This window comes from Pontixanthobacter sp. (assembly GCF_049682855.1).
Lineage (GTDB): Bacteria > Pseudomonadota > Alphaproteobacteria > Sphingomonadales > Sphingomonadaceae > Pontixanthobacter.
Window position 1 is genome coordinate 172,221 of record NZ_JBAUIK010000010.1, and the last position, 49,598, is coordinate 221,818.

Sequence of the window (49,598 nt, forward strand, 5' to 3'; positions counted from 1 at the left end):
GTCGCAACCCCAAGACCGGTGTCGAAGTTCCCATTACATCGCGCCGGGTGATGACCTTCCGTGCCAGCCAGTTACTGAAGGACCGTGTCGCCAAAGGAAGTTGACGCGCCCATCAGGAGCCCATCAGGAGGATGTCCATATGAGTGCCCAGTTTAAGGACGGCAAGGAGAACGGTGCGCTTCGGACCATTGGCGAAGTCAGCAAGGCTCTCGGCATTAAATCGCATATTCTACGCTATTGGGAAGAACAGTTCCCGATGCTCGAACCGCTGAAACGCAGCGGTAATCGCCGCTACTACCGGCCCGGCGATGTGGCTCTTATCGAACAGATCAATCAGCTTGTGAATGAAAAAGGCTACACGTTGAAAGGTGCGCGGCAAGTGATGGAAACGGGTACTCCAGAAAGCCCAGACACTTCAGACGCACCAGATGCCCCAGACACTTCAGACGCACCAGACACTTCAGACATGCCCGATATTGAAGATGCCGCAGACACCGGTGACACCTCTCAGGCCGGCTCCGGTAATCGGGACGGCCCCGGTGAGCGGGACGGCTCCGTCTCGGCGCCGGATCTCACTATGCCGCTGGCTGATAATGGCGGGGTGAGCGAATTCTTCGGCACCGCAACGGCGCAGGCCGAGCCGGAGCCGGTCAGCACGATCGTATCGATGCAGGCCGAGCCCGGTCCGGTTGATGATGCGGCTGATGCGGCTGATGCGGCTGATGCGGGGATGCCGCGCGCCGATATCGTGGACCGATTGAAAACCGCACGGGCCAGGTTGGCAGATGCTCTTGCCGTGTGACGCTATTCAGCGGCGACCAGCTCTTCGGCAGCGCCCAGATCGACACTGACAAGGCGCGAGACGCCTTGCTCCACCATCGTCACGCCAAACAGGCGGTGCATCCGGCTCATTGTCACGGCATTATGGGTCACGATGAGATAGCGCGTGTCCGTTTCCCGCGTCATCGCGTCGAGCAGATCACAGAACCGGTCAATATTTGCATCGTCAAGCGGTGCATCGACTTCATCGAGCACGCAGATTGGCGCGGGATTGGTCAGAAACAGGGCAAAGATCAACGCGATGGCGGTCAGCGCCTGTTCTCCGCCCGATAGCAATGTCAGCGACTGCAAGCGTTTGCCCGGTGGCTGCGCGAAAATTTCCAGCCCGGCCTCCAGCGGATCATCGCTGTCGATCAGTGCCAGATGCGCCTGCCCGCCATTAAACAGCCGGGTGAACAGCCGCCGGAAATGTCCATCCACCTGTTCGAATGCCGCGGCCAGGCGCGCGCGCCCTTCGCGGTTGAGGCTTCCGATGGAGCCACGCAGACGGTTGACGGCTTCGGCCAGTTCGGCCTGCTCGACGGCGCTCGAACCGGCGGTTTCCTCCAGCTTGGCGAGTTCTTCCGCGGCAACCAGATTGACCGGGCCGATCCGTTCGCGGCTGGCGGTTAGCCGGTCCAGCTCCTCGCGTTCAAGAGCTGAGCTTTTGACTGTCTGTGCGTCAAATTCAAACCGGCTGGCGAGAATGGGCGGCGGGCAGTGGAAGCGTTCGCCCGATATTCGCGCCATTTCGCTGCGGCGCGCTTCCTCGTTCTCCGCGCGGGCTGTGAGGCCGGCGCGCGCCTCGCGCATTGTGGCGAGTGCTTCATTGGCTTCGGCAAAGGCGCGCTCGGCGATGCGCGCGCTGTCCTGCATCGCTGTGACAGCTGCTTCGGCGGCGGCCAATTCTTTGGTCAGGCGCGCGCGGACCGTATCGCCTTGCTCTATTTCACGGTGAAGCCCCTCGGGCTTGGCGGCGAAAATCGCGCGTTCCTCTGCGATCTCTTCCGACCGGCGGGCCATATCGGACAGGCGCTTGGCGGCTTCGCCCGATCGCGTCTGCCAGTTTGCCATGTCGCTGCGCTGCGCGGCGGTTCGTTCGCGCGCGACGGCCAGCGCCTGATCATGCGCGGCGAGCGCGCCCGTTGCCGCCTGAAGCTGTGCCCGCGCGGCATCATGTTTGGCCTGGATAGCGTCCAAAGCGGCACGTCCCGAGGCGGGATCGGGCAAGGCGCCGCGCCGTGCGGTCGCGGCGGCCAGATCCGCAGCGGCCGCGGCCTGATGCCCGGCCAGATCAGCCTGTGCCGCGTCCAGTTCCTCAATTTTTGCAGTGCGTTGTTCGCGCGCGGCTTCGGCCTGATCGAGGGTGCGCAAGGCCTGCCGTTCGCTTTCGGCCATTTCGCCAATCATCCGCTCGATACTGACCAGATCACGCTGCAGCCTGGTCAGTTCGTCTTGCGCGGATGATTGCTGCGCCGCCGCCAGATCGGTTGCGGCGCGCAAATCGGGCAGGAGCTGTTCCAGCTCCACCCGCCGGTTTTCCGATTCCAGCCGCGCCGCCTCCGCAGCACCTTCGCCGCGCGCGACAAACCCGTCCCACCGGCGCAAATGGCCAGCGCGTGTTACCAGCCATTCGCCCAGCCCAAGCGCGCGCCGATCATCGGTATCGACACAGTGCACCAGAGCAAGCCGGGCGGCGAGCTGCGGCGGACAGCGGGTGACATGATGCGCGAGGCTGTCGCTCACCCGGTCGGGCGCTGCGATGGGCGTATCGGACGCATCAGGCGCGTTTTCGCCAGTCCAGAACCGCCCGTCCTGGCCATCTTCTGGCATACCCACAGGGGCCTTGGCGTCACGGCCCAGCACCGCGGCCAAGGCGCGTTCATATCCCGGTGCGGCACGGATCTGATCGAGCGCGGCGGGCAATCCCCTGCGCTGGGCGCGCTGGCGTTCGCGCGCATCACGGTCGCGGATCAGAGCCGAATATTCGCGGTCCGCTCCGGCCAGTTCCGCTTTGGCTGCGGCAAACGCGCTGGCGGCATCATCGCGCATAGTTTGCAACCGGTGCTTGGCTGCGCGCTTGCTGCCAAGTTCCTTGCGGCGCGCATCAAGCGCCTCGGCCGCCTGTGCGGCTGCCGTCTGTGCGGCGCTGACGGCGGCATCGGGATCCCCGCCCAGCGCCAGATTCTCGCGGGTCCGCTGCTGCCGGTCTGCTTCGCTGTCCAGCCGCGCAATCCGCGATTGGGCCTGCCCGATTTCCGCTTCGGCGACCCGCCATTCCGCCTCCACTCCGGCCTGATCGGCGTTGGCTTTTGCCAGAGCCAGTTCTGCTGCACGCCCTGCGCGTTCTGCCTCTTCCAGAGCGGCGGCCAGCACGGGGCGGCGTGCCTCGTCGCTGATGAGAGATTTCTCATTCTCCGCCAGTTCGCGTTCCAGCCTGGCCAAAGCCGCAGCAGCATCCCTGGTCAGCCGATCTGCTTCTCCGCGGTCGTTTTCAAGCCGGATTTTCTGGCGGTCGAGATCGGCCAGGCGCTGCTCGGCGGCTTCCAGCTGTGCCGTCAGTGCCGCCATGCGGTGCCCGTGCGCGCTGGCATCATCACGGCGGTCAGAGTGTTCCTCGCGCGCGGCGCTCAGGGCCGCAGCGGCATTATGCTGCGCCGTTTGCGCGTCTGCCATCGCCGAATGCGCGGCGGCCACTCTGGCATCGGCGCCGCGCGCTTCCTGACGCGCCGCCTCGGCAGCGGAGGCCGCATCGCGCCACCGGGCAAAGAGCAGCCGTGCCTCGGCCACATTGATCTGGTCAGTGAGCACAGTGTAGCGTTCGGCCTGTTTCGCCTGCCGCCGCAAAGAGGCCATCTGCGTGTCGATACCGGCCATCAGATCTTCGAGCCGCGCCAGATTGGCTTCTGTTTGGCGCAGCCTGCTTTCGGCATCACGGCGGCGCACGTGAAGCCCCGCAATGCCGGCGGCTTCCTCCAGCATCTGGCGGCGTTCCGCGGGTTTGGCGGCAATGACCTGCGCAATCTTGCCCTGACTGACAAGCGCGGGGCTATGCGCGCCAGTGGCCGCATCGGCAAAGGTGAGCGAGACATCCTTTGCCCGGACATCAGTGCCGTTCACGCGGTACGCGCTGCCCGCGCCGCGTTCAATTCGGCGGGTGACGTCAAGCGCCTCGCCATCATTGTCTTCTGCATGCAGGATGACTTCTGCAAAATCGCGCGGCGGGCGGGTTTCAGTGCCCGCGAAGATCACATCTTCCATCCCGCCAGACCGCATGCTCTTGGGTGAATTTTCACCCATCACCCACCGGATCGCTTCCAGCAGGTTAGATTTCCCGCAGCCATTGGGACCCACAACGCCGGTCAGGCCCGGCTCAATGCGCAATTCGGCAGGCTCGACAAAGCTCTTAAAACCGCTGAGCCTAAGCCGTTTTATCTGCACAGAGCCCCCTTAAATGCTGCCGGCACCCCGATAGATTACCCCAGCCGGCGCGAACCGGTTAGCGAGCGCCCGCCTGTTGCAGCAAAGGCTCGATCTGGCTCCAGCTATTGCCGTCCACGCGGTTGCCATTGATGAAGAATGTCGGCGTTCCGGTCACCCCCAGTTCGCGCGACTGGGTATCGGAATTCTGCGCAATCTGCGTGTATTTGGCGGCATCGGCCAGGCAGCTACGCGCCTGGTCACCGCTGATCCCGCGTGCGGAGAAGAAATCGATGAAACCGCCAATTTCGGCGATCCGGACAAGGCGCTGGTCTTCGGGCAAGGTCACCGCTTGCTGGACAGCATCCTGATTGGCGAAAATAGGGGCCAGAACCGCTTGCTGGTTAAAGAAAACCTGATCGGACAATGCGTGAACCCCTTCAGGAGCGCCGCAGCGCACCAATGTCGCCAGTGCCAGATCATGCGGGCCGTGAATCTGGTTGCGCAATTCAAAACTGACGCGGCCGGTGGACACATATTCCGACTTCAGTTCCTCGATGGCTGTGGTCGCAAAATTGGCGCATGTCGGACATGTGAGCGACGCATATTCCATCAGCTTAATCGGTGCATCCGGGTTGCCAACAATATAGCCATCGCTATCGGACACAGTCACCACATCGGTCCAGCTGGTTCCCTCTGGCGCGGCAATTGGTGCAATCGGGTCGCCCGATACCGCGCCTGGTGCCGGTTCATCGCTGCTGCCGCATGCGGCGAGTGTCAGCGTGAGCGGGGCAGCCAGAGCGGCGAGGGCGAAAATGCGGAATGTCGTCATGATCTGTATCGGTCCTTGTCAATCGCGGCGAATGCTATCGCAAGCGGGTGTCAGCGGGAAGGCCGCTATTGCCCGCGGCTATAACACTATCCACAGCCTGTCCCAAGAATTTTCCCCAAGACAGCGTTCAGCAACCAAAGCACGTGTGTTGTTAGTATTTTGCCTCCAGCAGCGGACCCAACGCTTGCCAGCTATGCACGCCTTCCAAAGCCGCGCCATCGATCGCGAAGCTGGGCGTGCCGCTGATCCCGAACTCGGCGAAATCAGCCTCTGTATTGGCCAGCAATACCGGCACGCGGGTATCATCATTCAGGCAGCTATCCACTTCGATCCGTGAATATCCGCGCATTTCCATCATCTCGTAAAAGCCCAGCGCGCTGGCCATCAAACGGCGTGATGCGGCATCGCCGCGCGACCACATGGCGCGCTGCGCCGCGGTTGAATTGCGCCCTTTTTCGAGCCAGACCGGTTGCCGGGCCATGAACATGGTATGGTTCTGGACGAATTTGCTGCTGTCACCGCACTGGGCGAGCATGGTGACAGCCAGATCAACCGGATTGCGGATGATTGAGCGGACATCGCGCTTCAGATTGCCCGGACCGACATAGGCGAGTTGCAGCACGGCCTCGCTGTCTTTTTCAAATGTGGCGCAATGCGGGCACGTATAGCTGACAAATTCGGTGAGCGTGACCGGCGCGTCATCCTTGCCCACCACCATTGCGCGGTCGGTCTGAACGACATTTATGTTCCAGTTATTGATCGCAGCGATCGACAGCGCAGCTATGATAGTGACCGCGCTGATGCGCCCCAGTGCCGTATGCCTCATCATGATTTAATCCATCTTCTCATCATCATCTCCCAAACTGCGGGCCAGCGATTCCAGTACCGTACGCAGTTCGGGATCACCAATATCGCGCAGACTTTCACCCAGTTCCATTGGGATCGGTTTGAGCGATGGCGGTGATTTGGGTTTTTGGGTATCACCGGGCGGCTTAACCGCTCCTTGCCGGATTTTCACCCGCGCCACCGCCTGATATCCGAAGAAGCGGTTCACCCGATCCATAATTTCAGGGATAACATGCTGGATCAGCGGTGCATGGGCCGGCAGCACGACCAATTGCAGAATGCCGTCTTCCTTCTCGCCCGGCGGAAAACGGATGGCTTCGGGCGCGCAGACTTTGGCGTGGGTGGGGCCAACAATTTCGGGCCACCGGGTCACAACATTGGATTGGACAAAGCCGAACCGGCGAAACGCCGTGCGCCCGATTTGCGGCATCAGGTCAGAAATGGCTTTCGCCGGGCCGCCGCGTGCACGCTGCCATTCGCGGCCCGCTTTGGGTTTTCCTGTGCCCGCAGCTTCCTTGCGTGTTGTGGGTGTTTTGGGGGTACCGCGTTCCATTATGCTGCCGCTCATGGCATAGGCTCCGCGTGCCGACTAGCCCCGAAAATATCGCAGCCACCGCCGCGCCCATCCTGCTCGCGTGGTATGATGCCCATGCGCGCAGCCTGCCGTGGCGCGCGCCGCCCGGAACGCCTCCACCTGATCCTTACCGCGTGTGGTTATCCGAAGTGATGCTGCAGCAAACGACTGTGGCGGCAGTGAAGCCCTATTTCAGCAAATTCACTGCGCGCTGGCCGGATATGGCGGCTCTGGCCGCCGCACCGGAAGAGGATGTGATGGCCGCATGGGCGGGGCTGGGCTATTATTCGCGCGCCCGCAATCTGGTGAAATGCGCGCGGGCGGTGGCCGAAATGGGCGCCTTCCCGCAAACAGAGGCCGAGCTGATCAAACTGCCCGGACTGGGCGCCTATACTGCTGCGGCGATTGCGGCGATTGCCTTTGGCCAGCGCGCAGTCGTGGTCGATGCCAATGTGGAGCGGGTGGTATCGCGCCTGTTTGCGATAGATGCGCCATTGCCCGGATCGCGCAAGCAAATACGGCGCGAGACGGACAGTATCACGCCGGATCAGCGCGCAGGCGATTTTGCCCAGGCGATGATGGATCTGGGATCGGGCATTTGTACCGCGCGCGATCCCAAATGCCTACTCTGCCCGCTTCGGTCCGCGTGCACCGCCCACGCGGCAGGCGATCCGGCGCGGTTTCCCGTCAAAGCGGCCAAGACGGCCAAACCGGTCCGCCAAGGGACCGCCTATTGGATCGAACATTGCGGGCAGGTATGGCTGGAAACGCGGCGCGGCACCGGCATGCTTGGCGGGATGCGCTGTTTGCCCGGTGATGGCTGGCATGCGGGCGGAAACGGGTGTGGCCCGCCGCCGCTGGACTGTGAATGGCATGCGGTTGGTCTGGTGCGCCACAGTTTCACGCATTTCGCTCTGGAGATGACGGTGCAAAAATGTGCGGTGAACACGCCTGATATCGGCCGCGACGGCGAATGGTGGCCGATTGTCGATATCGCCCGGGCAGGATTGCCGACCCTGTTTGCAAAGGCCGCGCAGCTGGTCGCGGCAGAGGTTTAGATAATCCCGCCGCCAATACTCAGACGGACGACCGCGATAAGGCCCACGATCAGGCAGAAATTGCGCCCGCTATTGCTGGAGGATAACGCGCCCAGAACCACGCCGATCCCAATCAGCGGCAGCGCCAGCCAATTGGCCCAGCCAAGAAACGGGATGGTCGCCGGGATGACGATAATGAGCGAGATGATTCCGGTGAGAAACGATACTATATTCAGCATGTGTATTATGTAGATAGGGCACTGTCCGTTTTCAAGTCTGGAAAACCTGCAATTGACCGTTCAGTTTCGATCCCCCACAAAGTCGATGAACAAAGTTTCGAAAGAGGATTTTCCTATGGCTTTTCGTGATTTTTCTGCCGCTGGCGCTGATATGGCTGTTTCGCGCCGGTCGCTGATGCGCGGCGGCGCCTGGCTGTCGGCGGGTGCGGCGATGTCTGGTCTGCCGCTTGGCAGTATGGCGCTGGCGCATGATGTGAGCGGCGATTTCCCCAATATCGCTGCGATGGTGAAACGCTATCTCGACAGCAAGAAAGTTGCCAGTCTGCTGGTGACACTGGGTAGCGGGCAGGAGGATCACGCGCATAGTATCGGCGGCGGCACTTTGTCGCTCGGCAGCAGCATGGCGGTGGATGAAAATTCGCTGTTCCGCATTTATTCCATGACCAAGCCGGTCACCGGCATGGCGACGATGATGCTGATCGATGACGGCAGGCTGAGCCTGGACCAGCCAGTGAGCGAGATTCTGCCCGCTTTTGCCAATATGCAGGTGATGGCCGATCCATCGGGCCCGCTGGATGATACCGTACCCGCTGATACAGCGATCACGATCCGTCATCTGCTGACCCATACCGCTGGTCTGGGCTATATAATCTCCGATAATGCTGCCCTTGCCAAGGCATTTGCCGATCGGGGTCTGGTCGGCGGACGGGTCAGCCGCCTTCCCATTCCGGGCCTACCCGAGGTGACCCCTGCGCCCAATTTGGAAGTCTGGGCCGACCGGCTGGCGACATTGCCGCTGGTCGCGCAGCCGGGCACGCAGTGGATTTATTCTGCCAGCCTCGATTTGCTGGGCCGCGTCATCGAAGTTGCATCGGGTATGGGCTTTGAGGAATTTCTGAAAGCGCGCATTTTTGACCCATGCGGCATGGACAGTACATATTTCACGGTACCGGCGAGCGAAACCGGGCGGCTGACGACCAATTACGGCGTGGTAAACGGCCTGACACTGCCGATTGATGGCGGCGCCAATTCGATCTTCACCGATGCGCCGGGCGTACCATCGGGGGGCGGCGGACTGGTCAGTTCGGCCAAGGATTATGACCGTTTCCTGCGGATGTTGCTCGGCTATGGATTGCTCGATGATACCCGCGTGATGGGCGAGAATGCCGTGCGCGTTGGCACGTCCAACTTGCTGCCCGATGGGGTTGATACCAGCGGCACCTGGATCGCCGGACAGGGGCACGGCGCGGGCGGGCGCGTGGTCGGCCAGCAATATGGCTGGGGCGGGGCCGCGGGTACGCTGGCCAGCATCGATTACGGCCTCAACCAGCGGATCGGTCTGTTCACCCAATATATGCCCGCAGAAGCCTATCCGATCCGGACCGAATTTATGGCCGCGATAGAGGCGGATTTGAACGCAATGGCTCCGGCCTGACCGCAGCTATCAGAGGCATATTATGCAGGCATTTACCGGATCGCGGCTGGACCGTGCGGATGCTATACGCGCCGATCCCGCCGCGTTGGCGGAGCTCACCAATTGGCGGGCCAAGCTGCTCAGGCTGGACGGGCTGATGCCGCATGTCAGCAGCCAGAATACGCTGGAATGGGGCACGCTGGCCGATGCGGCGGAAGATGCAGAGCTGGTGTTCCTTGGCCTTGATACAGACGAAAGCGGCACTGCCAAACCCTGCTTCGCGGCTGTTCCCGCGCAGGGCGATGCCAGCCCGCGCATGGCCAATCCGCGCCTGTGGGGATTGATGGCGACGCTCACCCCCGATGATCTGGCGATCTATGGCGGCGCGCGCAGCATTGTCGATTGGCATGCGCGGCACCGGTTCTGTGCAGCCTGCGGCGGCGCGGCCGTGATCGCGAAAGGCGGCTGGCAGAGGAGCTGCACGCGCTGCGGCGCGCAGCATTTTCCGCGGACCGATCCGGTCACGATCATGCTGGTCGAGCATGACGACACGCTGTTGCTCGGCCGCGGGCTCGGCTGGCCGGACAAAGCCTATTCCGCGCTCGCCGGTTTTGTCGAACCGGGCGAAAGTATCGAGGAAGCCGTGGCCCGCGAAGTTTTTGAGGAATCGGGTATAGTCGCGCGCGAAGTGCAGTATATCGCCAGCCAGCCGTGGCCGTTCCCCGCGCAATTGATGATGGGCTGCACCGCGATTGCGGACAATACCGATATCACTCTCGATACAACCGAGCTGGCCGATGCGCGCTGGTTCACCCGCGCCGAAGTGCAGGCCGCGATGGATGGTGATGCCGATGCCATAATGACTGCGCCGCCGAAACAGGCGATTGCGAACCATCTGCTGCAATGGTGGCTGGATAAGGGCACCGCATAATGGGTGCTGCGTGACAGTGCGCCCGCGCCAAATGACCATCGACATCTATTCCGATGTCATGTGCCCGTGGTGCATCATCGGCTACGGCCAGCTGCAGAAAGGGCTGGCGCTGCTGGCGGGAGAAATTGAGGCGCAAATCCGCTGGCACCCGTTTGAACTCAATCCCGATATGGCCGCAGAGGGCGAGGAACAGGCCGCGCATATAGCGCGCAAATATAACCGCACGGCGCAGCAAACGCAGGCGGTGCGCGGCCAGATGAAAGCCGTGGCCGAGCAGGCCGGTGTCTCATTGGAATATACCGGCGAAACGGGTGCAGAAGGCGAAGCGCCGCCCGCGATGATGTGGAACACTTTTGACGCGCATAAGCTGCTCACTTGGGCGCTGGAAAGCGCCAGCGCTGCGCGGCAGACGCAGCTTAAACTCGCTTTGTTCACTGCCCATTTTAATCACCGCCGCACAATCGGCCAGCGCAGTGTTCTCCTCGATATAGCCGAGGAAAACGGTTTTGACCGTTCGGCGGCAGAGGCAATACTGGACGATCCCGAAATTGCAAACCGCGTGCGGATGGAGCAGGCCCAGGCGCATGATTTGAACATCACCGGCGTCCCCGCGATGATCGTAGAGGGAAAAATGCTGATCCCCGGTGCGCAAGCGCCCGAGATTTATGCCAATGCACTTCGGCGGGTGGCAGCGAAGTTTCCGGCTTGAAGAATTGTTCAGAGTCTGGGTACAGCCCCCAGCGGATGACCCGCTGACCAATCCTTGCCCATCGTCATGTCGCCAAAACGACGCATTACAGCCGAAAATAATGCATAGAGCTCTTCCACTCCCGTTTGAACTTTGATTAGCTAAAGGCTCTATAGCAGCCGGTTTTTACGCCATCGCCTATCGGTGGCGGGGCGAGACGGTCACATTTCCTATCGCGGGATGGACAGTGCCGCCCAGCACCGGCTGGCAGCCTAGATAGCCCTTCCCCCTGGGAAAGGGTTGGGATGGGGGTAGGGCGGCAGCGATATGGGAGACCCCATCAGCTCTGAACCGCCATTAGCACTGAACCCCCACCCCCGACCCCTCCCCACGGGGAGGGGGGATTTAAGCGCGCCGGTTTCACGAGATTTTGCCCATGATTTTTGCGCTGGCTGCACCACCGCAACCGATATTTCCTACACCGCCCTGACACGCTATTGCAGCGCGGTTCTTTCCCATTGTCAGTTCCGTTTTTAATCACTGCGCCGTGCTTGCGGGCAGGAGCCACCAAAAGTCACACACCGCCTGCATGAAAGGTCACACGCATTTGTCACTTATGCTCTTTAAGAGGCTCCAAATATTGGAGAAACTGCGAAAAGTCACACTCCCGAAATATTGCCGGAGCGTCCCTTTCCAACAGGGGTACCCGGCATTTCCTATTCGCAAAGGCGCCTCAATTGAACGGCAGCAACCGAAATATCAGCCGCTAAACCAGCCCCAGTTTCCGTAGCTTGTTATGCAGTTTGCCCGGCAAGACATCGCCGGTTTGTGCATCGGGCGCGAGATCGGCGGGGGCTTTGTCTTCCTCCAGATAACGCCAGCCCTGATGCGCACGTTTATAGCGGGCCTCGACCAAAATCAGGCGCGGTTCGAGGATGATATTCCAGCGCCCATCCTGCTGCTGGCGAAATTCCATGATCGGGCTGCGCGCGCAAATCGAATGATCGTGAATCCAATACAGCGATCCGCCTTTCATCTCCTCGTGCCGTTTGGGCAGATAGCGGGTCGTCATCACCGCGCCCTGCGGCTGGCTTTCCAGCCATGCGCGAAGCGTGTGGATGCTCTCGCTGCGATAGGCGATCTTGGTAATACAGAGCGGCATTAAGCAGCCACGCCCGACACGACAGCGAGGCCAAGAAATGCGAAAAAGCCCATCGAATCGGTAATCATGGTGACGAACACCGAACTGGCGAGCGCCGGATCCTGTTTCAGCCGCTCAAACATGACCGGTACTAGCACGCCGGCCAGCCCCGCAGTGATAACGTTAATGAGCATGGCGAGAGCGATCACGCCGCCCAGCATCGGGCTGAAAACCAGCGCAGTGGCAGCGCCCACCAACAGGGCGATCGTCACGCCATTCAGGGCGGCCACGCGGAACTCGCGCCACAAAATCCGCATCGTGTTGGCTTCGGTCAGCTGGTTCATCGCAATCGCGCGCACTGATACCGCCATTGTCTGGGTGCCTGCATTGCCCCCGATACTGGCGACAATCGGCATCAAGACCGCCAGCGCGACCAGTTTTTCAATCGCCGCCCCGAATGCGGCAATAATCAGGCTGCCAATCAGGGCGGTACCCAGATTGGCAACCAGCCAGCGGATGCGTGACCCATAGGCCGCGCGGATCGGTTCGTTAATATCGCCTTCGCCCGCGCCCGACATCAGCAGGGCATCCTCGCTCGCTTCCTCGGAAATGATGTGGACCACATCATCGACAGTCATTTGCCCGACCAGACGCCCGCTTTCATCCACCACGGCGGCGGAAATAAGCGCGTATTTCTGGAACATCAGCGCGACCTCTTCCTGATCCAGCGTCACCGGAACCAGCGTCTGATCGCGCTTCATCACATCGGCGAGGGCGATGTGGCGGGGGGTCCGCAATATCCAGCTGAGCTGGCAAGTGCCGACCGGATGATGCCCGGCATCAACCACAAACACTTCGTAAAAATCATTTGCCAGATTTGACCCGGAATTGGCGTCATCACGCAGAAAATCAATCAGTCCGCCGACGGTCATATATTCAGGAACCGCCACGACGTCGCGGCTCATCAACCGGCCGGCGGTTTCCTCCGGATAGGCGAGCGCGCTTTCAATCGCGACCCGGTCATCATCATCCAGTTCAGCCAGAATGGCCTGCTGGTCAGCCAGGTCCAAATCTTCAATCAGCTGGACAGCATCGTCATTATCAAGCTGCTCCGCGATGGATGCGACGGCCTCTGCCGGCAGTGCTTCCATCATGGTTTCGCGGACATAATCATTGAGTTCGGCGATCACATCGCTCGACATCAAATCAGTGATCGCAATCGCCAGATCGCGGCGTTCATCGCTGTCGCACAATTCGAACAGATCGGCGATATCGGCCGGGTGGAGCGGTTCGACGAGAGCGTACACCGCCCCGTTATCGCCGCTTTCCAGCAAATTACGCACCGATCGTACATATTCTGCTTTCAGGGTGTTTTCTTCATCCAGCCGTTCATCATCAATCCGGTCGTCCGGACGCACATATTCCTCGGCTGGTTCACCGGCGCGCATCAGATCATCATCGAGATGGGAATTGTCCGCCATAGCGTTCGTCTAGGCGGGTGGGGTTGAAAAGCAAGGCTGCACTCGCTGCGATGGATCGGGGGTATAGGGGCAGAGCGGGTGACATTGCCGCGTCAATCCCTATACAGCGCCCATATTGGTAATTTATAGTTAGGAGATTCCCCCAATGGCTGATCAAAAACTTACTCTCACACTCGAAACCGGTGATGTGGTTATTAAAATGCGCCCCGATCTGGCGCCCGGCCATGTGGCCCGGATAACCGAACTTGTCGGCGAAGGGTTTTATGATGGGGTGGTCTTCCACCGCGTCATTCCAGGCTTCATGGCGCAGGGCGGCTGCCCGAACGGCACCGGCATGGGGGGCAGCGACAAACCTGACCTGAAAGCGGAATTTAACGCAGAACCGCACACCCGCGGTACTTGCTCGATGGCGCGCACCCAGGTTCCAGACAGCGCCAACAGCCAGTTCTTCATCTGTTTTGACGATGCACATTTTCTTGATGGCCAATATACGGTGTGGGGCCAGGTCGAAAGCGGCATGGATTTGATTGACGGTCTGCCTGTGGGTGAACCACCGGCGGCGCCAGGCAAAATCGTCAGCGCGGCGGTATCCTGAGTGTGATTGCGGGATAGGGTGATGATCCGCCTGTTTGTGGGGCTGCTCGGCGCGGCGATGCTTGGCGGCTGTATCACGCCCTATCCCGACATTACCCAATCGCGCAGTCCGTGCCGGTCTGAACCGGGCGGATGGTGTGATTTTGTGCGAGAGGCGGCGGCAGAAAGCTACGGCTATGCCATGCTCAGCAGCAACGCGTATCAGGATGAGGATCGCTATACTGATCTGCCACCGCTATTTCTGGAACGCGAAAATTCGGACAATAATGCAAGCGGTCTCGCCTATTCAGTGTTTGACCGCCATGCCGTATCGGGGGGTGAGCGCGGCCCGCTATTGGCACGAATTATTGCCTTTCGCGGCACCGAATTCGGCTCAAGCAGCGACATATTTTCCGGCTCTCTGGGTGACCGCCAACGTGACGGCGCGCGTATGGCCTATGCTGCAGAGCGTGCGCATCTCAATTCTGAAAATTACTCGGACATCCCGATTGAAGTGACTGGCCACTCGCTGGGCGGGGCGCTGGCAACGCAAATATCCATCGATAATCCCGGCGTAAGAGCCTTTGTGTTTAACACTTCGCCATTTTTTGCAGGTGACCCTGCGATGGGTGATGCGGACCGGCTGGCTGTCTCTGAACGCGGCGAATTTCTGCGCGTGTTGCGCCGTTACAAGGCGCCGCCTGCTGCCAATGTGTTGGTGATCAACTGCAATCCTTCGGCCAGCGCCGGTTCCAAGCACAGCATCCGCAAACTGGCTGACTGTCTTACGTGGATTGCTGCCTATAATGACAGCTATGCTTTGGCTGCAATCGCGCCAAACGGAATTGCCAAACCCGAAGTGGAATGCGGCGAAGCGGACAAGGTGCATCCCGGCATGGTGAAACCGGGCAGGACGGTCGCCGGCGGCGTGGCCGAAACCGGTCATTGCATGCACGCACCTAAAGCGGCGCGGCAGCCGGGCTGAGCCGGTCTGGGACCAGCCTACAGCCCCGCGCTAACCAGCCAATCATGAAACAGGCGCACCGGGCGCGATTCGAGGGCCTGCGGTTTGCACACGAACCAATAGCTATACGGGCTTTCTACCTCTGTATCGAACAAATGCGCGAGCCGGTTATCGGCCGCGCGCTTCATATGGTCGTCATGCATGATTGCGATGCCAAGCCCCTGGGCGGCTGCCTCCAGCATCAGCTGACCCGAATCATAATGGTCAATTGCTGCTGGCTCCATCGCCTCCAGCCCCAGCGCGTGCTTCCACGCTTCGAAACTGGCGGGCAGCTCGTTGTGGATCAGGAAGGTCTGTTTGGCCAATGCATCAAGATCAGGCTCCTGGCCCAGAAGTTTCGCCGTCTCGCGGCTGCAGATCGCGTGGACGCGGTTGTAATCAAGCCGGATCGCATGAAATGCCGTATCGGGACCGCGCGACAGGATAATCGCTGCATCCAGTGTATCGCCAACCCGGTCTTCCAGATGGGGCCCGGTATCGATATCTATGTGAAGCAGCGGATGGCGTTTGCGCAGCTCTCCCAGACGCGGGAACAGGCGCTGGCTACCAAACAGAGGCAGCACACCCAGCCGCAGGCGCAACAATGACAGGTTCTCCGACTGGTTCTCAATCGCCATTGATAACGCGTCGAGATGCGGGGCGATTGCTTCGTGAAAGGCCTGCCCTTCGTCTGTAAGGCTCATCGCCTGTTTGGCGCGGGTAAACAGCTTCTTGCCGGTGAATTCCTCAAGATTGGCAATTCGGCGTGACAAGGCGGACGGACTGAGCGCGAGCTCTTCCGCCGCTGCTCGCGCAGAACCAAGGCGCACAGTGCGCATGAAGGCTTCCAGCGCACGTAATGGCGGCAACCGTCTGATGGGCATCACTTACTCCTTACGCATTCAACGCGCGGAGCTATGATTGGTTGCAGAAAATCGAATGCTACCGAGCCAATTTAGTCAGAACTTGCATCATCCATTCGGGCGGGCGGGTGCAGGCGCATACGTTTGACATGTGTTTCATCAGCAGCGGTGATTTCGATGTGCCACCCGCTTGGATGCTTGATCATCGCGCCTACTGGCGGCACCTGTTCCGCAAGCACGAACGCCAGGCCGCCCAAAGTATCGACAGATTCCTCGACTTCGGCAAGCTGCGGATCGACCATATCGGCGACATCGTCAAGCTCGGCGCGCGCATCACAATCCCACATCCCGTCCCCTATGGGAGAGATCAGCTCTTCGGGAACATCATCATGTTCATCCTCAATCTCGCCGACGATTTCCTCGACCAAATCTTCAATCGTGATCACCCCGTCAGTGCCGGAAAACTCATCCACCACAATCGCCAGATGCACGCGCCGGGCGCGCATATCGGCGAGAACGTCCAAGGCCCCGCGCGACCCCGGAACATAGATTGGCTGACGCATCAGCGTCGTCCAATCCTTGGGCGGTTTGGCCTTCGTGGCGAGGAAGGGGAACACGTCCTTGATGTGGATCATACCGATCACATGGTCCAATTGATCCCGGTATACGGGCATGCGCGAATGGCCATTCTCGGAAAAACTTGCGATCAGTTCGGCCCATGTCGCCTCGGCGGGCACAGCGATGATCTCGCCGCGCGGAATGGCAACGTCATCCGCATCATGCTCGCTGAAATGGAGCAAATTGCGCAGCATCTGCCGCTCGACGCCCGACAGGTCACCATTGCCAGGTGCGGTTTCATCATCAGCGGGATGGTCATCTTCGTGCTCGTCAATTGCATCTTCGAGCTGTTCGCGCAGCGAACGGTCGGTCCTGAAAAACCGTCTGATGGCGGGCAAGAACCCGCTCCTACTGTCCGGGTCTCCGGCGGGGGTGTCGATGTCGGGCATGGCCCTTATTGGGTACTCCTATGCATAGATGCGATATCGCGATCCCCATAGGGATCAGCAATTCCCATAGACGCAAGCGCGGCAATCTCCAACGCTTCCATTGCATCGGCATCCTGTGGCGATGGTTCGTGATCATACCCGGCCAGATGGAGCAACCCGTGAATGATCAGATGGGCCGCGTGCTCGCCCAGAGGAAGGGATTTCTGCGCTGCTTCGCGCGCGCAGGTTTCATGGGCCAACGCCAGATCGCCCAGCATTACCGGCGGGCCATCAGGAGATAATGCCTTTAATTCACTGCGGGTAAGCATCGGGAAAGACAGCACATTGGTCGGCTTGTCCTGGCGGCGCCATTCAAGGTTGAGCGCGTGCATTTGGGTGTCGGATGTGAACAGCAGGCTGGCACAAAGGCGCTGATTGCCCAATTCCGGCGCAGCTTTCGCAGCGGCCGCAGCGGCCTTGAGCGAGAGCACATTCCAATCCGCTGGCGGCCAATCCTCTATATCGATGTCCAAATTCATCGTTCGGACTGCCCGCGCTTACGCACCGGGCCCTTCATAGGCTTCGACAATTTTTCCAACGATCGGATGGCGCACGACATCGGCGACGGTAAAACGGGTTGTTCCGATGCCGTCAACATTCTCAAGCCGGCTGACCGCATCGGCAAGGCCGCTCATTCGGTCGCCGCCGGGAATATCGACTTGCCGGGGATCACCGCACACCACCATCCGGCTGTTTTCACCGAAACGGGTGAGAAACATTTTCATCTGTTCCTTGGTGGTATTCTGTGCCTCGTCCAGAATGATAAAACTGTCCGCCAGCGTCCGTCCGCGCATGAACGCTATGGGCGCGATTTCAATCTCGCCGCTGGCGATCCGGCGTTCGACCTGTTCGGGCGGCATGCAATCGAACAAGGCATCATATAGGGGGCGCAGATAGGGATCGACCTTGTCCTTCATATCGCCGGGCAGAAAGCCGAGTTTTTCCCCAGCCTCCACCGCGGGGCGCGACAGGATCAGCCGCTGCACGCTGCCGGTGATGAGCTGCGATACCGCCTGTGCCACCGCGACATAGGTTTTACCGGTACCGGCCGGGCCAAGCGCAAAAATCACATCCTCGCGTGCCAATTGCCGCATGTATGAGGCTTGCATTTTCGACCGCGGCACAATGGTTTTGCGCCGCGTCCGGATCATGATGGGCGGGGCATTTTTGTCCGCATTGACGATACCTTCCAGCACCGGCTCGTTCGACATGGCGATGACGCTTTCAATCGCCCCGCTATCCAGATCCTGGCCTTCGGCAAGCCGGTCATACAGCGATCGCAGCACGTCGCGGGCGCGCGCTACGCTGTCCTCCGGCCCTTCCAGATGCAAAGTGTCTCCGCGCGCTGAGATGAAAATGCCCAACCGGTTTTCGATCTGCACCAGATTGGCATCAAACTGCCCGAATAAAGGAACCAGCAATGATTGGTTTTCAAAATTCATGTCGAGCTGCGCCCGGCGGATTTCCCGCTGCGGGACGGGGGAGGGCGAGAAGACCGGCTTGCCGGCAGAGGTGGGTTTTCTTCCCATGCGGTTTAAAATGTGCCTTTCATTACTGAACCGTAATGTAGTCACGCGAATTGAACTGGCAAGCGTGCGCAGCCCCTTACGCCAGGAAAAAATCGTGCAGTTGCCGTGAAAAGAGGATGATCGCTATGGCGAGATCAGCCGTCCGCCCAGCGATTGCTGCCCGGCTTGGATTAACTCTGCTGTCACCAAGTCGCCGATCGCGACATCACCGGTAAAATGGACCGATTGGAGCCACGGTGATTTGCCCAGCCATTGCCCTTCCCGCTTGCCTTTGCGTTCGACCAGCACTTCGCAGGTTTTGCCAATGCTGGCATCATTGAAGGCCTGCTGGTCTCGGCGGAGCGACGCCTGCAGGCGCTGCAGGCGTTCATCCATAACCTCGAGCGGAACTTGATCGTCCATCGTTGCAGCAGGTGTGCCGGGACGAGGGGAGTATTTGAAGCTGTAGGCCTGTGAATAACGGACTTCATCAACGATCGCGAGTGTGTCTTCAAACTCCGCATCGGTTTCACCCGGGAAGCCGACAATGAAGTCCCCCGATAACGCCAGATCAGGCCGTACAGCGCGAAATCGCTGGAGCAGTTTGAGGTAGCTTTCCGCAGTATGGCTGCGGTTCATTGCTTTCAAAATCCGGTTGTTGCCGCTTTGCACCGGCAGATGCAGATAGGGCATCAGCTTGGAAATTTCGCCATGCGTCTCGATCAGCGCGTCATCCATATCGGCGGGGTGGCTGGTGGTGTAACGGATGCGCGCGAGGTCAGGAATGGCGGCAATCGCGCGGATCAGGCCCGCCATGCCCAGGCTGCGGCCCCGATCATCTTCGCCCGTCCAGGCGCTGACATTCTGGCCCAGCAAAGTGATTTCCTTTGCGCCAGCCTCCACCAGCATTTTTGCTTCATCCACCAATGCCGCATAGGGGCGCGAAATTTCCGCGCCGCGCGTATACGGCACGACGCAATAGGTGCAGAATTTATCGCACCCTTCCTGGATGGTCAAAAACGCTGAGGGCGCCGATTTGCGGCGCTGCGGCAATGCGGAAAATTTCGCATCGGCTGGCATGTCGGTATCGGTCGAGCGTTTGCCGGATACCGCATTATCGATCATCGCGGGCAGACGGTGATAGGCCTGCGGCCCGACAACCATCGACACGGCGGGGGAGCGGGCCATGATTTCCTCACCCTCTGCCTGCGCAACGCAGCCCGCCACCGCGATCATCGGCGCTTTTTTCTGGGTCTTGCCCTTGGTCAGGCGGCCAATATCCGAATAGACTTTCTCGGCTGCCTTTTCGCGGATGTGGCAGGTGTTGAGCACGACCAGATCGGCATCTTCGCCTTCGGCGGCCTCGGCGATACCTTCTTGCTGCAGCATCTCGCCCATCCGCTCTCCGTCATAAACATTCATCTGGCAGCCGAAGCTTTTGACGCGGTATGTTTTGGGGGCAGCTGTCTGTTTCATCGCCGCGCCTATAGCGAAGCCGCTGCGTTTTCCCAACATGCAATAATGGCGGCGCGTTCAGCGGCTAAGGGGCTGCGCGTCTTGCCCCGCGCCATGCGCGCACATCCCCTGAAAATTTCATCACGATATCTCTGGCTTCTTGGACTCTCTTCTTGCGCGTAGGCTCGGTTCTGGCCGACACCACATGTTGTGCGGCCATCCGTCGCTTACCGGGTGTCAGTGCGTCCCATGACGCTGCGAACGCCCGATCATTTGCGAGTTCCTGTTTAAGAGCATCAGCTATCTCGACATGATTTTGATCAGCGATGGTGAAGCGCACATCGGCGATATCGCCCACACTCAATTGGGCAGATTTGCGTATCGCCGGGGCGACGATCAGATAATGGCGGCCATCCCCAGCAGGAAGAAAGGCATTGGCAATCGGGATATCGGCGATTTCGCCTTCGACGCGCAGTCTCGGGAATTTTTCGAACGGCAGCTGTTGTTTGATACGACCGGGCAGAAATATCACATGGTACCAGATCTTCCGCTCTTTACCGACTCCGGACATTTCGATTTCGGCCGAAAATTCATATTCGTACATGGCTAAAGATTGGCGGTGTCATGCGAGGTGCGCGTGGCTGATGCATGTGTATCGCCCGCATCCCTTGGTGCAGCATAGCGCACTGGCACCACATCATGTTTGAACGCACGCAAGGGCTGGCCCAAGCTGGTCAGCAAGGCGGCCTCAATCGCTGCGCGTGCACGGGCACCAATCGCCTTGCGGCCGCGGAATTCTTCGGGGCTGAACGGTTCAAGAAAATGCAGCCGCAATTCAAATGTCCCCTTGCGGCCCAATACACGCTTGGCATTGTTCATCCCGCTTTCATCCCCGACCCAGCCAATTTCCTCGCCGACATCGATGCCGTAATCAATCAAAACGGGCTGAACCAGTACGCCGGGCGGGGGAGGCTCCAAAACGCTGAGCATCGAAGTTTTGAACGGCAGCAGCGACTGCCCATCGGTGGTGGTGCCCTCTGGGAATACGGTAACAGACCAATTATCCGCCAGCGCCTCGCGCAGCAGGTTAATCTGATTGGCCACGCCCAGACGGTTTTCCCGTTTTACAAAAACAGTCCGGTTGAGGCGGCAGAGCCAATTGATCAGCGGCACATCGCTCAATTCGGCTTTGGCCACGAAAGCGGTTCCGCTGGCGCCGGCGAGCGAGAGAATATCGAGCCACGACACATGGTTGGCCACGAAAAACACATCGCGGCGCAGCGGCGTGCCGATCTTTTTGACGCGCGCCCCGCAAATTCGCCCGGCATAACGCAGAAACAGCATGGGAAAAGGCGAACCATATTTAAAGATGCGATATAGATAATGCAGTGGGACGCACACTATCAGCAGCCCGGCCAAACCGGCTGCCCGCACAGTCAACCGAAACCAGCCACGGATCGACAGCGGAGTATGTTCGCCGCGTTCCGCCGCATCACGAAGCGCCGGGCCCATCAGGCAGACTTGTCTTTCTCGCGGCCAATTTTGACCCCGTAAAGCTCCATCCGGTGATCAACCAGCCGGTAACCGAGCTTTGCGGCAATTACTTTCTGCAATGCCTCAAGTTCCGGATCGACAAATTCGACCACATCTCCGCTTTCGACATCAATCAGATGGTCATGATGGGCCTCAGGCGCCGCTTCATACCGTGCCCGGCCATCGCCGAAATCGTGCCGGTCCAGAATGCCGGCCTCTTCAAACAGGCGAACCGTACGGTATACTGTTGCGATCGAGATTTTGGTGTCGATGGCGGATGCCCGTTCATGCAGCAGTTCAACATCGGGGTGATCATCGCTTTCCGACAGAACCCGCGCAATTACCCGGCGCTGTTCGGTAATCCGCAAGCCGCGCTCGGCACAAAGCTGTTCCAAGTCGATACGTTGGTTCACATTCATCCCCAATTGCATAGCGCCCCAGACCCATAGAGGGGAGGGGCGCTATTCTCAAGACAGGCACGGCAGTTATCTGCCGCAGTCCATATATCACACTTCTTTTTTGCGGCGGCCCCGTTTCTGGCCCGGTTTCCGGCCAAGACCGATTTTCTTCGCCAGTTCCCGGCGTTTTTCCGCATAATTGGGGGCAACCATAGGATAATCGGCAGGCAGGTTCCAGCGGGCGCGATACTGTTCTGGTGTCATGTCGTAATTGGTACGCAGATACCGTTTAAGCATTTTCAACTTGGTACCATCTTCCAGACAGACGATGTAATCAGGTTTGATGGATGCGCGGATCGACACGGCTGGCTCTGGCACTTCTTCAACAGGGTCTTTATCCTGTCCCAGAACGGCCAACGCGCCATACACGTTTGATATCAGCGTTGGCACATCGTTTACATCGACATTATTGTTGCTGACATGTGCAGCAACAATATCTGACGTGAGTGTAATAAGCGTTTCCGTCATGTCGCTCTCAAAATTGTCCATGATTTTCCTCATCATTATCTGAACATTGTCGTACCCGTATCGCACGGCTGGCAGCCCAATGGCGCAATTGATATAATAGTTCAAGTATGGGATGCAGATATATCTATACAATAACTGCCATTTTGACCCGATTAATTGCTATAACTTCTTGGCGAAAGTGATTGCGTCAATTCGGGTGCCGTCTTTACCGGTATAATAGTTTTCACGGCGGCCTATTGGACAAAATCCGAGCGCCTCATACAGTGCACGGGCCGGATTATTTTCACGCATCTCCAGAAAGATGCGCTCTGCGCCGCGCTGCGCAGCGTCAGTGAAGCAGCGATTGAGTAATTGCCTTGCCAGACCTTTACCGCGGTGCCGGGGATCAACCGCAATCAGCAATATTTCCTCTTCCTGGGCGACATATTTGGTCAAAGTGAACCCTGCTGCACTTTTGCATCCATCAGGATAATTGCCTCCAGAATCGACCAGGGTGTAGTGGATATGCGGCAGCACCAGCGAATCGGATAATTGCCGCCGGTTCCATGCCTCGCCCCATTGGGGGTCAAAGGCCGCTTCCATCACATGCATGATCCCGTCAATATCATCGCGCATGATGCGTATCAGCCGGTCGCGGCGTTCGGCAGCTTTGCATCGGGCGCGCGCCCGTAGAGCGGGACAGCGCCGTTCATCAGCAGGGCGGGCGGAATGGCGCGGGCATAGCGCGCGTCAGGCACGGTGTCCAACGCCTCTCCGCTTCCGCGAAGCGCCGCAAACGCTTGCGCCTGCGTCCCCGCTATCACGGCTGTGTGAAACCGCGTGACGGCTTCATGGGGGGGAAGTGCCACATGCTCCGCCAAAGGCACGCCATCGGGGCCATATTCCTGTAAGAACCATTCGCCGTGGCCGCCGGTCATACACGCCAGTAGCGGCTCCCGATCGCAGTGCCCGGATATCTGGCGCGCAGTTGCAGCGACCAGAGCGAGCGCCGGGTAGCCCGACACACTGGCGTTCCACGCAAACCCCAAAGCCCGCGCGGTCGCAATTCCTATCCTGACGCCGGTGAAACTGCCTGGCCCGCAAGACACCAGAATACGGTCCGCCTGGCCCTTGTCGGGCAGTCCGGCGATCATCGGCACCAATCGTTCGGCATGGCCCCGGCCAAGCACAACATGATCACTGGCGACCACCATATCGCCATCGAAATGAGCCACAGAACAGGCTTCTGTCGCGCAATCGATGGCGAGTGTCCGGATCATTGAGAGCGTCTGTCAGACAATGGTATTGAAAGTGCCAAAGTCAGGACGCGGGCTGCGTTCGAAAATTGATTCCGGGTCGCCATACCCAACCGAGCAGATCCAGTCTGCCTTGACCCGCGGCTGATCCGCAAAAAAGTGCTCTGTGACCTTGTCCAGATCAACCCCGGACATCGGACCGCAATCGAGACCGATCGACCGCGCCGCCATAATCAAATATGCGCCCTGAAGCGCGGAATTACGGAACGCGCCTTCTTTGCGGCCCGCTTCGTCACCCTCGAACCAGCTTTTGGCGTCAGCATGGGGAAACAGCCACGGCAGTTGCTCGTGGAAATCGATATCATATCCGATAATGACGGTTGCCGGCGCGGCCTTGATCTTGTCCTTGTTGCCGTCCGAGGCGAATTCGGCGAGCGTGTGCTTTTCGTCCTCGCTACGGACCCAAACAAACCGGCCCGGCTGCATATTGGCCGAAGTCGGGGCCATTTTCAGCAGGTCGTAAATTTGATGAATCTGCGCCTCTGACACGTCTTTATCGAGCCAGTCATTATAGGTTCTGGCTTCGTTAAACAACTGGTCAAGCGTCGCTGTGTCCAAAGAATGGTCGTGAAATTGCTTGGTCATGTCTTACCTCAAAAGTTCGTATTGCTATCCGCCGTTAGGCCGCACGCACTTCAACGACTTCGGGCACATAATGTTTCAGCAAACCTTCAATACCGTGTTTGAGAGTAGCGGTGGAGGATGGGCAGCCCGAGCAGGCGCCCTGCATTGTCAGATAGACGACACCATCCTTGAAACCGCGATAGGCAATGTCGCCGCCATCGCCGGCCACCGCAGGGCGAATACGCGTTTCCAGAAGATCGTGGATTTGCGCGATGATATCAGCATTTTCTGGATCATCCTCGACCACCATATCATCATCGGCCGGCACCAAAATCCCCGACGCATCTCCGCCGAGAAACAGCGGTGCCTCCGAAATGAAATGATCGAGCAATATCGAGACAACCTGCGGCTTCAGAGCGGACCAATTGACACCAGGCGCCGCAGTGACGGAGATGAAATCGTGCCCGAAAAAGACCAGAACAACCTCGCCGGTGTCGAAAATGGCCTGTGCTAGAGGCGATACCTCAGACGCTTCGGGTGAGGCAAATTCACGCGTTCCGGAAGGCATGACTATCTGACCCGGAAGAAATTTCAGACTGGCGGGGTTCGGAGTGGTTTCGGTTTCTATATACATGACCATGATGTAGGTGCCGCCGCCGTGCCCGGCAAGACCGTTCGATGGCGTATGTGATGGATCGGCTGCGGTGCGGTGCGCGCGCGGATACTGTGGAGTTTTTTGTGCCAATGCAAATAACGCCTGACCTATTCACTATCGCTTCATATGTTGCGCGCCTATATCGCCGGTATGATTACATTTTTCCGGGCCATGCAGCCGCTATCCGTCATCCTTTCTATCACCGTGCTTGCAAGTCCGCTTCATGCTCAGCCAGGGGCGCAAAGTGATGCCGCAGAGGCGGTTCTGCCCACCGCAATCCAGACGGGTGACGAAACGCCGTGGATTTACGAAGGCAGCGATGTCCCGCGAGACGAAGAGTGGCTGTTTGGCGCGATGGATAACGGATTGCGCTATGCCGTGCGCGAAAATGGTGTACCTCCGGGACAGGTGTCCATCCGTATCCGCATAGATGCCGGGTCGCTGCATGAAGAGGATAGCGAGCAGGGCTTTGCCCATTTGATGGAGCATTTAAGTTTCCGCGAGAGCAAATATCTCAAAGCGGGCGAGGCCATTACCCGCTGGCAGGAGCTTGGCGCGACGTTTGGCAGCGATACCAATGCGGTGACCAGCCCGACGCACACCGTGTATAAACTGGATTTACCCAATGCCACGCCTTCGGCGCTGGAAGAAAGCTTCAAATTGCTGTCCGGCATGATGCAGGAACCGGTATTGTCGCCGGAAACATTGGCCGCAGAGGTGCCCATCGTGCTTGCGGAAAAACGCGAACGCGGCGGCGCGGGCCAGCGTGTGGCGGAGAGATCGCGCGAAATCCTATTTGCCGGACAGCGGCTCGCCAACCGTCTGCCGATCGGTACGGTAGAAACATTGACAGCCGCGACAGCGCCTGCGTTGCAAGCGTTTCATGACCGCTGGTACCGGCCTGAAAATACCGTCATTGTGGCGGCGGGTGATACCGATGCGATCCGTCTTGCGGTTCTGGTTGAGAAATATTTTGGTGATTGGCAGGGCAAAGGTCCGCGCGTCCCTGCGCCCGATTTTGGTGATCCGGTCGCTCCGGCTGGGGCTGATCCTGCCAATCCGGTGGGAGAGCTGGCAGTGTTGGTGGAGCCAGACCTGCCGCGCAGCATGACTTATGCGATCATGCGCCCGTGGCGGCCAGTGCAGGATACGATCATCTATAATGAAGGGCTGCTTCTGGACGCTCTGGGCCAGGCGATTATCAATCGCCGCCTGGAATCGCGCGCCCGGTCAGGCGGATCGTATTTATATGCCCAGGTCAGCCAGGATGATGTCAGCCGGTCCACCGATGCGACATTTGTATCCTTCGGGCCGCTCGGTGCTGACTGGAATGCCGCGCTTACCGATGTGCGCTCGGTGATCAAGGATGCTCTTGAGACCGCACCTACGCAGGAGGAAATCGACCGCGAAGTGGCCGAATTTGAATCGATTTTTGTCAGTCAGGTCGAACAGGAAGAAGTCCAGGCGGGCAGCGTTCTGGCCGATAATATCGTCAATGCGGTCGATATTCGCGAAGCTGTGGCTGCACCGGATACGGTTCTGAATGTCTTTCGCGGTATGGCAGCCAAGATCACGCCAGCCTCGGTGCTGGAGCGGACCCGCGCCCTGTTTGTCGGAGACGTTATACGCGGCACCTATCTGACCCCTGCCGCTGGTGAAGCGGACGAGGCATCCTTGCGCAGCGCATTGCTTGCGCCGGTCGCAGCGGACGGTTCTGCACGGCTGGTCGCCAAATCGATTTCTTTTGATGAATTGCCGCCGATTGGCGAACCGGGCGAGATTATTGCGCGCGGGTCGCTAGGCGTGGCAGGCATTCCCGATATTGAGCGGATCGAGTTCGCCAATGGCGCGCGCGCTCTGGTGTGGAACCATCAGGCGGAGCGCGGGCGCGTAACCGTAAAAATGCGGTTTGGGGCAGGGTATCGTGCCTTTGAACAGGATCAGGCTGCCTATATCTCGCTCGCCGAAATGGCACTGATCGGATCGGGTCAGGGCGATTTGGGTCAGGAGGAATTGGACCGCGTCTCAACCGGCCGTGTGATGGGCTTCGATTTTGGCATTGGTGATGCGCATTTTACTTTCGATGCGCAAACCCGTGAGGCGGATCTGGCGGATCAGCTCTATCTGTTTGCCGGAAAACTGGCGATGCCGCGCTGGGATGCGAACCCGGTTATCCGTGCCAAGGCCGCGCAAAGCCTCGCCTATGAAAGCTATGCCACCAGCCCGGGCGGCGTATTGGGCCGCGATCTGGAATATCTGCTGCGTGATCGGGATGCGCGTTTCAGTACGCCGGATCCCGCTGCGATTGCAGCCGCAACACCGCAAGGGTTTCGCGCGGTGTGGGAGCCCTTGTTGAAACAGGGCGATGTTGAAGTGATCGTATTCGGTGACTTTGACAAGGATGCGGCGGTCGAGGCCTTGCGCAAAACAGTCGGTGCATTGCCGCCGCGCGAACCGATCGCTCCCGCCATAGCGGGGCGCGTTCCCCGCTTTCCTGATGCAACGAGCGAGACCACCGTTCTAACCCATCGCGGTGATGCCAATCAGGCGGCGGCTGTGATAGCATGGCCCAGCGGCGGCGGGGTCGACGGGCTGCCCGAATCGCGCCAGCTCGATATTTTGATCGACGTATTCAACAACCGCCTGGTTGATGCGATGCGTGAACGGGCCGGGGCGAGCTATGCCCCCAATGTTGGGTCGCGCTGGCCCACCGAGCTGGACGGGGGCGGCAGGATCACCGCAGCGGCGCAATTGCGCCCCGAAGATGTGCCGGTGTTTTACGCCGCAGCCGAAGCCATCGCGCAGGATCTGGCGGCCAACCCGCCCACCGCAGAGGAATTGCAGCGTGTCACCGAACCATTGCGCCAGTTAATTACCCGCGCATCGACTGGAAACCAGTTTTGGGTCGGCCAGTTGGAAGGTTCCACAAATGATCCGCGTCGGATCGCGATGGTGCGTTCTTTGCTGTCTGATTATACGCAAACCACGCCGGACATCATGCAATTTCTGGCGCGGCGCTATCTGGCGGAAACACCGGGATACCGGATAGCAATCATCCCGGAGGGGACCGAACTGGCGACTGAATCTGGCAGTTCGGCGGGCCGCGCGGCGCAGATAACCGGGCGCTGATTGCGGCCAGTATCGACGGGCAGCGGCCAAGCAGTGCTTGACCGCTGGCAACCTTTCTTACGCCCCGCGCTGGCAATTGCTTTGCTATTGCCTGTCAGGCGGCCTATTTCGGCGTGCAGATCACTGCAAATATGACATGGAAAGACAGGTAGATAGTGGCACAGAACTGGACCCCCGATAGCTGGACAGCATGCGAAGCTCGTCATCTGCCGCGCTATGAAGATGCTGACGCGCTCGCCCAGGTGGAAACAACGCTGTCCAATTATCCGCCGCTGGTTTTCGCCGGTGAAGCGCGCGCGCTGAAGGCCGATCTGGCAGAGGTGGCGCAAGGCAAGGCGTTTCTGCTGCAAGGTGGTGACTGCGCAGAAAGCTTTGCTGAATTCCACCCGAACACTATTCGCGACACATTCCGCGTCTTGCTGCAAATGGCGGTTGTGCTGACCTATGCGGGCAAAGTTCCGGTGGTCAAAGTCGGCCGGATGGCGGGGCAGTTTGCCAAGCCGCGCAGCAGCGACACCGAAACCAAAGACGGCGTGACGTTGCCCAGCTATTTCGGTGATAATGTCAATGGGATCGAGTTCGATCCTGCGCAGCGTAAAAATGATCCCGAACGGATGGTGCGCGCTTATTCACAGGCTGCCTCGACGCTCAATCTGCTGCGCGCATTTGCGGGCGGCGGCTATGCCAATTTGCGCCAGGTCCATAATTGGACGCTTGATTTCATGGGCCGAAGCCCGTGGGCAGATAAGTTTGCGCAAACGGCCGACCGGATTGGCGAGGCGCTTGATTTTATGGAGGCCTGCGGGGTTGATCCCAACACGGTGCCGCAATTGCAGCGGACCAGTTTCTACACCAGTCACGAGGCGCTGTTGCTCCCTTATGAGCAAAGCCTGACGCGGCAGGATTCGCTCACTGGCGACTGGTTTGATACCAGCGCGCATATGGTGTGGATCGGTGACCGCACGCGTTTTGAAGGCAGCGCGCATGTGGAATTTGCGCGCGGTATCGGTAACCCGCTGGGCATGAAATGCGGCCCGTCAATGGAACCGGACGTGTTGCTGACGCTGCTTGATACGCTGAACCCGAACCGCGAAGCAGGCCGGATCACTTTGATCAGCCGGTTCGGCCATGACAAGGTCGAGGCCGGTCTGCCGCGTCTGCTCCGCGCGGTTAAGGCAGAAGGCCATCCGGTTGTCTGGTCATGCGATCCGATGCACGGCAATGTCGTGAAATCCGATAGCGGGTACAAAACCCGTCCGTTCGACCGTATCCTGACCGAAGTGAAGGGTTTCTTCGCTGCACACCGCGCCGAAGGGACCCATGCTGGCGGCATTCATATTGAGATGACCGGGCAGGATGTGACCGAATGCGTCGGCGGCGCGGTTGGTATTGCTGACGAGCGTCTGGGCGACCGATATCATACGCATTGCGACCCGCGCCTCAATGCGGCGCAATCGCTGGAACTGGCGTTTTTACTGGCGGAAATGATGACAACTGAAGCAGAAGCGGTCCAGGCGAACGCAGCCTGAGCAGAAAAAACCCGCAAGTAGGCCTTTCAAATGTAACGCTAATCCGCCATGTGACGGTTAGAGCGAACGCATCAGAAAGAATTCATTGTCGCAAGCAGTTACAGCACGAAAACGGCATATCGGCACACGCCTGGCGGACCGGTACCATACAGCGCGGGCCCTGACCGCCGCATTGATAGAGCCTCTTTCGGAAGCCGATGCTACGCTGCAATCAATGGAGGATGCCTCGCCCGCCAAATGGCATCTGGGGCATACAAACTGGTTTTTTGAAACCTTCCTGCTGCGCGATCATGTCGCTGGATATCGGCTGTATAATGATCGCTGGCCGTTCCTGTTCAATTCCTATTACGAGGCAGAGGGGGAGCGCATAGGGCGGTTTTCACGCGGCATGCTGTCGCGTCCGTCCGTGTCGGAAATCCGCGATTGGCGCGGCGCGGTGGATGCGTCGATGGAGCCGTTGCTGGATGATCCGCGCTATACCGGCTTAATCGAACTGGGCATCGCGCATGAGCAGCAGCACCAGGAACTGCTGCTGACCGATATCAAGCATGCGTTGTTCCAGAACCCGCTGGGCCCCGCGATGTTCGAATGGCCTGGACCCCGTGTCTGCGGCTATAAGGATACTGAGCTGTCCTATATTCATCAGGGCGGCAGCGCGCTGATTGGCCATGCAGGTTCGGGCTTTGCCTATGATAATGAAGGGCCGCAGCATCAGGTCGTTCTGACCCCGTTTGAAATGGCGCGGCGGCTGGTCAATAATGCGCAGTGGCAGGAATTTATCGACGATGGCGGGTATCGCAATCCGGCGCTCTGGCTGTCTGATGGTTGGGCCTGGGTACAGCAGAACGGCATTACGGCGCCGCTTTACTGGCACGAGGACGACCAGTTCAGCCATTATGGTTGGGTGAAGCGCCATGCCAGCCAGCCCGTCACGCATATTTCCTATTACGAAGCGGATGCCTTTGCCACCTGGGCGGGGGCGCGGTTGCCGACCGAGTTTGAATGGGAAGTGATTGCCCGCGATCAAAGCACCTCCCCCACCAGTAATCAGCTGGATGACACCGATCATTTGCTGCCTGAGGGCCACGCCAATCTGATGAGCGATTGCTGGCAGTTCACCCGCAGCGCCTATTTACCCTATCCGCGTTTCAAACCGGCAGAGGGTGCGATCGGCGAATATAACGGCAAATTTATGAGCGGGCAGGTGGTTCTGCGCGGCGCGAGCTGCGCCACTGCGCGCGGCCATTCGCGGCCCAGCTATCGCAATTTCTTCTACCCGCATCAGCGGTGGCAATTTACCGGGCTACGGCTCGCCAAGGATATATGATGAGTACAGGCGGCGCATCGCAAACAGGGCTGGAGCTGGTCGACCGCGATGAAAGCGGCGTGGACCGCGCGTTTCGGGCTGATGTGCTAAAAGGCCTGTCGCAGGACCACAAAGCGATCCCTGCACGCTGGCTGTACGACGATGCCGGATCGCAATTGTTCGAAGATATCACGCAGGTAGCGGAATATTACCCGACCCGCGCAGAAACGGAAATCCTGACAGATCGAAGCAGTGAGTTTGCTGAAGCGATTGCGCCTGGCTGCGCCGTGGTGGAATTTGGTTCGGGAAGTTCGGTGAAAACACCGTTGCTGCTTGGCGCAATCGGCCCTGCTGCTTACGTGCCACTGGATATTTCCGGCGATTTTCTGCGGGCATCGGCGCAGAAATTATCCGATAAATTTCCCGGTCTGCCAGTCTATCCTGTCGAAGCCGACTTCATGCGCAAGGTGAGCTTGCCCGCGCAAGTGGCTGATATTCCAAAGCTCGGATTCTTTCCCGGTTCCACCATTGGCAATATGGTCGCGCGGACCTCGGTCGATTTGCTGCGCACCATGCGCGATACGTTAAGTGATAGCGGGGGCAACACGGCGCAGCTGCTGATCGGCATGGATCTGATAAAGGATGAGCGGGTGCTAACCGCTGCCTATGATGATGCGGCGGGCGTGACAGCGCAGTTTAACCTCAATCTATTGCGGCGGATCAACCGCGAACTGGACGGTGACATTCCGGTTGATCGGATGCGCCATATCGCGCGGTGGAATGATGATTTTGCGCGGATCGAAATGCATTGCGAGGCGTTGGAAAATATGGAATTCACAGTCGCAGGCCAGAGCTTTGCGATGGCCAAGGGGGATACAATCCACACAGAGAATAGCCATAAATTCAGCCGGCGCAGCGCAAGCACATTGCTGCTCGCGGGCGGTTGGACACCGGTACGCCGCTGGACCGATAGCGCAGGGCTGTTCTCTCTCATTCTGGCGGAGGCCAGCATCAACAGAAGCGCGCCCTGACTGTGGCAGGCGCAGCATTGGCGAGCGGCGGCGGCATTCGTATTGGTATCATCGGTGCGGGCATGGCAGGTCTGACCTGCGCGGCAGAACTTGCCAGGCACGGCGTCGCATCAGTGCTGTTTGATAAAGGGCGCGGCCCTGGCGGGCGGATGGCAACGCGGCGGGCGGAGCATCAGGGCGTAACCCTCCATTTTGATCACGGCGCGCAATATTTTACCGCGCATGATCCCGCATTTTCGGCTGCAATTGAAAATTGGCTGTTGCATGGCGCGGTGGCGCGATGGCCCGCAGCGGGCGCGCATGCCTATGTCGGGACACCGGGCATGAATGCGCCGCTCAAATATATGGCGCGCGATCTGGACGTACGGTGGGGTACGCGGATTGCGCAGGTTTCGGCGATGGATGGCGGCTGGCAAATGGCCCATGCTGACGGCAGCGAGCAAGTTTCCCACTGCGTGTGCGCGATCCCGGCGGAACAGACTGCCCAATTGCTGAAGACGGCAGCGCCGCAGATGGCGCGTTTTGCAGGCCGCGTGGTCTCTGACCCATGCTGGACTGTAATGGCGGCGTTTGATGCACCGCTGCCAATAGAGCCGGACAGCATCCGGGAACAGACAGCGGATATATCATGGGCCGCACGCAACAGTGCAAAGCCGGATCGCAGCGGGCCGGAAAGCTGGGTGATTCAAGCTTCCGCTGAGTATTCGCGCGAATATCTGGAATTGGACGCAGAGGATGCGGCCCAGCAGATTCTCGCACGTTTTCTTGCCGAGCATGCGGCGGCCCGCGTAATGCCGGCCTACATAACCGCGCATCGCTGGCGCTATGCCATGCCGCGCCCCAATACCGCGCCGCGCATATTATGGGATGACCGGCAGAAAATCGGCGCAGCGGGAGATTGGCTGGTGAGGCCCGAAGTAGAGGGCGCGTGGCTGTCCGGTAAAGCTTTGGCAGAGGCAGTCGCTGCATCATTATGACGCAATATTTTGGCCATTCATGGCACGGCAGGGGCAGCGCCCCTATATAGCTATGATGGAACCGACGGGCATTTTTTTAGATATCTGGCAGAGCGGCACCGCGCTGATCGAGGCGGTGCCGCGGTCCGGCCTGCTGGTTGCAACGGTTGCCGCAGTGCTGGCCGGATGGATCGGTTCGGTCATGGTCCGCCGCCATATTCCGCTGGGCGGTCTGATCCGTTTCTGCAGCACGATTGCGCTGGTGGGCATCCTGATCACGGTTGTTCTGCAGCTGTCGCGCTTCGATCCGCGCATGGCATTTTCAATGGAAGGGGTCGGCCTGCCCGATCAAGTGGTCGAGGGCGGCGAGACACGCATCCCGCTCGCACCCGATGGCCATTTCTGGTTGCAGGCAGACGTCAATGGCGCGCCGGTGGATTTCATGATTGATACCGGCGCCACCTTAACCGCCATCTCCATGCCTGCTGCCCAGCGGGCAGGATTGACGCCGCGCACGGGCGGGCTGCCAGTAAGGCTCAACACTGCCAATGGCACAATCGCTGCGGAGCTGACCACCATTGATGAATTACGCTTCGGCAATGTCGCAGCGCGCGGGCTGGACGCAGTGATGGCGCCCAATCTGGGTGATACCAATGTCATCGGAATGAATTTGCTGTCCCGGTTAAAGGGCTGGCGAGTGGAAGACAGCACGCTGATTCTCACGCCGAATAACCCTCAACCTGTATTGGAAAGGGATGACCGGGAGTAAACCCGCTTGCCCATGCGTGGCGGCTGGTGCATCACGCCGCTCATGAAAATTCTCAAAAACATGCCGCGCATTGCGTTGGCGCTCGCTTTGCTGTTTGTCTTGTGGCTTGCCATTGCCATGTTCGGGGCCAGCTTTGGTGTAATTGACCCGTTATTCGCCTTTGGCACCATGACGATTGGCTGGGGCGTGATTATGGCCGGTGTGGTCGGCGTGGCGGCGCTGATCGGATTGATTGCAGCAGTGGCGATCAAGCCGCGTTCGGGCTGGCTAACCGCGCTGGTGGCGCTGGCTGTGCCGCTGGGTTTCTTCGGCGGGCTGAATGCCTTGCGCTCCACCGCCGAATCTGTGCCCTTCATTTATGACATAACCACCAACCCGGCCGATGCGCCGCGCTATTCAGCCGCGATGATGCAGGCCCGCGCCGCATCAGGCGAAGGGGTAAACCCGCTGATCGAGTTTACCGTTCCGTTGGGGAAGCAGGACCGGTGGGAAGGCAATGCCGATTTTGCCGATGTAACCGCCGCCACATTGATCGCAGAAGGCTATCCTGAATTGGAGACGCTGGTTGTGACCCAATCGCCAGACAAAGTGATGGCGGCGGTCAAAACTGTAATGGAGTTGCGCGGTTTTCGCAATGTCACAGCTGATCCAGCTGCGGGTTTGGTGGAGGGTACTGATGTTGTATTCTGGTACGGTTTTGAAGACGATGTGGTCGCCCGGATCCGCTCGGTTGACGGCGGCACACATGTCGATTTCCGCTCCACATCACGCGTCGGGACTAGCGATCTTGGCGTCAACGCCCAGCGTATCACTGATCTGATCAGGGCGCTGCAGGACCGCTTAGCGGACGCGGATCCGAAGAATAAATAAGTCGGAGAGCCAGCTGGAACCTGCGGTATTCGGCTGTAAAACGGCGCATGTGCCTGACTGTTGGCAGCTATGCGCCCCAGATACCGGTGATCAGAGCCGCCGCGGCTTTCACCCACAGGCTGCCGCAGGTTTGGGCCGTTCGCGATGTCTGCCTCGGCAGAGCAGAGGCCATCGTCAAGCAGCGAGAAGGGACCAGTCGTTACCCGTTGATCCAGTAACGCAAGATCCAAGCTACAATGCCGAGGACAGCAACGCTGGCACCCCAAATTGCCGCCATCCAGGCCAGACGCTGCCAAAGGGGGCGTTCGGGTTCCGGGCAGGGCTGCATCAATGATACCCCTCATCGCCAACCTTGCCGCGGAACACCCAGTAAGCCCAGGCGGTATATCCAATGATCAGCGGCATCGTTATCGCCACGCCTACCAGCATGAATATCTGGCTGCTTTCCGGGGCGGCAGCATCCCAGATAGTCACGCCCGGTGGAACGACATATGGCCACATCGTGACCCCAAGCCCCGCCATTCCCAATAGGAATAGCAGCAAAGATAGCCAGAAAGGTTTGCTGTGCCGCTCCACCGATAGCGCGCGCAGAAGGGCAATCGCGGTCAGACCGGTCAGGATGGGTACGGGTGCAACGAAATAGATCTCCGGCGCAGTGAGCCAGCGGTCCGCATATTCCGCATTAAGCGCGAGGTTATAGAGGCTGACGCCGCCCATCAGGATGAAGGTCGCCCATGCAGCGCGCTTGCCCAATTTGCGCGCATGATGCTGGCTTGGTCCGTCCATCTTCCATACGAGCCAGGTCGCGCCAAGCAGCGCATAACCCGCCACGGTGCCAAGTCCGGTGAGCAATGTGTATGGGGTCAGCCAATCAAACCAGCTGCCCGAATAGGCACGGCCGGTAACTTCGATTCCTTGCAACAGCGCGCCCAGCGTCATGCCCTGCGCCATCGCAGCAACGAAAGAACCACCGGTGAAGGCGGCATCCCAAAAACGCTGGTGCGAGGGATCGCGCCAGCGATACTCGAACGCTACCCCGCGAAACACCAGACCCAGCAGCATCGCGATGATCAGTGGATAGGTGGCAGGCAGAATGACTGCATAGGCCAGCGGGAAGGCGGCGAATAGCCCGCCGCCACCCAGCACCAGCCAGGTTTCATTCCCGTCCCACACCGGCGCAATCGAGTTCATGGCCCTGTCGCGTTCCGGCCCGGTTTCGAAGGTCGGAAACAGAATGCCGATACCCAGATCGAAGCCGTCCATCACCACATAAGCAAACACGGCGAAGGCGATGATGAATGCCCAGATGACTGTCAGATCCATCACACATCCTCCTTGCCGGTTGGAAGTGAATGATCATGCCCGGGGTTCTGCGATGGGCCGGGAGTGATCCCCGCCGTCCGGATCGGCCCTGTATCACCCCGTTTGACGCCGGTCTCGCCAATATGCGGCGTGTGGCTCATCAGGCGCAGGATATACCACACGCCGATGCCGAACACGGCAAAATATACGATCACGAAAGCCAGCAGCGATGCGGCCACGGCGGGCGCATCAAGCGGAGATGCGGCCTCCGATGTTCGCATGAGATTGTAGACGACGTAAGGCTGCCGGCCGACTTCGGTGGTAATCCAGCCAGCAAGCACGGCGATGAAGCCTGACGGTCCCATCATCAGCGCGGCGCGGTGCAACCAGTTCCACTCATACAGGCCTTTTCGCCACCGGGCGATCAAGCTCCATAAACCAATACCCATCATGGCAAACCCCATGCCGACCATGATGCGGAACGACCAGAAGACCATGCCCACTGGCGGTTCTTCATCATCGGGAATCGTATCGAGCCCGGCCAATGGTGCGTTCAGATCGTGCTTGAGGATGAGCGAGGACAGTTTCGGTATCTCGATTTTGTAATCGACACGCTTCTCTTCGCTGTTGGGAATGCCGAACAGGATCAACGGGGCACCACTGGGATGGCTGTCATAGTGCCCCTCCATCGCCATGACTTTCTGCGGCTGGTGCTCCAGCGTATTAATTCCGTGCAGGTCGCCAGCAACAATCTGGATCGGCGCAACGATCGCCGCCATCCACATAGCCATCGAAAACATCTTGCGCGCATGGATGTTGCTGCGGTCCTTCAGCAGATGCCATGCCCCCACGGCTCCGACCACAAAGGCGGTGGTGAGATAGGCCGCGTTGACCGTGTGGAACAGGCGGTAAGGGAAGCTGGGATTGAAAATGATATCAAGCCAGCTACCCGCCGGAACGAATTGGCCATTGGCGGCGATTTCGAACCCGGTCGGCGTTTGCATCCAGCTATTAACCGAGAGAATCCAGGTCGCCGACATCAGCGTGCCCAGCGCCACCATTAAAGTGGCCGCGAAATGCAGCTTTTTGCCGACCTTCTCCATCCCGAACAGCATGACGCCAAGGAAACCCGCTTCCAGAAAGAAAGCTGTCAGCACTTCATATGCCATCAACGGACCGAGAATAGGGCCGGTCCGGTCGGAGAAGACAGACCAGTTGGTGCCGAACTGATAGCTCATGACAATGCCGGAAACGACGCCCATTGCGAAAGCGATCGCAAAGATTTTCAGCCAGTATTTGAACAGGTCGAGATAGACCGATTTTCCGGTTTTGAGCCACAATCCCTCTAGCACCGCCACATAACTGGCCAGTCCGATAGAGAAGGCCGGAAAGATGAAATGGAAGGCAATCGTGAACGCAAACTGGATGCGGGCCAGCAGCAATGCGTCTAATTGATCAAACATAGCTTATTCGTCCTGGTTTTCATCGCGGGCCTGAAGCCAGCGGTAGTAAGTCTTTTCCGAAATACCGATTTCTCGGCAACTTTCGCAGACGCCCTGTCCTTGGGCGATCAGCGCCTCAATTTTACGGCAACGCGCATCCTTGTCAGGTATTTTGGCCATCAGATCATTCCCCTCGCCATATCGTATGGTTCGCAAGTGTCAGAGCCGTCATCGCGTGACAGCTCGCGGAATGCGCGGTTTTGCGAGAGGAAGACCTTGCCGTTCAGCTCATCCAGAAATTCGGTGCGTTTGAGCCGGTCCATGACCGGGCCTTTGACTTCGGACAAGTGAACGCCGATCCCGGCATCGCTCATCCGGTGATTGATGGCTTCCAGACTTTCCAGCCCGGAAGCGTCGATCTCGTTCACCGCGCTGCACATCAGGATGACATGGCGAACCTGCGCTTGGTCCGCCACACGCTCCAGCACATATTCCTCCAGCCAGCGGGCGTTGAGGTAAGTGAGGCTTTCGTCGATGCGGATCGACAGGACGTGCGGCACGGTGAAGACATCGTGCCGCTCGACATTGCGAAAATGCTCGGTGTCCGGAACCCGCCCGACAATCGCCGCATGCGGCCGCGATGCGCGCCACAAATAAAGCAGCAGCCCTACGGCAACTCCGGAAATGACGCCCAGCTCCACCCCTGCCAGCAGAGTGATCAAAATCGTTGCCATATGCGCGGCGAAATCGGCTTTGGAATAATTCCACAACTGGCGCGGCGTTTTCAGATCGACCAGGCTCAGCACAGCAACGATGATGGTTGCGGCCAGCGTTGCGATCGGCAGATTGAACAGAAGCGGCGTCAGGAAAAGCGCGGCCAGCGCGATACCGACCGCTGTAAATGCGCCGGCAGCGGGTGTTTCGGCCCCCGCATCGAAATTGACGGCCGAGCGCGCGAAACCGCCGGTGACAGGATAACCGCCTGAAAAGGCACTGGCGATGTTGGATGCGCCCAAACCGATCAGCTCCTGATCTGGCGCGATGCGCTGGCGACGCTTTGCCGCCAGCGTCTGCGCCACTGAAACACTTTCGACAAAACCGATGATTGAGATAAGCAGCGCGGGAACCCACAATTGCTCGATGAGTGACAGATCGGTTGAAGGAAGCGCAAACGGTGGGAGGCCTTTTGGGATGGCCCCGACAATACTGACGCCCTTATCTGCCAGATCGAGCAGCATCACGATCACAATGGTCGCTGCCACGGCGACGACCGGGCCGGCCTTGGCGACCATATCGGCGATGCGCGGGGGCGTGCCCGCTGCGACCAATGCCGGTTTGGCACCTTTGCGAACCCAGAACAGGAAGAGCGTTGCCGGTATCCCGATCGCCAAAGTCCACGGATTGGCATTGAGCACGACCCCGGCCAGCGAACCGAGCATATCGGGCCAATTGTCGCCGCCGGCCTGAACGCCTAGAATATGCTTCAGCTGGCTTGTCGCAATCAGCAAGCCACTGGCGGTGATAAACCCGCTGATGACGGGGTGGGACAGCAGGTTGGCGAGGAAGCCCAAACGCAACATGCCCAATATTGCAAGCATGACACCGGACAGGGCCGCCAGCGTTATCGCCGCTTCAAGATATTCGGCTGTTCCCTGTGCCGCGATTGCGCCTGCCGCGCTTGCGGTCATCAGAGACACTACCGCGACCGGCCCCACCGCCAGCGTGCGGCTGGTCCCGAAAATCGCGTAAGCCATAAGGGGAAGGATCGAGGCATACAGGCCCACGACGGGCGGCAATCCCGCTAGCAAGGCATAGGCCAGGCTTTGCGGGATCAGCATGATGGTAACGATGATTGCCGCCATAAGATCATTGGTGAGGACGGACCCGTTATAGGTTCGGCCCCATTCAAGGATCGGCAGATACTGCGTCAGCAAGCCGCCACGCGCGCCCTGTCCAGGCGCTGTCAGACGCGGCTGCTCCGCCGATTCATTTTCAGGTTCAGGCACTGGCTCAGCCAATCGGAACCGGCTTGGCGAGCCATTCGCGGCCCTTCAGCATACCGTCCCAATAGATTGGGGGAAGGGCTTGCGCTTTCAGCCGCCAGGCAAGTTTAGAAGGCTTGGTTCCATCAAGAACCCAGCTGGGGAAGGACGGGGCGAGATTCCCGCCGTAAGTGAATTCCGCCAGCACGATTTTGCCGTTTTCGACCGTCAATGGACAGCTGCCATAGCCATCGTAAGCAGCTGTCGCACTCTTGCCGTCCAGTTGCGCCAGTGCATTGGTGGCAACGACAGGTGCCTGTTTACGCGCTGCCGCCATCGTCTTGGCATTCGGCGTGCTGCCGCAGTCGCCAAGCGCAAATACATTCTCGAACCTTGCGTGGCGCAGAGTGGCCTGATCGACTTCGGCATATCCGGCATCATCAGCAAGCGCACTGTGTGCAACGACTTGGTTGCCTCTTTGAGGCGGGCAGACGTGCAGCATATCGAAATCTCTCTCGACTTCGCCATCTTCGGTCTTGAACCAGGCCTTGTGGTTTGGGCCATCGACCCGCACCAGATTGGATGTGAACGCCAGATCAATGCCGTAACGCTCAACGGTCTCCATCAATGCGGGCACGTATTCCTTTACGCCGAACAGCACGCCGCCTGCATTGTGAAACTCCACATCGATATCGCCGAGCGTGCCCTGTTTTTCCCATTCACTGCATGACAGATACATCGCCTTCTGCGGCGCTCCAGCGCATTTGATAGGCATCGGCGGCTGCGTGAAAAGCGCCCGGCCGCGGCGGGTCTTCTGAACCAGCTCCCACGTGTAGGGGGCCAGGTCATACCGATAATTGGACGTCACGCCGTTTTTGCCGAGCGTCTCCTCCAGCCCTTCGATCTCCTCCCAAGCCAGACGATTGCCCATAGCGACAATCAGCAGATCGTAGGTAACCGTGGTGCCGTTCTTCAGTGCCACCGAGTTGTTATCAGGATCGAAACCCGACACACTGGCCTTAATCCAATTCACGCCAGACGGCATGACAGATGCTTCGGATCGGCACGTTTGCTCCTTGGAAAAGATGCCGCCGCCGACCATGGTCCAGCCGGGCTGATAAAAATGCTCGCCGCGTGGTTCGATCACCGCGATGTCCAGCCCGGACCTGCGCTTCAATAGCGATGCGGCGGTTGCAATTCCTGCGGAGCCGCCGCCAGCGATTAAGATTTTGTGGTGCATGATTTACTCCTGGGCCTGCTGGCCATCGGTGGTGCCTGACACAGCTTCGAACAGCTGCGTGCTGCGGTTGCCGGTCCGGCAGTAAGCAAGGATGGGCGTAGGCATGTCGGCAAGCGCGCGAGCGAATCTGGCTGACTGATCCTGAACGGTGAAGTCACCCCCCACAGGAATGTGGCGCGCATCCATACCGGCCTGTTCAGCCGCAACGGCAATGGATTGCCAATCTGGCTGATCCGCCTCTTCGCCGTCGGGCCGGTTGCCGATGATCGAGCGATAGCCCAGTTCCGCAAGGGCCTGAACGTCAGGCGGAGCGATCTGACCGGTCACAGTCAGCACAGGTCCCAATTGTTTCAGATCGGCAGCGTCCACCGGTTTGCTCCGCGTCATGCGTTCTTCCCGAACAGTTTAAAGATGGCCATTCCGGCGATCATGGCGGCCACGAAAGTTGCAGCAGGCAGGATCGACGTGCCGAGCGATGCGATAGCGGGGCCGGGGGCACAGGCCTGCCAATGCCCAACCAATGCCGAACAATGCTGCGCCGCCCAGCAGCCTGGCATCGATCAGCTGTGTGCCCGGTAGGTGAAAATCCTCGCTCGCCAGCGGCCGTGCCATCCGGCCTTGAATGACCCAGGCAACCGCCATCACCAGAACCGCACCGCCCATCACAAAGGCGAGCGTGGGGTCCCAAGCGCCAAAGACATCAAGAAACCCCCTGACGCGCGCCGGGTTCATCATACCGGAAAGGGCAAGGCCGGCACCGAACAGTGAACCGGAAACAAGTGCGAGAAGCCAGCGCCCCATCACCAACCCTTTCCTACCAAGTTCACTGCCGCGACAGTCAGAATGCCAGTCGCGATAAAGGTGGCCGTGGCCAGTAGAGAGCGCGGGCTGAGGCGCGACATTCCGCAAACGCCGTGGCCGCTGGTGCAGCCGCTACCCAGACGCGTGCCGAACCCGACGAATAGCCCTCCAGCAATCAGCCAACCGACACCCGGAGGATATTGCGCCTCGATAGGGCCTGCGACAGCCGAGAACACAACTGCGCCGAAGATCAAGCCACCGACGAACAGGGCGGCTATCGGCCACGGTGTGCCGCTACGGCTGATCAGCATGGCGCGCGATGCCATGCCGGACACACCGGCGATCCGCCCGGTGCCGAGCAGCATGATCGCCGCCGCGAGCCCGATCATAATGCCGCCGATGAGTCCCTCAACAGGCTGCGCTTCAGGAAAGCCGGGCAGCATCATACCGCATTCACCGGTATCTTGATGTAGCTGACGCCGTTATCTTCCGGGTCAGGCAGCCGCCCGCCGCGAATATTCACCTGCACGCTGGGCAGGATCAGTTTCGGCATCGACAGGTCGCGGTCCCGGTCAGTCCGCATCTTTACGAACTCGGCCTCGGTCGTCCCGTCCTTTACATGGACATTGCCGTCGCGCTGCAGACCGACGGTGGTTTCCCATGCATATTCGTCCCGGCCCGGCGCCTTGTAATCGTGGCACAGGAACAACCGGGTCTTGCGCGGGAGGGACAGAAGGCGCCGGATGGACCGGAAAAGCTCCCCTGCGTCGCCGCCAGGAAAGTCCGCTCTCGCCGTGCCGAAATCGGGCATGAAAATCGTGTCGCCGACAAAGGCTGCATCGCCGATGATAAATGCCATGTCCGCAGGTGTATGGCCGGGAACGTGGAGCGCAATGCCTTCCAACTCGCCGAGTTTGAATGTGTCGCCATTGTCGAACAGATGATCGAACTGCGAACCGTCACGTTCAAAATCGCTGCCCGCATTGAAGAGCTTGCCGAAGACTTCCTGCACCCTGATGATACCGCGCCCGATCGCCAGTTTGCCGCCCAGCTTTTCCTGCAAATACGGCGCTGCCGAAATATGATCGGCATGCGCGTGGGTTTCGATCAGCCACTTCACTTTCAGATTTTTAGATGTGATATATTCGATAATCAGATCGGCGGAGCCGTTAGATGTGCGGCCTGCTGCAGAATCGAAGTCGAGAACCGAGTCGATAATCGCCGCTTCGCAACTGGCTGGATCATGAGCGATGTAGCTGACGGTGTTGGATGATTCGTCGAAAAAGCCAGCGATGGTGGGGCGCTTGCAGGGATCGCTCAATGCGGCTTCGATTTGATCGGAAGCTTGGGCGAGCGGTTTGTCATCGGTGCTCATCTCGGTTCCTTTATTCAATTTATGTAATTCATTAAATGTATTGCTTTATATCTGTCAAGTGTATAGCGACAGGTGATGGACGAGGGACCCGCTAGACAGGCATCATGCGCCGGACTGCGCATCGGCGATACCGCCCCGGATTTTTCCGCGCGCAGCACGGCTGGCGACATTCGCCATTACGAATTTCGTGGGCGCTGGCTCATTTTATTGTCCCACCCCGCTGATTTCACGCCGGTTTGCACAACTGAATTTGTGGCACTGGCAAGGGCCGCAGACGATTTTACCAACCGCGATTGCGCCTTGATGGCGCTATCGATTGACAGCTTGTTCTCCCACTTCGCTTGGCTTCGGATGATCCGTGACCGGCTGGGAGTGGAAGTCCGGTTTCCCATTGTGGAAGACCCCACACTGGTAATTGCCCGGGCGTTTGGAATGGTGGGCGACAATGATGGGGACAGTGCTACTGTTCGAAACACGTTCTTCATCGATCCGGCGGGCGTCATTCGCGCGATGAATTGCTATCCCGCCAATGTCGGCCGATCGGTGCCTGAAATGTTGCGGACGCTGGACGCGCTTCAGGCTGTCGATGGCGGCGGTCTCGCCCCGGCGAACTGGCGACCGGGTGATGCTCTCTGCACATCGCCGGAGCCCGATCTTGATTCTGTTTTCGGAGCCGAGACCGAGATCGCCTGGTTCCTGTCGGACGAAACCGATGGCCGATAGTTTCAAAGGCCAGATGCCGGTCGAATTGCTGAAAGCAATGGGCCATCCCATTCGCTACCGCATTCTGGAAGCCTTGCGCGGAGCAGAACTGAACGTCGGTGAGATCGAAGCGAAAGCCGGCATCACGCAGCCATCCCTGTCCCAGCAGCTGGCCGTCCTGCGCAATTGCGGGCTGGTCGGCACGAGGCGGGATGGAAAGCTGGTTATCTACTGGATCGAGCAGGACAGTATTGACCAATTGGTGAGCAAAATCGGCTCCTTCGGCCGCGACGCAGTACCTGTGATCGAACACCAGGATAGACCCGCTGCATCGGTGGCGCAGTTTGCACGATTGGGCTGATTAGACTTCTCAATGTTCTTTTGGGGAACATTGTCGGGCGTGGCGAGCGTCAACCCATCCGCCAAGTGTTACCGCACGTTCAGTATCTTCTCTATCTTCTCTATCTACTCTATCATCGTCTGTATGCGCTGAAGCATGACCGGCTCTGAATAGGGTGAAGCACCTTCTCCCGGTTCAGCCGGGCTATGCCGCAGCACATCGTTTCGCTCATGTGTGAAAAGACTGAACTCTATCCTCATGGGTCGAGATTGAGAAAATGCCAGACAGGCCGGCGATATGGTCCGCCGCCACCAATAGGCAGCGCCGCGGCGTTTGATGTTTTGAACACAGGTTCGAGCCAAGATGCAGACACTTTCGGTCTGCTGCCGAGCCCTGCCTTGGGACAGCTTGTTGGGACAGTGGCTGGGGACATCTGCGGTCTGGCTTCCATTTACCCAAACAAAATCGCAATTCTACTCGGGTTGGAAAATAGTTGGCTGGGGCGGCAGGGACCCCAGCCGGTTCTGACACAAGCTTCTGAAACACAAGGTTTCTTCCATTTATCCCGCCGTGGATGGCCCCTGTAGGGTGCCACGGTAGGGTGCCACGGAAGGATACCACGGCCATGGCAGGCATACAGAACGTCACCCGCAAGCAGGGCACGTATTACTATCGCAAACTCATACGTTTAGGGCCTGATAAGCCTTTCCGATTACGGATGTCGCTCAAGACAACGTGCCGTAAACGGGCAGGGCTGCTTGCGCCGGCCCTCACGTTGATAGGGGAGCGGGTAGCGATGAACATGATGAGCAACATGGCGCGGGATGGCCTGACAGGCGCGCAGAGAGCAGAAATCTACCGGCGGCAGATGCTGGAGGAACGTGACCGGCTCGAGACGATGCATGCAACTTTGCACATCGCGCCGCCCGATGATCACGACGACATCGGTAAAGCGCTGTCGCTGCGACTTGGCGCCAGCGAGATGGCCGCGCAGGATGGGGCGAAGAACGGAAAGGTCGAAGACTTCCTCTTTGCGCATATCGACCCAGACGATGATGACGCGCCTGTCCTCATCCTGGCCTGGTCGGACATAGCGGCATCAATAGAACACGAAGGCGCCGACCAGGCCGCGCTCGCAAGGCTTGCAGAGATTGGGGTCAGCCAATCGGTGCTACGCGAAGCGATGGCGCGCAAGGTTGTCAATGAAGCCCGCATCGTTGCGATACGCGAGTTCCGCGACGTGTTGGCCAATCCGGGATCAGCATATCCGGCGGTGCCGATCGACGGATATGGAGTAGCTCCCCAAAATTACGCGGCACCGGCAGCACCCGCTGCGTCAACCCAGTCGCAACCGGTCGTCGCCGGTCCCTGGGCTGCAATGCTTCCCACCGAGGCTGCGAAGAAATTCTTCGAGCATAATCCGCGCACGGGAGGGAAGGACGGAACCTCGCGGCAAAAGAACGGTAAGCCGTGGACGAGCAAGACCCGTGCCCAGTTCGAGTTGCCCGCCCTTCTTTTAGAGCAGGTGATGGGCGGGCGGCCGCTTGCCACTATCATCCATGATGATCTGGTGAAGCTCGATCAGTGTTTTGAAAAGCTTCACGGACCTTCCTTCCGCAAATCGCCCAAGCACCGCGACATGACGATTTGGGAGATTGTCGAGGAAACCGAGGCGAGGGTGGCGGCAGGCGAAAAACAGGCTGAACGTGAAGTGGGTCGGAAGCGCAAAGGAGGAGATAGCGTCCAGAAAAAATCCAGGCAGTTGCAACGCGCCGACCTTGGGTTCGGGGTTGTGACGACCAACCGTCACTGGGGCTTTCTTCGCCAGCTCACGACCTGGTTTCAAAAGCACCAGCCATTGCCCGAACTCGACTATGGAGCCTTTATCATGAACGACGACCGTAATCAGCGCGAACTGCGATCGCCCTATACAGTGGAACAGGGTAGGGAGGTTTTCAGCCTCCCTCCGTGGACCGGTTCAAAATCGCATGCCCGCCGGATGCAAGCAGGCAATCTGATTGTTCACGATGCCTGGTATTTCGTGCCGTTGATCGCGTGGTATTCTGGAATGCGCCGGGACGAAATCTGCGGCCTGGAAGTTGCCGATTTGGAGCTGGAAGACGGGCATTGGCATTTCTGCGTCCGCCCCAATAACATCCGGCGTCTGAAGACAATCAGCTCGGAACGCAAAGTGCCGGTGGCATCCGCATTGCAGCATTTGGGCCTGATCGATTACGTCAGCGCGCTTTCTGAAGAGGGGGAAACGGATCTCTTTCCTGAGCTTGCGTCCGAGAGCAACAAGGGCACGATGGGCGATGCGTTCTATAAGCGCATATGGACCAAGATTGCTGGCGACCTGTCATTTCTGGAAGCTGGACAGGGGATGCACTCGTTCCGGCATACCGCAATTGATTTCATGAAGGCGGCCGGGATAACACCAGAGATACGTGCGGATTTTGCTGGGCACTCTCTGAAATCCGAGACCGAGGGCCGGTATTCGAAAACGCACATGGCACTTCTGCGCGATGCTGTTGCCACCATTCCGAACGTAACGGATCAACTAAAAGGAGAAACGATTTGCTTGTCGCCCTCACGTCTGCGGTTGCCTCGGACGTCACGGCAGTAAAAAAACCACCTCTCCGGCTTTGTTCCTGATCCTGGTCATCCGGAAGCCAAGCAAGCGCGGTGAGCATCTGTGATGCAGGAACCTTATGTGGCAGCTTTGCGCCCCAATTTCGGTCGTTGAGAGCATCCTGCCCACTGCCTAAAAGCTGCCGAAAGATTTGCTCGAGCTCGGGTTCCTTCGCGTTTCTCTTATGGCCAATCCCTGGCCTAGGAGAAATGCCATGGGCTACTCACAATATGATCCGGCAATGCAGGATCGAGCACCTTGGAACGCCGGGAAGAAAGTCGGGACCAGACAGCCCTTGTCGCAAAAGCAGATCTGGGCGGTTCGCTTCTTTCTCGATCGCGAGCAAAGGATCAGGGACCGAACGTTGTTTGATCTCGCCATCGACAGCAAGATACGTGGCTGTGACCTGGTCAAACTCAAAATCGGTAACTGGTTGCTGGCAGTGAGGTCCGAAGACGAGCGACCATCATGCAGCAAAAAACGCACCGGCCGGTTCAGTTCGAACTGACGAGTGACGTGCGAGCGAGCCTCATGACTTGGTTCGAGCGACGCGGAGGCACTATTGATGATTATGCCTTCCCAAGCCGGATACACCGTAACGGACATCTGAGCACCCGGCAGTATGCTCGACTTGTTGATGAGTGGGTCACAGCCATAGGACTTCGCCGCGAGGAATACGGTACGCACTTGATGCGACGAACCAAGGCTTCAATGATCTACAAGGCGACTGGTAACCTCCAAGCGATTCAAATCTTGCTCGGCCATTCCAAGATCGAGAACACTGCCAGGTATCTCGGTGTCGATATCGAAGATGCCTTACTGATCGCGGAGCGAACGGAAATCTGACCTCAAGGCGGCCCTTCTCAAAGCGGAAGCGACGCTTTTCCCTTCTGCAAGAAGTCGTGAGCGACTGATTATGGGTGGAAAGAAACCATTCGCCGTGGTAAGGTCAGGCGGAAAGCCTATAAGCGAGCGCGACCGGTGTTTAATCTCAAAGTCGTGAACTAACCAGCAAATGCGAACATCCTCTTCCTAATATTCCCTCCACCATGGAAACTTTTGGCCCCAAGGCGCGTTTAGTATGCCTGGAGAACTTCACATGCTGAACTGGTTTCGCCGCCGATATCTCGACGTGCTTGGTTCGATCTATCTTTACAACGAACACCGCGGCTACACGGCGATCGACCGTGTCCTCGAAGCAGTCCGAGTCAGGTCGCCCGACGATAAAGACCTAATCGAAGCGATCGAGCAGCAGATCGAGACGTTCGTCGAGCATTACAATCACCAGCGATACCACGAGAGCTTGAACAATGTGACACCCGCCGACGCCTACTTCGGCCGCGCCGCAGCCATCCTAAAACAGCGAGAAAGGATCAAACGAAAGACCATCCAACATCGGCGCTTGCAGCACCGCAGGATCGCCGCCTAATATCAACCAACAAGACGAGGCCGATGCTCCGCTAATCTAAGCAGCCATCTGTGCCAAATGTTCTGACGACGGACACTAATAGCACAATATGCATCGTATTAGGGGAAATCCTCACATTCAACGGCTCGGTCGGGCTGCATCCGCATTACCACCTTTGGCGGCTTTTGGCAGCGGTTTTCAGCAGTTCACGTCTACGCTTTCGTGTCCTCTACCGAAACCCTTGCAACCGCCACCCTCTGTTTGTACTAACAAATTTCAAGCCTCGTTTCGCCCATCTTAATTTTTCAGCCAAAGGTGCAGTTAAAGCTGAGGAGAGACGCTTGGTTATTAAATTCGAAGAAAGTGCATGAACGCAGCTGGGCTTGGCCAAGAGTAAGGCGGTAGTCTCTATCATTTCTGTTCGTTCGTGCCGTGACAATGATCGTCTCGGGATCGCTGTCCTCTTGTGCGAGCATGCCTGCGCGCTCGACTTCCACAAAAACCCATTCCACCCTCAGGCCAGCAACGATCAACGGATTGTCAAGAACGAGCCGCAGAACCGGGCGAACGACGCCGTAGCGTATCTCGCGTTCTTCACTCACCCCAACAAACCGGCCGCCATTGGTTTCTCTCAGTAAAGCTCCCACATCAGCCGATGCAACCGCATCTTCGACGTTAAGATCAATCGCCACGCGAATTATATCGTCTCGGACTAGGAGCTTACCATAACCTCCAGAAACACCATAAATACCTGACCCTTCAAGCGGTAGAGACCTGATCTCTTCTCCAATCTGACTCGGCCCCAACTCGAACCGGATCGTTCCATACGGAAGCACGACCGGCGAAATCAAACCATCCGCCCGCGTGGTTACATCCTGCCCGAACCAGTGAAAGCGCGCTGGACCAGTGTAATTTTCACTGTCCAATTGAGCCGTCGAGGATCGCGACGTGAGCATCACCGGGCCAATCTCGTAGCCCCCGGCGATTGCCGATGGCCTAAGGCCGATTTGCTGAGCAGCGCTATTGTTCAAAAGTCGCATAGCGCCGAAACCGGGATCGACCAGAAATTTGACGGGCTGGCCATCCACCGTGACCTCCACCTCCCGCTCCCCATCTGCTCCACCTTCGACCGACAAGAACCCCGCATCCCAATTGCGAACGGACTCCTGCACGCCTGCGCACGATGAAAGGAAGATCATTGCAGGAAGACAGATACCCATAACTCTGAAAACGCTCATTAATTTATCCTTAGAAGATCAAATTGATCACTATCAAAAACGATCCTGCAGCTGTTAAATGTAGGAGAACTCTAATAGCGCGTAAGCCGCGATTATAACTCAAAATTTCCTTGTCGTCACTTCTCAAATCCACATTAGCAAAGTCGTGAAAAAACCAAAAACCATCATTTGAATGCGTTGGCACGAGTGAATACAAAATTGCTGCTGTGTTAGCCCATAGGCATAGCAAGAAAGGCCCGCTCCCAAGTATTCCGACAAGGTTCAAGGCTAGCAGGCTACAGAAAGCTGAGGCATGGAAAACCGGTCCGGCAATCGCAACGAGCGCTCGCTGCCGCGGTGGGATGAACTGGACGCTAGTTACATCGGTGGCTAGTGAAGGAATTACTCCAATCAGGCCCATTCTGATCCCGCCGACACTTCCTGAGTGCCGCAGACATACTGCGGCGTGCCCAAATTCGTGCCATAGCAAACCTAGATAAAACAAGAGAACCGCGCAAAGGAACTCGCCGATGTCACTGGCAAAGGTTGGACTTGTAACGGTTTTGTGCCGTTCACTGATCTCATTATGCCACCTTGGCTTCGAATGCGAGCGGGCTGATGCCGCCCAGATATGAATGGCGTCTTCGGGTGTTGTAGAACCCGTTTATGTACTGGAAGATAGCGGCCTCTGCCTGCCTTCGTGTTGGCCATTTCTGCCGCCAGA

49 protein-coding genes and 3 pseudogenes (1 of these 52 only partly in view) are annotated in these 49,598 nt (G+C 58.7%); 20 read left to right on the forward strand and 32 right to left on the reverse strand.

Going from position 1 to position 49,598, the window contains the following annotated elements; all coding sequences use genetic code 11:
- Positions 1–104, forward strand: the 3' portion of a protein-coding gene (locus WA922_RS08000) for an integration host factor subunit alpha (RefSeq protein ID WP_424771171.1). Its footprint begins 199 nt before the window's first position; the window shows 104 of its 303 coding nt (coding positions 200–303); its start codon lies beyond the left edge, outside the window; its stop codon occupies positions 102–104.
- Positions 105–139: 35 nt separating this feature from the next.
- Complete coding sequence (locus WA922_RS08005) at positions 140–802, forward strand: MerR family transcriptional regulator (RefSeq protein ID WP_424771172.1); 663 nt, start codon at positions 140–142, stop codon at positions 800–802.
- A 2-nt stretch (positions 803–804) separates the two neighbouring features.
- On the opposite strand, the gene smc is transcribed toward WA922_RS08005, so the two are convergent.
- The 4 genes from smc to WA922_RS08025 form a co-directional block, all read right to left on the reverse strand.
- Positions 805–4,260, reverse strand: coding sequence for a chromosome segregation protein SMC (gene smc / locus WA922_RS08010; protein WP_424771173.1), 3,456 nt, complete (start codon positions 4,258–4,260; stop codon positions 805–807).
- A gap of 58 nt (positions 4,261–4,318) precedes the next feature.
- Positions 4,319–5,071 carry a thioredoxin domain-containing protein gene (locus tag WA922_RS08015; RefSeq protein WP_424771174.1) on the reverse strand — a complete coding sequence of 251 codons (753 nt, stop codon included), beginning with the start codon at positions 5,069–5,071 and terminating at the stop codon, positions 4,319–4,321.
- 151 nt (positions 5,072–5,222) lie between these two features.
- On the reverse strand, positions 5,223–5,900 hold the full coding sequence (locus WA922_RS08020; protein WP_424771175.1) for a DsbA family protein: 678 nt from the start codon (positions 5,898–5,900) through the stop codon (positions 5,223–5,225).
- Positions 5,901–5,903: 3 nt separating this feature from the next.
- Positions 5,904–6,485, reverse strand: a complete 582-nt coding sequence (locus tag WA922_RS08025) for a DUF721 domain-containing protein (protein WP_424771176.1) — start codon at positions 6,483–6,485, stop codon at positions 5,904–5,906.
- Between the two features lie 14 nt (positions 6,486–6,499).
- Here WA922_RS08025 and WA922_RS08030 point away from each other — a divergent pair, with 14 nt between their 5' ends.
- Positions 6,500–7,549: an A/G-specific adenine glycosylase gene (locus WA922_RS08030; RefSeq protein ID WP_424771177.1), complete on the forward strand. Its 1,050-nt coding sequence runs from the start codon at positions 6,500–6,502 to the stop codon at positions 7,547–7,549.
- Here the strand turns inward: WA922_RS08030 and WA922_RS08035 are convergent.
- Positions 7,546–7,767, reverse strand: a complete 222-nt coding sequence (locus tag WA922_RS08035) for a hypothetical protein (RefSeq protein ID WP_424771178.1) — start codon at positions 7,765–7,767, stop codon at positions 7,546–7,548. The two genes, WA922_RS08030 and WA922_RS08035, sit on opposite strands and share 4 nt — an antisense overlap.
- 115 nt (positions 7,768–7,882) lie before the next feature.
- Between WA922_RS08035 and WA922_RS08040 the strand changes: the two genes are divergently transcribed.
- Genes WA922_RS08040 through WA922_RS08050 form a run of 3 tightly spaced genes read left to right on the forward strand, consistent with a single transcriptional unit; the run spans position 7,883 to position 10,821 of the window.
- The gene (locus tag WA922_RS08040; RefSeq protein ID WP_424771179.1) at positions 7,883–9,202 is read left to right on the forward strand and encodes a serine hydrolase domain-containing protein; all 1,320 of its coding nucleotides are present in this window, start codon (positions 7,883–7,885) and stop codon (positions 9,200–9,202) included.
- Between the two features lie 22 nt (positions 9,203–9,224).
- A complete protein-coding gene (gene nudC / locus WA922_RS08045; protein ID WP_424771180.1) occupies positions 9,225–10,112 on the forward strand; it encodes an NAD(+) diphosphatase in 888 nt (295 codons plus the stop codon).
- Between the two features lie 10 nt (positions 10,113–10,122).
- Complete coding sequence (locus WA922_RS08050; RefSeq protein WP_424771181.1) at positions 10,123–10,821, forward strand: DsbA family oxidoreductase; 699 nt, start codon at positions 10,123–10,125, stop codon at positions 10,819–10,821.
- 745 nt (positions 10,822–11,566) lie between these two features.
- Here the strand turns inward: WA922_RS08050 and WA922_RS08055 are convergent.
- Both WA922_RS08055 and mgtE read right to left on the reverse strand, forming a co-directional pair.
- Complete coding sequence (locus tag WA922_RS08055) at positions 11,567–11,962, reverse strand: DUF1489 family protein (RefSeq protein WP_424771182.1); 396 nt, start codon at positions 11,960–11,962, stop codon at positions 11,567–11,569.
- The gene (mgtE, locus tag WA922_RS08060; protein WP_424771183.1) at positions 11,962–13,422 is read right to left on the reverse strand and encodes a magnesium transporter; all 1,461 of its coding nucleotides are present in this window, start codon (positions 13,420–13,422) and stop codon (positions 11,962–11,964) included. The genes WA922_RS08055 and mgtE overlap by 1 nt, the downstream gene beginning before the upstream one ends.
- Before the next feature lie 145 nt (positions 13,423–13,567).
- Between mgtE and WA922_RS08065 the strand changes: the two genes are divergently transcribed.
- Both WA922_RS08065 and WA922_RS08070 read left to right on the forward strand, forming a co-directional pair.
- The gene (locus tag WA922_RS08065) at positions 13,568–14,017 is read left to right on the forward strand and encodes a peptidylprolyl isomerase (RefSeq protein WP_424771184.1); all 450 of its coding nucleotides are present in this window, start codon (positions 13,568–13,570) and stop codon (positions 14,015–14,017) included.
- A gap of 21 nt (positions 14,018–14,038) precedes the next feature.
- Positions 14,039–14,980 carry a lipase family protein gene (locus WA922_RS08070; RefSeq protein ID WP_424771185.1) on the forward strand — a complete coding sequence of 314 codons (942 nt, stop codon included), beginning with the start codon at positions 14,039–14,041 and terminating at the stop codon, positions 14,978–14,980.
- A 17-nt stretch (positions 14,981–14,997) separates the two neighbouring features.
- Here WA922_RS08070 and WA922_RS08075 read toward each other — a convergent pair whose 3' ends face one another.
- The 13 genes from WA922_RS08075 to WA922_RS08135 all read right to left on the reverse strand — a co-directional run bounded on the left by WA922_RS08075 (position 14,998) and on the right by WA922_RS08135 (position 24,822).
- Complete coding sequence (locus tag WA922_RS08075; protein WP_424771186.1) at positions 14,998–15,882, reverse strand: LysR substrate-binding domain-containing protein; 885 nt, start codon at positions 15,880–15,882, stop codon at positions 14,998–15,000.
- A 71-nt stretch (positions 15,883–15,953) separates the two neighbouring features.
- The gene (locus WA922_RS08080) at positions 15,954–16,868 is read right to left on the reverse strand and encodes a hemolysin family protein (RefSeq protein ID WP_424771187.1); all 915 of its coding nucleotides are present in this window, start codon (positions 16,866–16,868) and stop codon (positions 15,954–15,956) included.
- Between the two features lie 5 nt (positions 16,869–16,873).
- Positions 16,874–17,386, reverse strand: coding sequence for an rRNA maturation RNase YbeY (gene ybeY / locus WA922_RS08085; RefSeq protein WP_424771188.1), 513 nt, complete (start codon positions 17,384–17,386; stop codon positions 16,874–16,876).
- A gap of 18 nt (positions 17,387–17,404) precedes the next feature.
- Positions 17,405–18,436: a PhoH family protein gene (locus WA922_RS08090; RefSeq protein WP_424771189.1), complete on the reverse strand. Its 1,032-nt coding sequence runs from the start codon at positions 18,434–18,436 to the stop codon at positions 17,405–17,407.
- Positions 18,437–18,559: 123 nt separating this feature from the next.
- Positions 18,560–19,891 (reverse strand): tRNA (N6-isopentenyl adenosine(37)-C2)-methylthiotransferase MiaB, encoded by a 1,332-nt coding sequence (miaB, locus tag WA922_RS08095; RefSeq protein ID WP_424771190.1) that lies wholly within the window; start codon positions 19,889–19,891, stop codon positions 18,560–18,562.
- 64 nt (positions 19,892–19,955) lie between these two features.
- Positions 19,956–20,474 carry a YdeI/OmpD-associated family protein gene (locus WA922_RS08100; protein ID WP_424771191.1) on the reverse strand — a complete coding sequence of 173 codons (519 nt, stop codon included), beginning with the start codon at positions 20,472–20,474 and terminating at the stop codon, positions 19,956–19,958.
- Between the two features lie 2 nt (positions 20,475–20,476).
- Positions 20,477–21,382 carry a lysophospholipid acyltransferase family protein gene (locus WA922_RS08105; protein ID WP_424771192.1) on the reverse strand — a complete coding sequence of 302 codons (906 nt, stop codon included), beginning with the start codon at positions 21,380–21,382 and terminating at the stop codon, positions 20,477–20,479.
- The gene (locus tag WA922_RS08110; RefSeq protein WP_424771193.1) at positions 21,382–21,816 is read right to left on the reverse strand and encodes a Fur family transcriptional regulator; all 435 of its coding nucleotides are present in this window, start codon (positions 21,814–21,816) and stop codon (positions 21,382–21,384) included. The genes WA922_RS08105 and WA922_RS08110 overlap by 1 nt, the downstream gene beginning before the upstream one ends.
- Positions 21,817–21,909: 93 nt before the next feature.
- Positions 21,910–22,350 (reverse strand): MucR family transcriptional regulator, encoded by a 441-nt coding sequence (locus WA922_RS08115; RefSeq protein WP_424771221.1) that lies wholly within the window; start codon positions 22,348–22,350, stop codon positions 21,910–21,912.
- Positions 22,351–22,488: 138 nt separating this feature from the next.
- On the reverse strand, positions 22,489–22,944 hold the full coding sequence (locus tag WA922_RS08120; RefSeq protein ID WP_424771194.1) for a GNAT family N-acetyltransferase: 456 nt from the start codon (positions 22,942–22,944) through the stop codon (positions 22,489–22,491).
- An 8-nt stretch (positions 22,945–22,952) separates the two neighbouring features.
- Positions 22,953–23,588, reverse strand: a complete 636-nt coding sequence (tsaB, locus tag WA922_RS08125; protein ID WP_424771195.1) for a tRNA (adenosine(37)-N6)-threonylcarbamoyltransferase complex dimerization subunit type 1 TsaB — start codon at positions 23,586–23,588, stop codon at positions 22,953–22,955.
- A gap of 12 nt (positions 23,589–23,600) precedes the next feature.
- Entirely contained in the window at positions 23,601–24,209 is a 609-nt protein-coding gene (locus WA922_RS08130; protein WP_424771196.1) for a malonic semialdehyde reductase, read from the reverse strand.
- 34 nt (positions 24,210–24,243) lie between these two features.
- Positions 24,244–24,822, reverse strand: a complete 579-nt coding sequence (locus WA922_RS08135) for a NifU family protein (RefSeq protein WP_424771222.1) — start codon at positions 24,820–24,822, stop codon at positions 24,244–24,246.
- A gap of 171 nt (positions 24,823–24,993) precedes the next feature.
- Here WA922_RS08135 and WA922_RS08140 point away from each other — a divergent pair, with 171 nt between their 5' ends.
- The 7 genes from WA922_RS08140 (at position 24,994) to WA922_RS08170 (ending at position 34,433) form a co-directional block, all read left to right on the forward strand.
- Positions 24,994–27,972, forward strand: coding sequence for a M16 family metallopeptidase (locus WA922_RS08140; protein WP_424771197.1), 2,979 nt, complete (start codon positions 24,994–24,996; stop codon positions 27,970–27,972).
- Positions 27,973–28,127: 155 nt separating this feature from the next.
- Entirely contained in the window at positions 28,128–29,501 is a 1,374-nt protein-coding gene (locus tag WA922_RS08145; RefSeq protein WP_424771198.1) for a class II 3-deoxy-7-phosphoheptulonate synthase, read from the forward strand.
- Between the two features lie 85 nt (positions 29,502–29,586).
- On the forward strand, positions 29,587–30,828 hold the full coding sequence (gene egtB / locus WA922_RS08150) for an ergothioneine biosynthesis protein EgtB (RefSeq protein WP_424771199.1): 1,242 nt from the start codon (positions 29,587–29,589) through the stop codon (positions 30,826–30,828).
- The gene (gene egtD, locus WA922_RS08155) at positions 30,825–31,838 is read left to right on the forward strand and encodes an L-histidine N(alpha)-methyltransferase (protein WP_424771200.1); all 1,014 of its coding nucleotides are present in this window, start codon (positions 30,825–30,827) and stop codon (positions 31,836–31,838) included. Before egtB ends, egtD begins: the two co-directional genes overlap by 4 nt.
- A 2-nt stretch (positions 31,839–31,840) precedes the next feature.
- Positions 31,841–32,815 carry an NAD(P)/FAD-dependent oxidoreductase gene (locus tag WA922_RS08160; RefSeq protein ID WP_424771201.1) on the forward strand — a complete coding sequence of 325 codons (975 nt, stop codon included), beginning with the start codon at positions 31,841–31,843 and terminating at the stop codon, positions 32,813–32,815.
- Positions 32,816–32,867: 52 nt separating this feature from the next.
- Entirely contained in the window at positions 32,868–33,563 is a 696-nt protein-coding gene (locus tag WA922_RS08165) for a retropepsin-like aspartic protease family protein (protein WP_424771202.1), read from the forward strand.
- A 42-nt stretch (positions 33,564–33,605) separates the two neighbouring features.
- Positions 33,606–34,433 (forward strand): DUF1499 domain-containing protein, encoded by an 828-nt coding sequence (locus tag WA922_RS08170; RefSeq protein WP_424771203.1) that lies wholly within the window; start codon positions 33,606–33,608, stop codon positions 34,431–34,433.
- Positions 34,434–34,632: 199 nt separating this feature from the next.
- On the opposite strand, the gene WA922_RS08175 is transcribed toward WA922_RS08170, so the two are convergent.
- The 10 genes and pseudogenes from WA922_RS08175 to WA922_RS08220 all read right to left on the reverse strand — a co-directional run bounded on the left by WA922_RS08175 (position 34,633) and on the right by WA922_RS08220 (position 42,575).
- Positions 34,633–34,761 (reverse strand): DUF2474 domain-containing protein, encoded by a 129-nt coding sequence (locus WA922_RS08175; protein ID WP_424771223.1) that lies wholly within the window; start codon positions 34,759–34,761, stop codon positions 34,633–34,635.
- Complete coding sequence (gene cydB / locus WA922_RS08180) at positions 34,761–35,756, reverse strand: cytochrome d ubiquinol oxidase subunit II (RefSeq protein ID WP_424771204.1); 996 nt, start codon at positions 35,754–35,756, stop codon at positions 34,761–34,763. The genes WA922_RS08175 and cydB overlap by 1 nt, the downstream gene beginning before the upstream one ends.
- On the reverse strand, positions 35,756–37,198 hold the full coding sequence (locus WA922_RS08185) for a cytochrome ubiquinol oxidase subunit I (protein WP_424771205.1): 1,443 nt from the start codon (positions 37,196–37,198) through the stop codon (positions 35,756–35,758). Before WA922_RS08185 ends, cydB begins: the two co-directional genes overlap by 1 nt.
- Positions 37,199–37,201: 3 nt before the next feature.
- Positions 37,202–37,357, reverse strand: coding sequence for a helix-turn-helix domain-containing protein (locus tag WA922_RS08190; protein WP_424771206.1), 156 nt, complete (start codon positions 37,355–37,357; stop codon positions 37,202–37,204).
- On the reverse strand, positions 37,357–39,183 hold the full coding sequence (locus WA922_RS08195) for a SulP family inorganic anion transporter (RefSeq protein WP_424771207.1): 1,827 nt from the start codon (positions 39,181–39,183) through the stop codon (positions 37,357–37,359). Before WA922_RS08195 ends, WA922_RS08190 begins: the two co-directional genes overlap by 1 nt.
- A gap of 4 nt (positions 39,184–39,187) precedes the next feature.
- A complete protein-coding gene (locus tag WA922_RS08200) occupies positions 39,188–40,399 on the reverse strand; it encodes an FAD-dependent oxidoreductase (protein ID WP_424771208.1) in 1,212 nt (403 codons plus the stop codon).
- A 3-nt stretch (positions 40,400–40,402) separates the two neighbouring features.
- Positions 40,403–40,786, reverse strand: coding sequence for a TIGR01244 family sulfur transferase (locus WA922_RS08205; RefSeq protein WP_424771209.1), 384 nt, complete (start codon positions 40,784–40,786; stop codon positions 40,403–40,405).
- A pseudogene (locus WA922_RS08210) lies at positions 40,783–41,200 on the reverse strand (DUF6691 family protein). The gene WA922_RS08205 and the pseudogene WA922_RS08210 overlap by 4 nt, the downstream one beginning before the upstream one ends.
- The gene (locus tag WA922_RS08215; RefSeq protein ID WP_424771224.1) at positions 41,200–41,643 is read right to left on the reverse strand and encodes a YeeE/YedE family protein; all 444 of its coding nucleotides are present in this window, start codon (positions 41,641–41,643) and stop codon (positions 41,200–41,202) included. Before WA922_RS08215 ends, WA922_RS08210 begins: the two are co-directional and overlap by 1 nt.
- A complete protein-coding gene (locus WA922_RS08220; protein WP_424771210.1) occupies positions 41,643–42,575 on the reverse strand; it encodes an MBL fold metallo-hydrolase in 933 nt (310 codons plus the stop codon). The genes WA922_RS08215 and WA922_RS08220 overlap by 1 nt, the downstream gene beginning before the upstream one ends.
- A 75-nt stretch (positions 42,576–42,650) precedes the next feature.
- Here WA922_RS08220 and WA922_RS08225 point away from each other — a divergent pair, with 75 nt between their 5' ends.
- From WA922_RS08225 to WA922_RS08245, 5 genes and pseudogenes are all read left to right on the forward strand, one after another.
- The gene (locus tag WA922_RS08225; protein WP_424771211.1) at positions 42,651–43,298 is read left to right on the forward strand and encodes a peroxiredoxin; all 648 of its coding nucleotides are present in this window, start codon (positions 42,651–42,653) and stop codon (positions 43,296–43,298) included.
- Positions 43,288–43,638: an ArsR/SmtB family transcription factor gene (locus tag WA922_RS08230; protein WP_424771212.1), complete on the forward strand. Its 351-nt coding sequence runs from the start codon at positions 43,288–43,290 to the stop codon at positions 43,636–43,638. The genes WA922_RS08225 and WA922_RS08230 overlap by 11 nt, the downstream gene beginning before the upstream one ends.
- A gap of 604 nt (positions 43,639–44,242) precedes the next feature.
- Positions 44,243–46,243 carry a site-specific integrase gene (locus tag WA922_RS08235; protein ID WP_424771213.1) on the forward strand — a complete coding sequence of 667 codons (2,001 nt, stop codon included), beginning with the start codon at positions 44,243–44,245 and terminating at the stop codon, positions 46,241–46,243.
- 220 nt (positions 46,244–46,463) lie between these two features.
- Positions 46,464–47,095 (forward strand): annotated as a pseudogene (locus WA922_RS08240) (tyrosine-type recombinase/integrase).
- 397 nt (positions 47,096–47,492) lie between these two features.
- Positions 47,493–47,678: pseudogene (locus tag WA922_RS08245) on the forward strand (integrase core domain-containing protein); the annotation flags it as partial.
- 284 nt (positions 47,679–47,962) lie between these two features.
- On the opposite strand, the gene WA922_RS08250 reads toward WA922_RS08245, so the two are convergent.
- Positions 47,963–48,895, reverse strand: a complete 933-nt coding sequence (locus WA922_RS08250) for a hypothetical protein (protein WP_424771214.1) — start codon at positions 48,893–48,895, stop codon at positions 47,963–47,965.
- Between the two features lie 563 nt (positions 48,896–49,458).
- Positions 49,459–49,598, reverse strand: a 140-nt coding sequence (locus WA922_RS08255; protein ID WP_424771215.1) for an IS3 family transposase, incomplete at its 5' end; no start/stop codon positions are given.

Coding starts and splice junctions, on each gene's coding strand:
- WA922_RS08190 (WP_424771206.1), bottom strand. CDS start 37,357: ATGGCCAAAATACCTGACAAGGATGCGCGTTGCCGTAAAATTGAGGCG.
- egtD (WP_424771200.1), top strand. CDS start 30,825: ATGATGAGTACAGGCGGCGCATCGCAAACAGGGCTGGAGCTGGTCGAC.
- WA922_RS08185 (WP_424771205.1), bottom strand. CDS start 37,198: ATGTTTGATCAATTAGACGCATTGCTGCTGGCCCGCATCCAGTTTGCG.
- WA922_RS08025 (WP_424771176.1), bottom strand. CDS start 6,485: ATGAGCGGCAGCATAATGGAACGCGGTACCCCCAAAACACCCACAACA.
- WA922_RS08090 (WP_424771189.1), bottom strand. CDS start 18,436: ATGGGAAGAAAACCCACCTCTGCCGGCAAGCCGGTCTTCTCGCCCTCC.
- WA922_RS08005 (WP_424771172.1), top strand. CDS start 140: ATGAGTGCCCAGTTTAAGGACGGCAAGGAGAACGGTGCGCTTCGGACC.
- WA922_RS08205 (WP_424771209.1), bottom strand. CDS start 40,786: ATGACGCGGAGCAAACCGGTGGACGCTGCCGATCTGAAACAATTGGGA.
- WA922_RS08200 (WP_424771208.1), bottom strand. CDS start 40,399: ATGCACCACAAAATCTTAATCGCTGGCGGCGGCTCCGCAGGAATTGCA.
- WA922_RS08140 (WP_424771197.1), top strand. CDS start 24,994: ATGATTACATTTTTCCGGGCCATGCAGCCGCTATCCGTCATCCTTTCT.
- WA922_RS08105 (WP_424771192.1), bottom strand. CDS start 21,382: ATGGGCCCGGCGCTTCGTGATGCGGCGGAACGCGGCGAACATACTCCG.
- WA922_RS08070 (WP_424771185.1), top strand. CDS start 14,039: ATGATCCGCCTGTTTGTGGGGCTGCTCGGCGCGGCGATGCTTGGCGGC.
- WA922_RS08220 (WP_424771210.1), bottom strand. CDS start 42,575: ATGAGCACCGATGACAAACCGCTCGCCCAAGCTTCCGATCAAATCGAA.
- WA922_RS08175 (WP_424771223.1), bottom strand. CDS start 34,761: ATGCAGCCCTGCCCGGAACCCGAACGCCCCCTTTGGCAGCGTCTGGCC.
- WA922_RS08225 (WP_424771211.1), top strand. CDS start 42,651: ATGGACGAGGGACCCGCTAGACAGGCATCATGCGCCGGACTGCGCATC.
- WA922_RS08035 (WP_424771178.1), bottom strand. CDS start 7,767: ATGCTGAATATAGTATCGTTTCTCACCGGAATCATCTCGCTCATTATC.
- WA922_RS08130 (WP_424771196.1), bottom strand. CDS start 24,209: ATGACCAAGCAATTTCACGACCATTCTTTGGACACAGCGACGCTTGAC.
- WA922_RS08080 (WP_424771187.1), bottom strand. CDS start 16,868: ATGCCCGACATCGACACCCCCGCCGGAGACCCGGACAGTAGGAGCGGG.
- WA922_RS08115 (WP_424771221.1), bottom strand. CDS start 22,350: ATGGACAATTTTGAGAGCGACATGACGGAAACGCTTATTACACTCACG.
- cydB (WP_424771204.1), bottom strand. CDS start 35,756: ATGGATCTGACAGTCATCTGGGCATTCATCATCGCCTTCGCCGTGTTT.
- WA922_RS08040 (WP_424771179.1), top strand. CDS start 7,883: ATGGCTTTTCGTGATTTTTCTGCCGCTGGCGCTGATATGGCTGTTTCG.
- WA922_RS08250 (WP_424771214.1), bottom strand. CDS start 48,895: ATGAGCGTTTTCAGAGTTATGGGTATCTGTCTTCCTGCAATGATCTTC.
- WA922_RS08165 (WP_424771202.1), top strand. CDS start 32,868: ATGATGGAACCGACGGGCATTTTTTTAGATATCTGGCAGAGCGGCACC.
- WA922_RS08120 (WP_424771194.1), bottom strand. CDS start 22,944: ATGCGCGATGATATTGACGGGATCATGCATGTGATGGAAGCGGCCTTT.
- tsaB (WP_424771195.1), bottom strand. CDS start 23,588: ATGATCCGGACACTCGCCATCGATTGCGCGACAGAAGCCTGTTCTGTG.
- miaB (WP_424771190.1), bottom strand. CDS start 19,891: ATGAAACAGACAGCTGCCCCCAAAACATACCGCGTCAAAAGCTTCGGC.
- WA922_RS08020 (WP_424771175.1), bottom strand. CDS start 5,900: ATGATGAGGCATACGGCACTGGGGCGCATCAGCGCGGTCACTATCATA.
- nudC (WP_424771180.1), top strand. CDS start 9,225: ATGCAGGCATTTACCGGATCGCGGCTGGACCGTGCGGATGCTATACGC.
- mgtE (WP_424771183.1), bottom strand. CDS start 13,422: ATGGCGGACAATTCCCATCTCGATGATGATCTGATGCGCGCCGGTGAA.
- WA922_RS08215 (WP_424771224.1), bottom strand. CDS start 41,643: ATGCTGCCCGGCTTTCCTGAAGCGCAGCCTGTTGAGGGACTCATCGGC.
- WA922_RS08230 (WP_424771212.1), top strand. CDS start 43,288: ATGGCCGATAGTTTCAAAGGCCAGATGCCGGTCGAATTGCTGAAAGCA.
- WA922_RS08065 (WP_424771184.1), top strand. CDS start 13,568: ATGGCTGATCAAAAACTTACTCTCACACTCGAAACCGGTGATGTGGTT.
- WA922_RS08170 (WP_424771203.1), top strand. CDS start 33,606: ATGAAAATTCTCAAAAACATGCCGCGCATTGCGTTGGCGCTCGCTTTG.
- WA922_RS08135 (WP_424771222.1), bottom strand. CDS start 24,822: ATGTATATAGAAACCGAAACCACTCCGAACCCCGCCAGTCTGAAATTT.
- WA922_RS08235 (WP_424771213.1), top strand. CDS start 44,243: ATGGCAGGCATACAGAACGTCACCCGCAAGCAGGGCACGTATTACTAT.
- WA922_RS08100 (WP_424771191.1), bottom strand. CDS start 20,474: ATGTACGAATATGAATTTTCGGCCGAAATCGAAATGTCCGGAGTCGGT.
- ybeY (WP_424771188.1), bottom strand. CDS start 17,386: ATGAATTTGGACATCGATATAGAGGATTGGCCGCCAGCGGATTGGAAT.
- WA922_RS08075 (WP_424771186.1), bottom strand. CDS start 15,882: ATGCCCATCAGACGGTTGCCGCCATTACGTGCGCTGGAAGCCTTCATG.
- WA922_RS08055 (WP_424771182.1), bottom strand. CDS start 11,962: ATGCCGCTCTGTATTACCAAGATCGCCTATCGCAGCGAGAGCATCCAC.
- WA922_RS08015 (WP_424771174.1), bottom strand. CDS start 5,071: ATGACGACATTCCGCATTTTCGCCCTCGCCGCTCTGGCTGCCCCGCTC.